The sequence below is a fragment of the Hyphomonas sp. genome, from assembly GCF_040882205.1.
Lineage (GTDB): Bacteria > Pseudomonadota > Alphaproteobacteria > Caulobacterales > Hyphomonadaceae > Hyphomonas.
Map to the genome: position 1 here is coordinate 1 of NZ_JBBEBT010000368.1, position 50,825 is coordinate 50,825.

General features: G+C 64.6%; 48 protein-coding genes. 31 read left to right on the plus strand and 17 right to left on the minus strand.

The genetic code is table 11. The annotated features are described in order from the left end of the window. From WEA77_RS15930 to WEA77_RS15940, 3 genes are all read left to right on the plus strand, one after another. A partial coding sequence (locus tag WEA77_RS15930; protein WP_368068853.1) for a flagellar biosynthetic protein FliR occupies positions 1-792 on the plus strand: 792 nt, incomplete at its 5' end. Positions 793-800: 8 nt separating this feature from the next. After that, positions 801-1,877: a flagellar biosynthesis protein FlhB gene (locus WEA77_RS15935; RefSeq protein ID WP_368068854.1), complete on the plus strand. Its 1,077-nt coding sequence runs from the start codon at positions 801-803 to the stop codon at positions 1,875-1,877. Positions 1,878-1,880: 3 nt separating this feature from the next. Continuing rightward, positions 1,881-2,216: a hypothetical protein gene (locus WEA77_RS15940; RefSeq protein ID WP_368068855.1), complete on the plus strand. Its 336-nt coding sequence runs from the start codon at positions 1,881-1,883 to the stop codon at positions 2,214-2,216. A gap of 262 nt (positions 2,217-2,478) precedes the next feature. Here the strand turns inward: WEA77_RS15940 and WEA77_RS15945 are convergent, their stop codons facing one another. Together WEA77_RS15945 and WEA77_RS15950 are read right to left on the minus strand one after the other, a co-directional pair. Further along, positions 2,479-4,188 (minus strand): SUMF1/EgtB/PvdO family nonheme iron enzyme, encoded by a 1,710-nt coding sequence (locus WEA77_RS15945; protein WP_368068856.1) that lies wholly within the window; start codon positions 4,186-4,188, stop codon positions 2,479-2,481. A 452-nt stretch (positions 4,189-4,640) separates the two neighbouring features. Next, positions 4,641-4,877: a hypothetical protein gene (locus WEA77_RS15950; protein ID WP_368068857.1), complete on the minus strand. Its 237-nt coding sequence runs from the start codon at positions 4,875-4,877 to the stop codon at positions 4,641-4,643. A 331-nt stretch (positions 4,878-5,208) separates the two neighbouring features. Here WEA77_RS15950 and dusA point away from each other — a divergent pair, with 331 nt between their 5' ends. From dusA to WEA77_RS15965, 3 genes are all read left to right on the plus strand, one after another. After that, entirely contained in the window at positions 5,209-6,192 is a 984-nt protein-coding gene (gene dusA / locus WEA77_RS15955; protein ID WP_368068858.1) for a tRNA dihydrouridine(20/20a) synthase DusA, read from the plus strand. A gap of 137 nt (positions 6,193-6,329) precedes the next feature. After that, entirely contained in the window at positions 6,330-7,820 is a 1,491-nt protein-coding gene (locus tag WEA77_RS15960) for an ATP-binding protein (RefSeq protein ID WP_368068859.1), read from the plus strand. Then, positions 7,817-9,553: an MFS transporter gene (locus WEA77_RS15965; protein ID WP_368068860.1), complete on the plus strand. Its 1,737-nt coding sequence runs from the start codon at positions 7,817-7,819 to the stop codon at positions 9,551-9,553. Before WEA77_RS15960 ends, WEA77_RS15965 begins: the two co-directional genes overlap by 4 nt. Positions 9,554-9,557: 4 nt before the next feature. Here the strand turns inward: WEA77_RS15965 and WEA77_RS15970 are convergent, their stop codons facing one another. Continuing rightward, entirely contained in the window at positions 9,558-11,834 is a 2,277-nt protein-coding gene (locus WEA77_RS15970; RefSeq protein WP_368068861.1) for an NADP-dependent malic enzyme, read from the minus strand. A gap of 134 nt (positions 11,835-11,968) precedes the next feature. Here WEA77_RS15970 and mutS point away from each other — a divergent pair, with 134 nt between their 5' ends. Further along, positions 11,969-14,665 (plus strand): DNA mismatch repair protein MutS, encoded by a 2,697-nt coding sequence (gene mutS / locus WEA77_RS15975; protein WP_368068862.1) that lies wholly within the window; start codon positions 11,969-11,971, stop codon positions 14,663-14,665. A gap of 9 nt (positions 14,666-14,674) precedes the next feature. On the opposite strand, the gene WEA77_RS15980 is transcribed toward mutS, so the two are convergent. Continuing rightward, positions 14,675-15,085, minus strand: a complete 411-nt coding sequence (locus tag WEA77_RS15980; protein ID WP_368068863.1) for a helix-turn-helix domain-containing protein — start codon at positions 15,083-15,085, stop codon at positions 14,675-14,677. A gap of 103 nt (positions 15,086-15,188) precedes the next feature. Continuing rightward, the gene (locus WEA77_RS15985; protein ID WP_368068864.1) at positions 15,189-15,875 is read right to left on the minus strand and encodes a VOC family protein; all 687 of its coding nucleotides are present in this window, start codon (positions 15,873-15,875) and stop codon (positions 15,189-15,191) included. A 95-nt stretch (positions 15,876-15,970) separates the two neighbouring features. Between WEA77_RS15985 and WEA77_RS15990 the strand changes: the two genes are divergently transcribed. Continuing rightward, on the plus strand, positions 15,971-17,140 hold the full coding sequence (locus WEA77_RS15990) for an alpha/beta hydrolase family protein (protein WP_368068865.1): 1,170 nt from the start codon (positions 15,971-15,973) through the stop codon (positions 17,138-17,140). A 13-nt stretch (positions 17,141-17,153) separates the two neighbouring features. Here the strand turns inward: WEA77_RS15990 and WEA77_RS15995 are convergent, their stop codons facing one another. Genes WEA77_RS15995 through WEA77_RS16005 form a run of 3 tightly spaced genes read right to left on the minus strand, consistent with a single transcriptional unit; the run spans position 17,154 to position 19,243 of the window. Continuing rightward, positions 17,154-17,522, minus strand: a complete 369-nt coding sequence (locus WEA77_RS15995; protein ID WP_368068866.1) for a hypothetical protein — start codon at positions 17,520-17,522, stop codon at positions 17,154-17,156. A gap of 9 nt (positions 17,523-17,531) precedes the next feature. Next, a complete protein-coding gene (gshB, locus tag WEA77_RS16000) occupies positions 17,532-18,500 on the minus strand; it encodes a glutathione synthase (protein ID WP_368068867.1) in 969 nt (322 codons plus the stop codon). A gap of 38 nt (positions 18,501-18,538) precedes the next feature. Beyond that, positions 18,539-19,243 (minus strand): BON domain-containing protein, encoded by a 705-nt coding sequence (locus WEA77_RS16005; protein WP_368068868.1) that lies wholly within the window; start codon positions 19,241-19,243, stop codon positions 18,539-18,541. 254 nt (positions 19,244-19,497) lie between these two features. Between WEA77_RS16005 and rsfS the strand changes: the two genes are divergently transcribed. From rsfS to WEA77_RS16020, 3 genes are all read left to right on the plus strand, one after another. After that, complete coding sequence (gene rsfS, locus WEA77_RS16010) at positions 19,498-19,842, plus strand: ribosome silencing factor (protein WP_368068869.1); 345 nt, start codon at positions 19,498-19,500, stop codon at positions 19,840-19,842. Between the two features lie 3 nt (positions 19,843-19,845). Continuing rightward, positions 19,846-20,310, plus strand: coding sequence for a 23S rRNA (pseudouridine(1915)-N(3))-methyltransferase RlmH (locus WEA77_RS16015; protein ID WP_368068870.1), 465 nt, complete (start codon positions 19,846-19,848; stop codon positions 20,308-20,310). Between the two features lie 213 nt (positions 20,311-20,523). After that, on the plus strand, positions 20,524-21,822 hold the full coding sequence (locus tag WEA77_RS16020; RefSeq protein WP_368068871.1) for a TAXI family TRAP transporter solute-binding subunit: 1,299 nt from the start codon (positions 20,524-20,526) through the stop codon (positions 21,820-21,822). Here WEA77_RS16020 and WEA77_RS16025 read toward each other — a convergent pair. Beyond that, positions 21,819-22,574 (minus strand): LytTR family DNA-binding domain-containing protein, encoded by a 756-nt coding sequence (locus tag WEA77_RS16025; protein WP_368068872.1) that lies wholly within the window; start codon positions 22,572-22,574, stop codon positions 21,819-21,821. The genes WEA77_RS16020 and WEA77_RS16025 overlap by 4 nt on opposite strands. 173 nt (positions 22,575-22,747) lie before the next feature. Between WEA77_RS16025 and WEA77_RS16030 the strand changes: the two genes are divergently transcribed. The 10 genes from WEA77_RS16030 (at position 22,748) to WEA77_RS16075 (ending at position 35,191) form a co-directional block, all read left to right on the plus strand. Next, positions 22,748-23,305, plus strand: coding sequence for a DUF2306 domain-containing protein (locus WEA77_RS16030; protein WP_368068873.1), 558 nt, complete (start codon positions 22,748-22,750; stop codon positions 23,303-23,305). An 87-nt stretch (positions 23,306-23,392) separates the two neighbouring features. Then, positions 23,393-24,562, plus strand: a complete 1,170-nt coding sequence (locus WEA77_RS16035) for an alkaline phosphatase D family protein (protein ID WP_368068874.1) — start codon at positions 23,393-23,395, stop codon at positions 24,560-24,562. 12 nt (positions 24,563-24,574) lie between these two features. Further along, a complete protein-coding gene (locus WEA77_RS16040; RefSeq protein WP_368068875.1) occupies positions 24,575-25,816 on the plus strand; it encodes an MFS transporter in 1,242 nt (413 codons plus the stop codon). Positions 25,817-25,963: 147 nt separating this feature from the next. After that, a complete protein-coding gene (gene sucC / locus WEA77_RS16045; protein WP_368068876.1) occupies positions 25,964-27,157 on the plus strand; it encodes an ADP-forming succinate--CoA ligase subunit beta in 1,194 nt (397 codons plus the stop codon). A gap of 5 nt (positions 27,158-27,162) precedes the next feature. After that, positions 27,163-28,065, plus strand: a complete 903-nt coding sequence (gene sucD / locus WEA77_RS16050) for a succinate--CoA ligase subunit alpha (RefSeq protein WP_368068877.1) — start codon at positions 27,163-27,165, stop codon at positions 28,063-28,065. Between the two features lie 145 nt (positions 28,066-28,210). Further along, the gene (locus WEA77_RS16055) at positions 28,211-31,219 is read left to right on the plus strand and encodes a 2-oxoglutarate dehydrogenase E1 component (RefSeq protein WP_368068878.1); all 3,009 of its coding nucleotides are present in this window, start codon (positions 28,211-28,213) and stop codon (positions 31,217-31,219) included. Between the two features lie 32 nt (positions 31,220-31,251). Further along, positions 31,252-32,790: a 2-oxoglutarate dehydrogenase complex dihydrolipoyllysine-residue succinyltransferase gene (gene odhB, locus WEA77_RS16060; protein ID WP_368068879.1), complete on the plus strand. Its 1,539-nt coding sequence runs from the start codon at positions 31,252-31,254 to the stop codon at positions 32,788-32,790. Between the two features lie 117 nt (positions 32,791-32,907). Beyond that, positions 32,908-33,786: a glutathione-dependent disulfide-bond oxidoreductase gene (yghU, locus tag WEA77_RS16065; RefSeq protein WP_368068880.1), complete on the plus strand. Its 879-nt coding sequence runs from the start codon at positions 32,908-32,910 to the stop codon at positions 33,784-33,786. An 11-nt stretch (positions 33,787-33,797) separates the two neighbouring features. Further along, complete coding sequence (locus WEA77_RS16070) at positions 33,798-34,757, plus strand: hypothetical protein (RefSeq protein WP_368068881.1); 960 nt, start codon at positions 33,798-33,800, stop codon at positions 34,755-34,757. Positions 34,758-34,846: 89 nt separating this feature from the next. Then, a complete protein-coding gene (locus tag WEA77_RS16075) occupies positions 34,847-35,191 on the plus strand; it encodes a chorismate mutase (RefSeq protein WP_368068882.1) in 345 nt (114 codons plus the stop codon). Here the strand turns inward: WEA77_RS16075 and WEA77_RS16080 are convergent. Beyond that, complete coding sequence (locus WEA77_RS16080) at positions 35,137-35,541, minus strand: Hpt domain-containing protein (protein WP_368068883.1); 405 nt, start codon at positions 35,539-35,541, stop codon at positions 35,137-35,139. The genes WEA77_RS16075 and WEA77_RS16080 overlap by 55 nt on opposite strands. A gap of 173 nt (positions 35,542-35,714) precedes the next feature. On the opposite strand from WEA77_RS16080, the gene WEA77_RS16085 reads away from it, so the two are divergent. Together WEA77_RS16085 and WEA77_RS16090 are read left to right on the plus strand one after the other, a co-directional pair. Further along, on the plus strand, positions 35,715-35,846 hold the full coding sequence (locus WEA77_RS16085; RefSeq protein WP_368068884.1) for a hypothetical protein: 132 nt from the start codon (positions 35,715-35,717) through the stop codon (positions 35,844-35,846). Positions 35,847-35,998: 152 nt separating this feature from the next. Further along, a complete protein-coding gene (locus tag WEA77_RS16090; RefSeq protein ID WP_368068885.1) occupies positions 35,999-37,822 on the plus strand; it encodes a hypothetical protein in 1,824 nt (607 codons plus the stop codon). A 213-nt stretch (positions 37,823-38,035) separates the two neighbouring features. Here WEA77_RS16090 and gcvA read toward each other — a convergent pair whose 3' ends face one another. Then, positions 38,036-38,968 (minus strand): transcriptional regulator GcvA, encoded by a 933-nt coding sequence (gene gcvA, locus WEA77_RS16095; RefSeq protein WP_368068886.1) that lies wholly within the window; start codon positions 38,966-38,968, stop codon positions 38,036-38,038. A 111-nt stretch (positions 38,969-39,079) separates the two neighbouring features. Here gcvA and cysG point away from each other — a divergent pair, with 111 nt between their 5' ends. The 6 genes from cysG to WEA77_RS16125 are packed head-to-tail and all read left to right on the plus strand — an operon-like array spanning position 39,080 to position 44,305. After that, positions 39,080-40,513, plus strand: coding sequence for a siroheme synthase CysG (gene cysG / locus WEA77_RS16100; RefSeq protein WP_368068887.1), 1,434 nt, complete (start codon positions 39,080-39,082; stop codon positions 40,511-40,513). Positions 40,514-40,519: 6 nt separating this feature from the next. Next, positions 40,520-40,822, plus strand: coding sequence for a DUF2849 domain-containing protein (locus WEA77_RS16105; RefSeq protein ID WP_368068888.1), 303 nt, complete (start codon positions 40,520-40,522; stop codon positions 40,820-40,822). Beyond that, positions 40,819-41,430, plus strand: a complete 612-nt coding sequence (locus tag WEA77_RS16110; protein WP_368068889.1) for a glutathione S-transferase family protein — start codon at positions 40,819-40,821, stop codon at positions 41,428-41,430. Before WEA77_RS16105 ends, WEA77_RS16110 begins: the two co-directional genes overlap by 4 nt. After that, the gene (locus WEA77_RS16115) at positions 41,423-43,081 is read left to right on the plus strand and encodes a nitrite/sulfite reductase (protein ID WP_368068890.1); all 1,659 of its coding nucleotides are present in this window, start codon (positions 41,423-41,425) and stop codon (positions 43,079-43,081) included. The genes WEA77_RS16110 and WEA77_RS16115 overlap by 8 nt, the downstream gene beginning before the upstream one ends. Beyond that, entirely contained in the window at positions 43,068-43,556 is a 489-nt protein-coding gene (locus WEA77_RS16120; protein WP_368068891.1) for a DUF934 domain-containing protein, read from the plus strand. The genes WEA77_RS16115 and WEA77_RS16120 overlap by 14 nt, the downstream gene beginning before the upstream one ends. Before the next feature lie 5 nt (positions 43,557-43,561). Continuing rightward, positions 43,562-44,305 carry a phosphoadenylyl-sulfate reductase gene (locus WEA77_RS16125; protein WP_368068892.1) on the plus strand — a complete coding sequence of 248 codons (744 nt, stop codon included), beginning with the start codon at positions 43,562-43,564 and terminating at the stop codon, positions 44,303-44,305. Positions 44,306-44,334: 29 nt separating this feature from the next. Here WEA77_RS16125 and WEA77_RS16130 read toward each other — a convergent pair whose 3' ends face one another. The 6 genes from WEA77_RS16130 to WEA77_RS16155 all read right to left on the minus strand — a co-directional run bounded on the left by WEA77_RS16130 (position 44,335) and on the right by WEA77_RS16155 (position 48,971). Then, positions 44,335-45,141, minus strand: coding sequence for a TrmH family RNA methyltransferase (locus tag WEA77_RS16130; protein ID WP_368068893.1), 807 nt, complete (start codon positions 45,139-45,141; stop codon positions 44,335-44,337). 46 nt (positions 45,142-45,187) lie between these two features. Next, positions 45,188-45,517: an RcnB family protein gene (locus tag WEA77_RS16135; protein ID WP_368068894.1), complete on the minus strand. Its 330-nt coding sequence runs from the start codon at positions 45,515-45,517 to the stop codon at positions 45,188-45,190. Between the two features lie 53 nt (positions 45,518-45,570). Continuing rightward, entirely contained in the window at positions 45,571-46,470 is a 900-nt protein-coding gene (gene rpoH / locus WEA77_RS16140; RefSeq protein WP_368068895.1) for an RNA polymerase sigma factor RpoH, read from the minus strand. Between the two features lie 200 nt (positions 46,471-46,670). Further along, positions 46,671-47,801, minus strand: a complete 1,131-nt coding sequence (gene zapE / locus WEA77_RS16145) for a cell division protein ZapE (RefSeq protein WP_368068896.1) — start codon at positions 47,799-47,801, stop codon at positions 46,671-46,673. A 5-nt stretch (positions 47,802-47,806) separates the two neighbouring features. Beyond that, positions 47,807-48,421, minus strand: a complete 615-nt coding sequence (locus WEA77_RS16150) for a rhomboid family intramembrane serine protease (RefSeq protein WP_368068897.1) — start codon at positions 48,419-48,421, stop codon at positions 47,807-47,809. Between the two features lie 100 nt (positions 48,422-48,521). Next, positions 48,522-48,971 (minus strand): response regulator, encoded by a 450-nt coding sequence (locus WEA77_RS16155; protein ID WP_368068898.1) that lies wholly within the window; start codon positions 48,969-48,971, stop codon positions 48,522-48,524. A gap of 245 nt (positions 48,972-49,216) precedes the next feature. Here WEA77_RS16155 and WEA77_RS16160 point away from each other — a divergent pair, with 245 nt between their 5' ends. Then, positions 49,217-50,119: a 1-acyl-sn-glycerol-3-phosphate acyltransferase gene (locus tag WEA77_RS16160; RefSeq protein ID WP_368068899.1), complete on the plus strand. Its 903-nt coding sequence runs from the start codon at positions 49,217-49,219 to the stop codon at positions 50,117-50,119. Positions 50,120-50,170: 51 nt separating this feature from the next. Beyond that, the gene (locus WEA77_RS16165; RefSeq protein WP_368068900.1) at positions 50,171-50,662 is read left to right on the plus strand and encodes a GNAT family N-acetyltransferase; all 492 of its coding nucleotides are present in this window, start codon (positions 50,171-50,173) and stop codon (positions 50,660-50,662) included. Positions 50,663-50,825 lie beyond the last annotated feature (163 nt).

Genomic DNA, 50,825 nt, shown 5'->3' on the forward strand with positions numbered 1-50,825 from the left:
CGCAAAGAGCAAGCCCTATATTATCGGCGTTGCCTGATGGACCTTGGTATTCCGTTGCCGGACGACCTGACGGCGTGGATTGCGCTGTTCATGATGGTCGTGGCGCGGCTGTCCTTTGTCATATTCTTTCTGCCAGGGATTGGCGAACAGGTCATACCGACACGGGCCCGCGCGTTTGTGTTGATAGGCGTAGCCCTTGCTATGACCACATCTGGTTTCATAGAGGCGCCTGTTGCCACAGAGCTCACTGGTCTTTTCAGTCTGCTCATGATGGAAATCTTTATCGGTTTCGGGCTCGGTGTTGTGCTTCGCCTGACAATCTGGATGCTGATGATCGCAGGCTCGGTCATCGCTCAGTCGATCGGACTGGCTCAGTTCCTGGCGCCGGCGCTGGAGCACGAAGCGCAGACCCTTACGGCGAACATGCTTTCAATCGCAGGCGCGGCGGTGCTGCTGTCGGTTAACTTCCATGTCGAAGTGATCGTCTCACTTCTGCGCCTCTATGCAGACATTCCGCTGGGCGCGCTCACCCTGCTGAGCGGGCCGATGGTGGCACAGAGCTTTTATGCCGCATTTGGATTTGCCCTGTTGCTGGCCTGGCCGTTCGTCGCCGTCAACCTGCTTTACAATATCTGTCTTGGCTTCATCAACAAGGCTTTGCCCTCCCTGATGGTGGCCTTTGTCGGCGCCCCGTTCATGGTGGGTGCTGGCACGATGATGCTTGCCCTGTCGATCGCCGGCATCCTGCTTGCCTGGAAAGACCGTGCCATGCAGGTCGTCTGGTGGATCTGAGATAAAAGATGGCCGAACAGGACGACAGCGCCGAAAAGGAATTTGATGCCACCGAGGAGCGCCTGCGACAGGCGCGCGAGGAGGGCAACGTTCCCCAGTCCAAGGAGGCCAACGCCCTTGCGGTGATTATTGGCATCGTGGCAGCGGCTTTTATCCTGAATGCGGTCGTAGGACAGACGCTCTTCGAGGATTTTTCCTCAATGCTCTATCACGGCGACTCTTTCGCCCGTGACATCTTCAGCGGAGGTGGCGGCGCGGCCTGGGGCTGGATCGCGAGTGTCACGCTTCATCTGCTGCCGATCTTTCTGGTGCCTGCGGTAATCGTGCTTGTTTCGCTCACCGTTCAGCAGGCCATCGTCTTTTCGCTGAAGAAGATTGAGCTCGACATCAAGAAGATCTCACCCTTTGAGAACATCAAGAAGCGCTATGGGACCAGCGGACTGCTCGATTTTCTGAAGGACACCTTAAAACTGCTCTTTGCCGTGGTGATCGGCATCGTGTTCCTCGTCCAGTTCATGGAGGACTATTACGCCAGCGCCCAGATGCAGATGGAGGACGTCTACCAGTTCACATTCGACCAGACCCTTCGGCTGATCCTGTATTTCCTTGCCTTTCAGGTCGCGCTCGCTGTGATCGACCTGCCGCTTACGCGCCAGTTACATCTCAACAAGCTGAAGATGTCGCGTGAGGACATGAAGAAGGAGATGAAGCAAAGCGAAGGCGATCCGGAGATGAAGATGAGGCGCCGCGAGAAGGCGTCAAAAATCTCGAAAGGCCAGATGATGCAGAACGTGAAGACGGCAACGGTCATCATGGTCAACCCCACCCACTACGCCGTGGCGCTGAAATGGGATCCCGAGAGCCAGAAAGCGCCGGTTTGTGTTGCAAAGGGCGTCGACGAAATTGCAGCCAGGATCCGCGAGATAGCGGCCGAGAACAAGATCCCCATTTACCGCGATCCGCCGGCTGCCCGCTCGATCTACAACCTGGTTGATATCGACGAAGAGATACGTCCCGAGCATTTTGCTGCCGTTGCCGCGGCGATCCAGTTCATCGACCGTCTCAAGAGCCAGCCGCAGGGATAGATTATGGCGGTCAGGAAAGATGCTCTCCGCAAGATCGTGGCGCTGAAGCGTCAAAGCGCTGAACAGAAGGTGCGGGCACTGCAGCTGGATGTGGAGGGTATCGAGGCGGCCATCAATGACCTCATAGCCGGTCTCAAGGCGCTCGATGAAGGCAAGGCGGGCATAGAAGCCTATTTCCTGGCCCAGGCGCACGGGCATGTCGACAGGGTGATCCGCGACATTGACGCACGAAATGCGGCGCTGCTTGTCAGGCGGTCCGAACTGGATGCGGCGCGCGAAGCGCTGAAGCGGGTTTTTCACTCACAGGAACGCCTCGACGAGGTTTTGCCGGAAGGGTAGGGCGCCTGCGCAGACGTCTGCTCGGATTTTCCGGCAGATAGCCGCGCCGGTCAGGCACCGCGCCCGGGCGATCCTGCAAAGGTCAGCCAGGCGCAGGTCGTCCTCCCCGGTCTGGATCAGCGCCCCGGGTGGCGCGCGTCATCAGCGGGGCCGTTCGGCCTGGTCCGGCCCGCGCCCCTTTCCCATGTTGGCGCACGCAAGGCCGCGTCTCAGTTCAGAGGCTGCCTGCCCGGCAGCGCCTCGCCGACAGGGCAGGCGCAGGCTAAACCGTGCGCGCCAGGCGGAACCCGTTGATGATGCCCTGGCTTGAGGTAGTGACCCGGGTTCGGGCGGCTGAGCGCAGGTTTACCGGATTGTTGACCCACGAACCGCCGCGAAGGACACGGGGCGAGTGATCCCCCTCCCAGGCCGATCCGTCGTTCGGCGCGCCAGAATAATTATAGTGCCAGGGATCTGCGCACCATTCCCAGACATTGCCGTGCATGTCGTGCAGGCCAAACTCATTCGCCGGGTAAGAACCAACCGGCATGGTTTTCTCATGATAGACGCCCTTATGGCCGTCGCCATATGCCTGGTGAGCATTATAGTTTGCCTGCTTCGCCGAAATCGTCTCGCCGAAATGGAAGGCTGTCACCGTCCCGGCCCGGCAGGCATATTCCCATTCGGCTTCTGAGGGCAGGCGAAATGCATCGCGTTTGCCGGACAGACCGAAACGCTCGTTCAGCCAGGCAATATAGGCGGTCGCACCTTCCCAGGAGACGTTGATCACCGGGCGCCGGTTCCGGCCCCAGCCATTGTCCGCCAGGTTCGGGAGCGCGGCTCCGGAATCCCGGGCTGCGTCCCATTCGGCGAAGGTCACCGTATGCTGGCCAAGGGCAAAGGCGTAACTGATGACGACCTCGTGTTGAGGAAATTCCGCCTCGGCGGCCCCGGGCTCAGCGGTTGGCGCCCCCATCAGTAAACGCCCGGGCGGGATGACGACCATTCGCGGTTTTGGCCAGAGGGCAACCGCCGGAAGACGAACAGGGAACACCCGTTCGGCTGCCGGCTTTCCGGCCATCGCGGCCAGGACAGCGCGCATCCCCTCTCGGCCCAGCCGCGCCTCCAGCGCCTTCAGTGCGCGGTCTTCGGCCTCAGCTCTTGCCTGTTCATCATCCGCGAGTTCCTGCGCAAGCGTCAGCCGGGCGATCCCGCTGCGGCGCAATACGCTGCGGGCGTGGCTGCCGAGATGTGCAAACAGGCCTGCCCCTCTCGAGGGGTCGTCCAGAAACACGGAGATCTCGTGCGGCGACGCGTGATCGACCCCCGACCAGTCTTCCAGCTGGCGGATGTGGATCTGGGCGTTGGATGCCTCGGGCGCGCGAGGGAAAGCTTCGAGGAAGTCCTGGTAATCGCGAACAGTCAGGCTCTTTTCGATCAGTGCCCAGCGCGCCTCAGATTGCAAAGCCCGGCCTTGCCCGTTGACCAGCTCCGGCGCGGTTTGCAGGTCTGCGCGCTCCTGCTCATTTACCTGCAGGGGCAAGACGGGAGCCAGCGCCGGCGCGCGGCTGAGAAGGCGGACGGCGTTCGGGGACCGGCGCCGGTTTCCAAGGCGCTCGGCAATTGCATAAAGGAGGCTGTAGATGCCCTCGGACTCCGGCTCACCGCTCCAGTTTTTAAGGGGCAGACCCTGCGCCGTTTCGAAACCAGGCGGCGGCTCAACCCATTCCAGGTAAACCTCGACCAGCTTCCCGCTGCTTTTGGCATGACTGGCCTCAGAACGAACAGACTTCGAGTGAACCGACGCCGAACACCAGAGCACGATGACAATCGGTGAGGGCTCCGGATTCGTCTCGGTCTGGTCAAGCGGACCGGGAGCGGCGGAACGCTCACGGTCCCAAATTATCTCATAGCCATGCGCTTCAAGCGTGGCTGCCAGCCGCTCGGCATGGGCCCGGCGCTCCTTCCGGAAACTCAGGAAAACATCTGTCATCGCCGCCTCATTAACCCAACCCATAGTCGATGGGTAATGACTTTGTCACGCCCGGTGGCGGGGGCATGCCCGGAGCCTGACCGGGGACGTCCCAGGCAGTGCCAGCGAGCCCTTGTTCACAAACGCATCCTGCGGCGCCCTCCGGCTCAAACTTCCCAAGGTCGGCGCGCGCGTCCTTGTTCCGTTCCGGCGCATCCGGTTCGCCATGGCGTCAGGTCACCCCCGGGGCTGAGGCGTGGGCCCCTGCCCGAAGGCGACTGACGCCCGCCTGGAAATGAAGATCGAGAATTGCGGGGTCCTTGCACGCCCTCTGAAACGCCGTCCCCGCAGATTTGGTGCAGCTTTGGTATTGTGCGGAAAAGCACTCCGGCGGGTTCAGGAATAGCGCACATTGTTCCCGCAGCAGGGCGGGGGCGTCATAGCCTGTCACATCCGGCGGCGGCACGCGTTGGTCATTGCCGTCTTTCCCGCGCGATCCGGAAAATCTCATCAATGCGCATCGCCGTCGCTATTGCGAACTTGATGAGGCGCGTCATCGGGACCCTGCAGCGCAGGTTCCAATCGACGTTTTCGAAGTGCTTCTTGAGTTCGCTCTCCTTCGGGCGATGGCCGCCCTCGCTGGACGCACCAACCAGTCCGAGGCGGTTCAGGGCGACACGCTCGAGGCGAGCCTTTTTCCATGTGAACATGCATTCCGTGAACGGCCGCCGCGTGCATTAACAGCGTGCCGGTGAATGAGATGTCGATGGATACCGTTGACGCTCCAGCGCCTTCCTTGGCGCGGGAGAGCCCGTATTTGATGAGCTGTTCCCGCGGCAGCTGGCTGAGCGGCACATCACGCAAATCTTCGCGAAGCCGGTTCAAGGCCGCCTCCCTGGAGCGCAGCAGCGCCTTGTGCACCGTGTGCATGTCTTCAACATGTATATGGACCAGACTGACGAAACTATGCTTCCTGCTGACACGGCGGACGCCCGGCTCGATTTGCCTGATGTGACCAAGCCTATGACATTTTTGAAAAACATGAAATATCAAGTACATAGGTTCAATATTGCGCCGATGATGGACTGGACTGACCGCCATTGCCGGGCTTTCCACCGGGTGTTGACGAAGCGCGCGCTGTTGTGGACCGAAATGGTGACGGCGGATGCGATCCTTTATGGTCCGCGCGAGCGTCTCCTCAGCTATGGTCCCGAAGAGCATCCGGTTGTGCTTCAGGTGGGTGGGTCCGATCCGGCAAAGCTAGCCGAAGCGGCGCGGATTGCGGATGGCTTCGGCTATGATGAAGTGAACCTCAATTGCGGCTGCCCGTCGGAACGTGTGCAGTCCGGCGCGTTCGGCGCCTGCCTGATGGCGGAGCCGGACCTGGTTGCGGAATGCGTTGCCGAGATGCGCCGCGCAGTCTCTATCCCGGTCACTGTCAAGAGCAGGATTTCGATCGACGACCAGCCGGCACGCGAAACTTTGTTTACCTTCGTCGAAAAAGTGTCAGCGGCGGGATGCTCTGTGTTCACGGTCCATGCGCGCGCTGCCTGGCTCAAGGGCCTCAGTCCGAAAGAGAACCGCGAGATACCGCCACTCGACTATGCCCTGGTTGGCGAGCTCAAGCGCGCGCGGCCCGATCTGACCCTTATCCTCAATGGCGGCATCACGACGCTCGATCAGTGCGCCGGGCTCCTTGGCACTTTTGACGGCGTGATGCTGGGCAGGGCCGCCTACCAGACGCCCGGTCTGCTCGGCGAAGTCGACAGGCGCCTTTTCGATGCCGCGACGTCAATCTCCGCTCCCGAAGCGATCCGCGCCTATGAGCCCTACATCGCTGCGCGCCTCTCCGAAGGCGCAAGCCTGCATTCCATGACGCGGCACATGCTCGGCCTGTTTGCAGGTCAGCCCGGCGCGCGCCAGTGGCGACGCATCCTCTCGGAGCAGGCGCCCCGCAAGGGCGCCGGGCTTGATGTGCTTCACGACGCATTGGCTGCAGTGGAAGAAAATCTCCCGGCAACCTGAAACCGCTAAGGTGCAGCAGCCGGGCTCAGTGCAAGCTCAAGGATGGCACACCCCGGGCACTCTGACTGCGGACTGACGCGTGCATTGGCGCCCTGCAGGTTAAGGCTCTGCTCAGTCATTCGCATTAGGCTCGGCCGATGACATTGCCCCCGCCCAGCCTGTCCAAGACCGAATCGCCCGAGCAAGCCTTCCTGGCGACCGCAAGCCATGAGATCCGCACGCCTCTGAATGGCATCCTGGGCACCGTCTCGCTCCTGCTCGAAACCGATCTTTCGCCCGCGCAGCGCGAATATGCCGAAACAATCCGTCTGTCCGGCGGGCGGCTGCTCGATCTTTTGAACAACGTGCTCGACTATGCGCGGCTCGATGCGTCGGCCGTAGAACTCGAGCAGGTAAACTTCTGTCCCCTCCAACTCGCCCGCGAAGTTGCCGAACTGCTTGCTCCGAGAGCCCACGCGGCCGGGCTGGACCTTGCCGTCCGCGCCGTCCATTGGCCAGTTCCGATTTACGAAGGCGATGCTGGCCGCGTGCGCCAGATACTCTTCAATCTCGTCGGCAATGCGCTGAAGTTCACGCGTCACGGCGCCGTTCTCGTGGATGTCGAGCCGCATGCATCCGGCCTCACCTTGCGGGTGCGCGATACTGGCCCGGGCATTGCCGCGGAAGATCAGGTGCGTCTGTTTGAAGCTTTCCGCCAGTCGGCGACCGGAGATGCCTACCGCGATGGCGGGGTCGGGCTCGGGCTCGCCATCGTCAAGCGCCTGGCCGACCTTCTGAATAGCTCGGTCAGGGTGGATTCGTGTCCCGGGGAAGGGGCAACCTTTTCCGTTGATGTTCCCCTGCGCCTCGCGGATGCGCCGCCGCTTCAGGACCCGGCCCGGCTCTCTGGGCGTATCGGCCTTGCCGGTCTGCCGCTGGCGACCACGCTCGCCCTCGCTGCCACCATGTCCGGCCTCGAAACGGAGGCTTTCCAGATCGACCTGTCGACCGGCCACGTGCCCGCCGGAATCGATGTAATCCTGGTGGGCGCAGATCTGCCCGAGGCCATGGTCTCTGCGCTGGCGCGCAGGGCCCCTGCGCTCGTTGTGCTGCGTCCCGAAGACCGCGGCGCCATCGGCCGGTTCCGGCAGCTCGGCTGCCGCGGCTGGCTGGTGCGGCCACTGCGCATGTCGTCGATTGCGGAACGCATCCTGCTGGCACGCAGCGGCCGGCTGGTGGCGGAAGAGCCGGAAACCGAAACCGGTGCTGGCCGGGTGCTGATTGCGGATGACAATCCCGTAAACGCGCTGATTGCACGCCGCGCCTTGGAATCAGCCGGATTTACCGTAACTGTGGCGGCAACCGGAAGCGAAGCGCTCGACGCAGCGGCGCGGATGGCGCCGGAACTTGTACTGATGGATTTGAGGATGCCGGTCATGGACGGTTTCGAAGCAATGCGGCGCCTTCGGGCCGAGGGTTTCACCGCCCCGATCATTGCCGTGTCTGCCGAAATCAATCCAGACATCGAACGCCGCGCCCGTGATTGCGGCGCCAGCGGAGTTGCCGCCAAGCCCCTGGATGCGCAGGCCCTGCGTTCGCTCGCGCTCCAGTGGACCGCCGGCGCCGGCCGCCTGACAGGCGCCGCATGACCGACGCTGCAGTTGCCGGAGCGCCCGAAAAGGCCCCGCCGCGTTTCATCCGCGCACTGAAGGCGATGCGCGACCGGCGCATGGCGGCTATGTTCCTGCTGGCCCTCGCCGCCGGCCTGCCTTACGGCGCAGTCCTCGGCACACTGAACGCCTGGCTCACCACGGAAGGCGTCTCGCCTTCGACCATCGGTGTACTGTCGATTGTCACCATCGGCTATGCCTTCAAGTTTCTCTGGTCGCCGGCCTTCCAGTCAGCGCACCATCCTTTCCCGTTCCTCGGCCCGCGCCGCACCTGGTTGCTCAGTCTCCAGCTTCCGATCGCGGGTCTGCTCTTCCTGCTCGCCTTTTCGGATCCCGGCGTAAACATCGCGCTGGTGGCCGTCATTGCTCTGTTCGCAGCACTCTTCTCGGCAACGCATGACATCGTCCTCGACGCTTGGCGCATAGAAGTGGCGCGCTCCGAAGAAGACAAGGACCTGATGGCCGCGCTCTACCAGTTCGGCTACCGGATCGCAGGCTTCATCACTGGCTTCCTCGCGCTGCTGCTGGCCGGGGTCTATGGCTGGGTCGTCGTCTATGTGATGATCGCGGTGATGATGCTGCTCGCCATCGCCGGGACCTTCCTGGCGCCGGAGCCTGCGATCGAGACCGGCCCAGGTACCGCGCGCCTCACTTTCCAGGCCGGCCTGCCCGCCCGCGAGCGCACCTTTGCGACACTTCTGGTTGCCGCCGGCTGGATCGCCGCCTTCCTTATGATTGCGGGGTTTGTCATTGCCTCCTTCACGCAGGTTCCGCCGCCGAAGGGCGGAGCCTTCGTCGCGGAGCAGGGTCCGTGGATCGTCTTCCTGACCGTGCTTCTGCCCGCCGCCGGAGCGCTCATCCTGCTGCTGCGCCATGGCCGGCAACCGGCGGAAATCGTCGATGGCGCGTCGGATGAGCCAGCCGCCTCCCGTATCACCCGCGCCGTCTTCCGCTCGATCTTCGATCCGCTGATGGACCTGATCGGCCGCCTCGGCTGGGGCGCGCTGCTCGTCCTCCTGCTGGCGCTGACTTATCGGTTCACCGATTCCGTCTGGGGCTCGTTCGCCTATCCGTTCTACCTCGACGACCGGTTCGGCGCGCTCCACCACACGATGGCGGATGTCGCGGTTGCCTCGAAATTCTTCGGTGTACTGATGACCGTGGCTGGGGCCGCGATCGGCGCGGTTGTGATCAGTTTCATTGGCCGCATGCCGGTGCTGGTCATGGGCGCTGTACTGGCAGCGGCCACCAACCTGCTGTTCGCAGACCTGTCACGCGGCGGCGCGGGGATTGATGCCTTCCTCGAATGGACGCGTATTGCTGATCCCTTCCGCACCTTCGCCGGATGGGCCGCGCAGGTCTCGCCGGAAGGGCAGGGCGCCGAAGCGGGTGACCGCATGGCCCGCCTGATGATCGCGATTGCGGGTGAAAACCTTGCCGGCGGTTTTGCCAGCGTGGCGGTGGTCGCCTTCCTCACGTCGGTGGTGAACCCGCGCTTTGCGGCTGTGCAGTATGCGCTGCTCGCCTCGCTCACCATGCTGATCGGCACGCTCGGCCGCCCCTGGCTCGGCGCGATGATCGAGACCCAGGGATATTACAGCGTCTTTATACTGACTTTCTGGCTCGGCGGCATCGCGGTGGCGCTCACCCTAATCGAATGGGCACGCCAGCTGCGTTTACCGAAACCCGCCGAAGCCCTGGCTGCAGGTTGATCTTTCAGGCGCTGTGCACCTGGTCGATGTCATAGGCAGCCAGCGTGGCAAGGTCCACGATATCGCCGACCGTCGCACCGAGTGAGGCAATCTGCACCGGCTTCTCAAGGCCCAGAAGCATCGGTCCGATAATCGTGGCGCGGCTCATCTGCTCAAGCAGGTTGGTCGCGATCGACGCGGAGTGGATCGCCGGCATCACCAGGATGTTCGCCGGCCCGGTCAGGCGCGAGAACGGGTAAAGCAGGCGGTGGTTCGGATTGAGCGCCACGTCGGCGTTCATGTCGCCTTCGTATTCGAAGTCGATGCCTGTCGTGCGGTCGAGGATACACACCGCATCGCGCACCTTGTCGCCGCGCTCGCCCATCGGATTGCCGAAGGTCGAGTAGGAGACGAAGGCCACGCGCGGCTGGAAACCAACGCTGCGCACGGCGCGCACGGCTTCCAGCGCAATGTTTGCCAGCGTCTGACCGTCCGGTAACTCGTTGACGCTCGTATCCGCAATGAAGATCGTCTTGCCCATATTGATCACCATCGACATGCCGATCACGGCCTGTCCGGGGATCGGATCGAGCACCAGAAGGGCATCCTTGAGGGCGGCGTCATAGGCCCGCGTCACGCCGGTGACCATGCCATCCGCATCGCCGTTCTTCAGCATGCAACAGCCGAACACGTTGCGGTCCTGGTTGACGAGGCGCTGCACGTCGCGCTTCAGGAAACCTTTGCGCTGGAGGCGCTGGTAAAGCATGTCGACATAGGCGGGATTGTTGTCCGACAGGCGCGCGTTGATGATGTCGAGCGAGCCGGCCGGCACGCCCATCTGCTCCATCGTCGCCTTGACCTGCGCTTCGCGCCCGATCAGGATCGGATGGCCAAGGCCCTGGTTCTTGAAACTCCAGGCAGCGCGCACCACTGCCGGCTCTTCGCCTTCGGCAAACACGATGCGGCGCTGCACATCCCGGCACTTCGCCTGCACGCCCTGCAGGAAAGCGGCAGACGGATCGGCGCGTCGCACCAGGCTCTGGCGGTAGGCATCCATGTCGGTGATCGGCTTGCGCGCTACGCCGGTATCCATCGCGGCCTGCGCCACCAGCGGCGGCACGAAGCTGATCAGGCGTGGGTCGAACGGCGTCGGGATGATGTATTCGCGGCCGAAGGTCGGGCGGGCGCCGTGATAGGCAGCGGCCACCTCGTCCGGCACGTCTTCGCGCGCGAGTTCGGCGAGGGCGCGCGCCGCGGCGACCTTCATCTCCTCGTTGATGCTGCGTGCCCGGACATCCAGAGCACCCCGGAAGATGTAAGGAAAACCGAGAACGTTGTTGACCTGATTGGGATAATCCGACCGCCCTGTGGCGATGATCGCGTCGCTGCGGACAGACTTGATGTCTTCCGGCGTGATTTCCGGATCCGGGTTCGCCATCGCGAAGATGATCGGGTTCTTGGCCATGGATTTCACCATGTCCTTGGTCACCGCGCCCTTGACCGAAAGCCCGAGGAAAACATCCGCGCCGTCCATGGCGTCCGCAAGCGTGCGCTTCTTGGTCTTCACCGCGAAGGCAGACTTGAACTGGTCCATCTTCTCCGTGCGGCCTTCATAGATGACGCCGGCGGTATCGCAGAGGAGGATGTTCCCACCCTTCACGCCGAGATGCCGGATCAGGCCGGCAACCGAAAGTCCGGCCGCGCCGGCGCCGGAGACGGCAACCTTCACATCGGAAAGCTTGCGGCCCGTGATGTGGCACGCATTGATCAGGCCGGCGGCAGCGATGATCGCCGTGCCGTGCTGGTCGTCGTGGAAAACCGGAATGTCGAGTTCTTCGCGCAGGCGGCTCTCGATGATGAAGCAATCCGGCGCCGAGATGTCCTCGAGGTTGATGCCGCCCCAGGTCGCGCCGATATTGCGAACGGTTCGGATGAAGTCCTCGGCGTCGCACGTGTTCACTTCGACATCGAAACTGTCGATGTCGGCGAAGCGCTTGAACAGCACCGCCTTGCCTTCCATCACCGGCTTTGAGGCCATCGGCCCGAGATTGCCGAGCCCGAGGATGGCCGTACCGTTCGAGATCACCGCTACGAGGTTGCCCTTGGACGTATAGTCATAAGCCAGGTCTTCGTTCTGGGCGATTGCCAGAACCGGGATGGCCACGCCGGGGCTGTAGGCCAGCGACAGATCGCGCTGCGTGCCCATCGGTTTGGTGGGGATCATCGATATCTTGCCCGCCGTCGGGTGCGAGTGGAAATCGAGGGCTTCCTGGTCCGTGAAGCTCGGGCGCTGCGTGGTCATGTGGGCTCTGTATCAGTTGGAACGGGCTATTCCCCCGTCTAGGCCGCGCCGGTGCGCCTGCCAACAGTCAAATCCGCACAGCTGGCTGCCTCCGGCTTTGCGAATCTGGCCCGCAACGGCTAGCGTGCCGCTCCATGCCGGACACCGCTTCCAAATCCCCGCCTGCCGCCGCTGCGTCCGAGCCAACGCCGTTCATGGCGCAGTACCTGTCGATCAAGGCATCGCAGCCTGACGCGCTCCTGTTCTTCCGGATGGGCGATTTTTATGAATTGTTCTTCGGCGATGCGGTGATCGCCGCCGGTATCCTCGACATCACACTTACCTCGCGCGGCGCGCATGACGGCGCGCCGATCCCGATGGCCGGCGTGCCCTATCACGCCGCCGAAGGCTATCTCGCCCGACTGATCAGGGCCGGCTGCCGGGTCGCGGTGTGCGAGCAGACCGAAAGCCCGGCAGAGGCCAAGAAGCGCGGTTCCAAATCCATCGTGCGCCGCGAAATTGTCCGCGTCGTCACGCCAGGGACGCTGACAGAGGAAACCCTGCTGCCCGCCCGGCAGGGCCAGGCCCTCGCGGCGCTGGCTTTCACGGGGCAGGGCGAGGCCGCGCTCGCCGTCTGCGACGTCTCTACCGGCCTGTTCGAACTCACGGCGCTTGAGCCTGCCCGAATCGGGGATGCGCTGCTCGCCTGGCCGCTCAGCGAACTCGTCGTGTCGGACGCCGACCAGGCCCGGCCCGCCCTCGCGGGTCTGCGCGAAATGACCACCGCGCCGATCACCGAACGCCCGGCCCGCACCGGTACACCGAAATCCGGCGAAGCGCTCCTTAAGGAAGCCTTCGGCGTCGCGGCGCTCGACGCCCTCGGCGATTTCTCGAAAGCCGAACTCGCCGCCGCCGGCCTGCTGCTCGACTATGTGAAACTCACGCAGGCTGGCCGCCCGGCCCGCCTTGCTGCCCCGAAACGCGGCGAGCCGGGCGGCGCGCTGCTGATCGACCCTGCCACCCGCGCCAGCCTCGAGATCGACCGCTCCTTCACGCGCGGCCGCGAAGGCTCCCTGCTCGCCGCCATCGACCGCACGGTCACCGCGCCCGGTGCGCGCCTGCTTGCTACGCAACTCGCCCGTCCTTCGCGCGATCGCAGTGAGATCGAAACCCGCTTCGATGCGGTCAGCTTCTTTGCCGGGGAGCGCCGCATACTCGGCGATGTGCGCGCCGCCCTCAAAGCTGCGCCGGATCTTGAACGCGCCGCGGCGCGTCTCGCCCTCGGCCGGGGCGGTCCGCGCGACCTGCAGGCACTCGCCCGTGCGCTGGCGTCTGGCCTGCAGGCAGCTCGCCTGCTCAACACCTCCGGCGCGCCGCTTCCCGGCCGCCTCGCCGCAGCAGCAGAAGTCCTCGGCCTTACGGGAGCACCAGGCATTGCCGCGCTTGCGGACGAGCTTGGCCGCGCGCTGAACGACGCGCCGCCCATGTTTGCCCGCGACGGCGGTTTCATCGCGCCCGGCTGGAGCGTTGCTCTCGACGAAGTGCGCGGTCTGCGCGAGGACAGCCGCCGCGTCATCGCGCAGATGCAAGGCCGCTACGCGGATGCAGCCGGTATCAATGCGCTGAAGATCAAATTCAACAATGTCCTTGGCTACTTCATCGAAGTGCCCGCGCGCCTTGCCGACCCGATGCTGAAACCGCCGCTGGCAAACGATTTCATCCACCGCCAGACCATGGCCGGCGCCGTGCGCTTCTCGACCACCGAACTTGCTGAACTCGCCGGCCGCATAAGCCGCGCCGAAGAGGAATCCAGGGCGCTCGAGATTGCGCTGTTCGATGGCTTCTGCGCGCGCGTGTCTGCCGAAAGCGAAACACTGGCGCGCGTCGCCGCCGCGATTGCAGCCATCGACGTCGCCGCCGCCAATGCCGTCTGGGCCGATGAGACAGGCGCGGTGCGGCCTGTCATCGACACCGCCCCGGTGTTTGAAGCAAAAGGCCTGCGCCATCCGGTCGTCGAAGCGGCCCTGCGCCGGGAAGGGAAAGGTTTCACCGCCAACGATCTGAGCCTCGACGCCGGCGTCAAAGTCGCGCCGCGTTTCCTGCTGGTCACCGGCCCGAACATGGCCGGCAAATCGACCTACCTGCGCCAGTCGGCGCTGGCCGTCATCCTCGCGCAGGCGGGCTGCTTCGTACCCGCCGTCTCGATGCGCCTCGGTCTTGCCGACCGCGTCTTCTCCCGGGTTGGTGCCTCTGATGATCTTGCGCGCGGGCGCTCGACCTTCATGGTCGAGATGGTCGAGACCGCCGCGATCCTCAATCAGGCAACACCCGACAGTTTCGTCATCCTCGATGAAGTCGGCCGCGGCACGGCGACCTGGGACGGCCTCGCCATCGCCTGGGCGGCAGTCGAACACCTGCACGAGCAGACCCGCTGCCGCGCCATCTTCGCCACCCACTATCATGAACTCACCGCGCTCGCGGCCGAGCTTCCGGGCGCGGCCAATGCCAGCCTCAAGGCGCGGGAATGGAAGCAGGACCTGATCTTCCTGCACGAGGTTCAGCCCGGTCCGGCAGACCGTTCCTACGGCGTGCAGGTCGCCCGCCTCGCAGGTCTGCCGCGCAGCGCAGTCAGCCGCGCCGCGCAGATACTGAAACAGCTGGAAGCCGGCCCCTCGGCGGCTGAAAGTCTGCCGCTGTTTGCCGCGGCGCCGTCAAATGAAACCCCGGAGGCGTCAACGCAAGCGCAGGCCGTCTTCGCCGCGCTGGATGCGCTCGATCCGGACGCGCTCAGCCCGCGCGAGGCCCTCGCCGCGCTCTACGAACTCAAGGCTCTGGGTAAAGGGAAAGACTGACGCCGCGCCTCAGCGCGCGCGCAGCGCAAGGGCTTCCAGCACGCGCACAGCGGCCTGCAGGCTTTCAATATCGCCGATTTCCTCGACCAGCCGCCGCGCATCGCGCTTCAGATCATGCGCCTGCAGCACGCGTCCGCGCGCGTCGTCGGCGTTTTCGGTCATCTCGAACGGCTCATAAAACCAGCCGATTGGCCGGCTTAGCGCCTGCGCGATTTCGAGGAGGCGGCCCGCCGACATCCGGCTGTGGCCCGCTTCATATTTCTGGATCTGCTGGAAGGTGACGCCGAGGAGCGCAGCAAGCGCTTCCTGCGTCAGGCCAAGCTCGCGCCGGCCCAGACGCAGGCGCTGGCCAACGAACCGGTCGGCATCAGTCGGCTTGCGCGCTTCATGGGCGGGCGAGGTTTCGTCACGTGTCGCCAAGGCAGTCTCCAGCCCGGACATGATTGTCCAGCTCTGGATACTGCAAGCTGCAGGCCAGATCCGACCGCTTCGTGTACGTCCGCAGCTTGCCGCCGCGCGCAGCTCAGGCGGTAACCTTTACCGGCGGCTCGAACTTCGTGGCCTTCAGGATCATCTCGTCCGGGGCCGCGATCATCGCCTTGTACATCGCTTCCGGGTAGGCCTGATGCGGCTTGGCCGGATCATAGGCCGGCTGTTTCACGGCGCCGCCTTCGCCTGCGTAGGTGTCCGGATGCTTGAAAGTTTCCAGCTCAGCCGGCGTGATACCGACCTTCTCGACCACCGACGGATCAATCCAGGCACGCGGATCGATCGGCACGGTCGAGCAGGCCACTTCGAGGGTCATGTTGTCCGGCCCGGCAAAATAGATCGAGTGGCACATCGCATGGTCCATCGGGCCGATGACATTGACGCCCTTGGTGCGGATCCGGTCACGGATCGCCAGCAGGTCGTCAAGCGTGTCCACCCGGAAGGCGAGGTGCTGCATCGTTCCGGGGGCAGACGGCCCGGCCCCGGTGCCGGCATGCGTCACGCCCAGCTGGATGGGGATATCCTTCACCGCCGGAAGCTGCACCACCGAGAAGTAGGAGTGATCATCCATGTGCAGGAAGGCATGCACGCCGCCCGGCACGCCGTGCATATCGAACAGGGCCGAGAGCTGGAAGCCCATAACGTCGGAAAAGAACGCGATATGCTCGCGGATGTCCGCTGCCATGATCGCAATATGGTGAATGCCGTTCGCCTTGATCATGACGTCTGTCTCCCTTGACCCTGCGGCCACATGGACAGGGCCGTTCTGACGCATAATGTGCACCCCATAACCCAAAGGGGCAAGGAGGCAGGTCGATGGCTGGCGCAGGGGAAATCGTCCGGGAGCCCTATCTCGTGATCCACAAGGACCCATCTGCCTTCAAGGATGTCTATGGCGGGGCAGGGGACAATATCGCCGTCGAGTGCATGCGCATCTATCCGGCCGGCACGAAGGCCGACAGCGTCGTCATCTTCTCCCACCCCATCGGAGGCGGCGCTTTCCTGCCGCTCGTCTCCGCCCTCGCCCGCGGGGGTCAGCACGTCATCTATGCCAACACGCGCTACAGGGGGAACGATACCGCGCTGATCATGGAGAAATGCGCCGCCGATTTCGGCGCCTGTACAGAGCATGCGCGCACGCGCCTCGGCTACAAGCGCATCATCCTCGGCGGCTGGTCCGGCGGCGGCTCGCTGTCGCTGTTCTACCAGGACCAGGCCGAGCGCCCCACCCTCACCCACACGCCCGCAGGCGACGCCTACGACCTGACCAAAAAAGCCATGCCGCCTGCGGATGGTATCATGCTGCTCGCCGCACATGTCAGCCGCGCCATCACGCTGACCGAATGGATGGACCCGTCAATCACCGACGAGACGCGCCCCTTCGACCGCGACCCGGCCCTCAACATCTATGACCCCGCATGCCCTGCACAGCCTCCTTATACGGAAGATTTTGTCGACCGTTTCCGCGCCGCCCAGCTCGCCCGCAACCGCCGCATCACGGCCTGGGTGCAAGGCACGCTGGAAGAGCTGCGCCGAAAGGGCGAGGACAACGCCGAACGCGCCTTCACCGTGCACGGAACAATGTCGAGCGTCTGCTGGACGGACCCCGCGCAGGAGCCATCTGACCGGCGCCCCTATACCTGCTATCTCGGTGAGCCGCGCATCGCGAACGATGGTCCGGTCGGTCTCGCCCGGTTTACCACGCTGCGCTCCTGGCTTTCGCAATGGGGCTACGACACCACCAATGCGGACGGCCTCGGCAATGCCTCGCGCATTTCCTGTCCGGTCATCGTGATCAACAATACGGCGGATCTCGCCTGCACCCCCAGCCATGCTCGCCGCCTGTATGAGGCGGTCAGTCATGACAGGAAGTCCTATCATGACATTCAGGGGGCCGATCATTATTACATAGAGCGTCCGGACCTGCTGCCGCAGGCGGTCAAGGTCTGTTCAGACTGGCTGGAAAAGGAAGGCCTCGCGGGCTGATCCCTTCGGGAGGCTATTGCGGCAGGCGGACGATATCGTCTTCATCGGACGGCGCCGCTTTCGGTGCCAGGAGATCGTCAGACGTTTCCGGCGCATCCTGCAACTGGATGCCGAGGTCCGGGACATCCTCGAAGCTCGCGCCTGTCGATCCCGGTGCCACGATCAGGCCGCCTTGCGCCGTGCCGGCGCCGGAGCCGACAATCATCCGGCCGGGTTCTTCCGCCTTGCGGCCGATATTGAGGTTGAGGGTGCCTTGCACCTCCGCGATCTCAGTGGCCGCTTTCGCAGCGGGGCCTCCGGCGGTCTCGCCGGAGGCCGTGGCCGTGCAGGAGGCGGCGGTTCCGGCGAGCGAAAGAAGGAGAAGGGCAGCAACCGGTTTCATCCGAATTCCTCAGGCATGATGCTGCAGCGAACGGGCTGCGAGCTTGGTTTCCACAACGTCCCAGAATTTTGCCGCCGCATCAATGCCGGATAACCGTTTGAGGGCCTGAAGACCGGTCGGGGAGGTGACATTAACCTCCGTCAGCCGTCCGCCGATCACGTCGATGCCGGTCAAGACCAGCCCGCGCCGCTTCAGTTCCGGTCCGATGCGGGCGCAGATCTGCTTGTCGGCGGCCGAAAGCTCGGTCGCCTCGGCCGTGCCCCCCACCACCAGGTTCGAACGCACCTGTCCGGCCTTCGGTCTGCGGTTGATCGCGCCGACCGCCTCGCCGTCGATGAGGATGATGCGCTTGTCGCCGTCTGCCACCGCCGGCAGGAACGCCTGCACCATCACCGGCTCGCCGGAGCGGCCGAGGAAGAGTTCCAGCAACGAATCGAGGTTTGAATCCTCTTGCGTCAGCCGGAACACACCCGCCCCGCCATGCCCGTAGAGGGGCTTGACGATGATGTCGTGATGCCGGGCGCGGAAGGCGTCGATCACCGCCCGGTCGCGGGTCACCAGTGTCGGCGGCATGATGTCCGCGAACATCAAGGGGAAAATCTTCTCGGGGCTCGAGCGTACGCCTGCCGGGTCGTTCAGCACCAGCGTCTCGCCGGACACTTCCTCCAGCAGGTGACAGGCGGTGATATAGCCCATGTCGAACGGCGGATCCTGCCGCATCAGGATCACGTCGGTGTCGTTTGCGAGGTCCAGCGTGACGGCTTCGCCGAACAGGCCGGGCGTCTCGCGAACCCGCTGCACCCGGGCCGGCCTGGCGCGCGCCGTCACCCGGCCTTCGGTCCAGGCCAGATCACTGACGCCGTAGACGAAAATCTCATGGCCGCGCGCCTGCGCGACTTCGGCGAGGGCGAAGGTCGTGTCGCCGTCAATATTGACCCGTTCGAGCGGGTCCATCTGGATTGCGATACGCTGTTTCACGCGGCTTCAGCCCCCGGATTAACGGAAGGCGCGCGGTGTCAGCGGCTTCCTGTGTCGTAACTCGCGCCGTGCAGTTCAGGCATCGGCTCGGTCGTATATGACGCGTCGGGGGCTGGTTGATAAGTGGGGGCCGGTGTTTGTGTGGAGACCGGCGCTGCGGGCTGGCCGGCCTCGTCGCGCACGCGCACATAGGAAACAACCTGCGTCACGCCGCCCACAACGCTGGCTTCCTCTGCCGCCTTGCGCAGCTCCTCGGTGTCCCGGGCGATACCCATCAGATACACCACGCCGCCATAGGTCTCGATGTTGAAATTGACGCTCTTGACCGAGCTCGAGCCGATCAGGCGGGCCCGGACACGGCCGGTGATAATCTCGTCGGACACATTCGCCATGAACCCGCCCGGGGCCTCGATGCGGATCTCGTTGGCCACATCCTGCGTGCGCGAGGAGCTCCAGGCGATCCCTTCGGCATAGGTGCGGTCTTCAGGCGCGTTCACCCGGCCGGACAGCAGCACGAGGCCGCTCGAGACTTCCACATCCACTTCGCCGAACCTGGCGCCGCTTTCGTTCAGCAACTTGGCCTTGATCTCGTTGGACGCGGTCGCGTCGTCCAGGGCCTCGCCCATGGTTTTTTCCTGAACGGAGGTCAGCCCGACCGCCCCGGCGGTCCCGACCACGGCAGCGGCGCAGCCGGTCAGTGAAAGGGAGGCAAGCACGAGCGGAAGGGCAAAAATGGCACGCATGGAGGAAATCCCGGAAGTCACGGTGGAGAAAACTTCATTACCCTCAAGATAGGGCCAAACTCGGGCATCTTCCTAATGAAACCCTGTATAGCTTCTGAACAAACCGCGCGCTTGCCCGCCGCTGCGTCTTTTTTCTGGTTGGGAAGGCCCGCGCATGTTAAGTTTGCACAAAGGTCGCAAAAGGAGCCCTTGCCCTGTCATCCGCCAAATCCCGGGTTGAGCCCCCCAAGAACGTCTCGCTCGCCGACATCAAGGTGTTGGCTGAAGCCCTCTCGAAAGTCCTCGAAGACGACAAGGCCGAAGACCTCGCCTTCATCGAGCTTCAGGGTAAATCCTCCCTCGCTGATTTCATGATCATCGCGTCGGGCCGTTCCGGACGCCACGTCTCGGCGCTCGCGGAACATGTAGCCCAGGAGGCGAAACGCCTGACCGGCCGCCCGGCCAGCATCGAGGGCATGGCAAATGCAGACTGGGTGCTGATCGATACTGGCGACGTGATTGTCCACCTCTTCCGCCCGGAAGTGCGCGAATTCTACAATCTCGAGAAAATATGGATGTCGGACAGCCCGGCCCACCGGACGGCGCGCGCGTCCTCCTGATCCATGCGGCTGCAGATTGTCGGAGTGGGGCGCCTGAAGGACGGCCCCGAACGCAGCCTGACGGATGATTATCTTGGCCGCAGCCTGCCGCTCGCCCGCCAGCTTGGTTTCCGCGGTCCCGAAGAACACGAAATTGCCGGTGGCGGCGGCCTTGAGGCCGAAGGCGCCCGCCTGATTGCCCGCATGCCCGAAGGCGCGAAGTGCCTCCGCCTCGACGAAGCGGGCGAAAACCTCACCTCCACCGAACTCGCCCGCCGCCTCGCGATCTGGCGCGACGAAGGCCTGCGCGACACAGTCTTCTTCATTGGCGGCGCTGAAGGCTTCGCGCCGGATGTCCGCCGCCTTGTGCCCAGATCGCTGGCCTTCGGCGCGCAGACCTGGCCGCACCGGCTGGTGCGCGCGATGCTGGCCGAGCAGGTCTACCGCGCCCTGACGATCCTGGCAGGCACGCCGTACCACAAGGCTTGACGGGGGCGGAGCGGGCCCCGGCGACCGGGGGGAGTAAGACCGGTGCCCCCTGGAGGCTCCGGCGGCACATGCCCGCAGGCCCGCCGCTATCACCCTCATGCCTGTGCTGTGCAACCGGGCGAAACCGGATCACTCCGCGTGCAAATTCCGCTGCTGGTTGCCGGGCAGGGGGCGTGCACCTTAAGGAGTATGTCAAAGCGGGAGACGGCATCGATGAAGGGCGGGGGTATGTGGCGCATTTACGGGCCGGTGATCGCGGTCGCCGTGACCGGGTTCCTGGTCGCCCTGTTCCTGATGGAGCCGGCGCCGCCGAAGACCATCCGCTTTGGCGCCGGGGCCCCGGGCGGCGCTTATCATGCCTATGCCGAGCGCTATCAGCGCCTGCTGGCGCAACAGGGCGTGGACGTCGAGCTGATCGACACGGCCGGCTCGATCGACAATCTCCGCCTGCTGGAAGACGACTTCATTGATGTCGCGCTGGTGCAGGGCGGCCTGACCGGTGTGACCGAAGAAAAGGTGCTCCGCTCCCTCGGCGGGCTGTTCGAGGAGCCGTTCTGGGTCTTCGTGCGCAGCAACGCTGCCGCCGACGATTTCGGTGACCTGAAATCCCTGCGGTTCTCCATCGGCCCGGAAGGCTCCGGCACCCGCGCGCTAGCCCATGAATTGCAGACCGCCTATGGCGGCAACTGGCCCAACGGCGCCCGTCTGGGGATGTCTACCCGCGACGCCGAAGCTGCGCTCCGCGCCGGCGAAATCGACGCGGCTGCCTTCGCGGCGTCTCCGGACGCCGCTTATATTCAGGACCTGCTGCGCGCCGGAGATATCCGCCTGCTTCCCTTTGCCCGCGCCGAGGCGATTGCCCGGCGGGAAGAGGGGCTCGCCGCCGTCATTCTGCTGCGCGGCGTTGCCGATATCGGCGCCGACATTCCGGAACGCGACGTTGCGCTCGTCGCCGCCGTCTCCCAGCTGGTGGTGCGCAATGATGTCCACCCCGCGATCGAGGCCGTCCTGCTGGACGCCGCGCTGGCCATCCATTCGGAGAAAAGCCTGTTCTCGCCCGCCGGCCGGTTTCCGAATGCCGGCAATACCGACCTGCCGGTCAGCAAGCAGACCACACGGTTCTACCGCGATGGCCCGTCCTTCCTCAGGCGGTACTTTCCGTTCAGCGTGGCCAACTTCCTCGACCGCACCTGGGTCCTCGCGATTCCGCTGCTGACGCTGGCTTTCCCGCTCGTGCGCGCGGCGCCGCCGATCTACCGCTGGCGCGTGCGTCGCCGGATCTATGTCTGGTACAAGGACCTGCGCGCCCTTGAGGAAGAAGGCCGTGCAACCCCGCAGGGCGAGCCGCGCACCTCGGTAATCAGCCGCCTGGAGCGCCTGCAGGCCGACATCGGCAAGCTGGAAGTGCCGCTATTCTACAATGATGATCTTTACCGTCTGCGCAGTCATGTCGAGTTCGTGAAGCAACTGCTCAGCGCGGCGCCGGGCACCGCGCCGGCTGCTATCGCCTAGATCAGCCCGGCGGCCTTAGCCTCGGTGGCATAGGTGCGCGAGACCGGGGCTTCCTTGCCCGAAGGCAGCACCAGCGAGACCTTGCCGCCCTGCCGCTTCACATCGCGCACCGCTGCCTTCGCCACCCACCAGGACCGGTGCACCTGCAGCCCCCCGCCGCCTTCCAGCTCGCGAATGGCATCTGCAAGGCGCATCAGGATCAGCTCCTCGCCCAGGCTCGTGTGCACGCGCAGGTAATGGTCCTCCGAAGAGACCGCATGCAGTTCCGCCTGCCGGAACTTGAGGGGCAAGCGCGACAGGAATGTCTCGACGGGCCCGGCGCCCTCCAGCGCATCAACTGGCGCAGGCGCGAGGATAGACTTGTCCGCCATATAGCCAACGGCTGTCATCCCGGCTGAGATGACCCAGACGAGCCCGAAGATCCTGGGCGCGTACGCGAGTGACATTTCGCGGCGCATCAAGACGGTTTCGACTGCGAATACGGCGCAGGTGACGACCAGCGCGGCAGCAACGGAAAGCAGCATGAGGTTAACCGGCACAGGCAGGTCCGGAAATGCCTGTTCAAGCCAACGCCCAGCGAACTCTGCCGAGAGGCTGCCCAGCAAGATCAGCGCAAACCAGTAGAGGAACACGGCCCAGGCCGGAAACCCGGGCGTCGCGTTGAAGGGGCCGACTATCGACAGAAACAGCGCGGCGCCCGCGTAGACGCCTGCCTCCCTCAAGCGGGTTAGTCTGTCCTTTGGCGGGTTCATGCCGGATCCGGGCCTCGCTTCGCGCTTCGCGAACGGTATTGGCGGTATTTCGCGAAGGATTCCACCCCGGACACGTAGTTGCGGTGGCGGGGGCGGGAAGCGGCAGCGATGTTGATCAGGCCGGACGAGACACCGTCCAGAAACTGTCCATAAATCCTCTGGAGTCCAAACCAATGACCGACCTCGCCGCCCCCCGCTCCGCCTCTCCGTTTTCGTTCCGCCACCTTCAGGCGCGGCATGGCAACAAGCTGCTCGTGGCCGCCGCCATCACCGGATACGCCTTCCTGTCACAGGCCATGCTGGCCGGGCAGGGCACCGGCGCGGTAAAGCTTCGGATCGATCTTTCCCCGCTGCTCGAAGTTTCGCCCATCCTTCAGGCGCACATTGCCGGAGCGCTGCTCTCCTTCGCCATCGGCACCGCGCTTCTGCTCGGGGTCAAGGGCCGCTTGCACCACCGGGTCCTCGGCTACACCTGGGTCGTCACCATGAGTGTGACGGCGATCAGCTCTTTCTTCCTCACCGGCCTCAACGGTGACAGCTACAGCCTGATCCATCTCCTCTCGGGCTGGACCGTCATTGTGCTGCCCATGGCGCTCGTCGCCGCGCGCCGCCGGGACATCGCCAAACACCGCAAGGAAATGACCAGTATGTTTTTCGGCGGCATGCTGATCGCGGGCCTGTTCAGCTTCCTGCCTGGCCGCCTGATGTGGCACCTCCTCTTCACGGCCTGATCTAGGGCGGTCGATTGACGCCTTACGGCTGTCGCAGAACACCGCTAGGAGTCTCCTCAGGGCCTGTCCGGCGCTGAGGAGGCAATCATGAAAAAACTCACATCACTCGCAATCCTGTTTGTGCTGGCGGCCTGCCAGTCTCCCGCCGAATTGCCGATGATCGGCGATGTCTTTGCGCCGAAAAGCGCCGATGACGCGCTGGAGTCTTATTACCGCACACTGCCCGACGACTTTTACCCGCGCGCGCCGGCCGGCGCGGCGCTGCCGGATGCCTCGAGCGCTCTGATACGCATCCTCGTCGCGTCCTGCCTCGATGAAGAGAAACCGGACAGCGCTGCCATGCGCTCCCTTGCCGGCGAGACGGCTGACCTCTTCCTGATGATCGGCGACAATGTCTACGGCGACCGCGACGGCCCCGCCTATGTCAACAACCAGCCGGAACTGGACGAGCTGCGCGCCAGCTTCCGCGATCTCGCGGCGCGCGAGGATTTCAAGGCGGTGCGCGCGAAGTTCCCGATGATGGTGGCGTGGGACGACCATGATTTCGGTGCCAACGATGCCGGCCGCGAATTCCCGTTCCGCCGCCTCGCCGAGCGTATCCACGAACGTTTCTGGGGCCTCGAGAACGAGGATGTCGGCGCCTGGCCCGGTACCTACTACGCCCGCACTTTCGGCCCTGAAGGCCAGCGCACGCAGGTCATCGTGCTCGACACGCGCTTCTTCCGCTCCGCCCTGACGCCGACGGACGCCTGGAACCAGAAAGGCAAGGAACGCTATATCCCCTCCGCCGATCCGGAACAGGACATGCTGGGTAACGACCAGTGGACCTGGCTGGAAAACCGGCTGCAGGACCCCGCTGACCTGCGCCTGATCGTGTCCTCCATCCAGGTCCTCGCCACCGACAGCCATGGCTACGAGGCCTGGTCACGCCTGCCACTGGAACAGCAGCGCCTCTACCGCCTCGTGCGCGAAACCGAAGCCAAGGGCGTCGTCTTCGTCTCCGGCGACCGCCACACCGCCTTCCTCTACAAGGACGATACCGCGCTGCCTTACCCGGTCAGCGAGATCACGGCTTCCTCGATCAACGTCTCCTTCGCCGCGACCACGACCGAGGTGGACCGCGCGCAGGTGGGGGAGGGCTACCCGCCCGAAAATTACGGCGCTATCGACATCGACTGGGCAGGCGGCACGGTCAGCTTCGGCATCCAGTCGAATACCGGCGAGACGGTGCGCGAGATGACGGCAAAGTTCCGCTGAACCGCAACGCGAATGTCGGGCTACAGAAATGTGATCACGCTGATCCTCGCGATCTGCCTCATGCAGGCGGCGGCGAGTTTTCTTGGCGTCATCACGCCGGTCGGGCTGACTGAACTCAAGGCCGGTGAAACGCTTACCGGGCTGATCGGCGCGCTCTATTCTGCGGGTTTCATGGCCGGCGCCTGGGCCGGACCCGCCTTGCTTGGCCGTTACAGCACCATCCGGCTCTATGCCGCCGCCGCCGCGATCACGGCTGTCTTCGCGCTGGTGATGGGCATGGTGCCCGGTATCGCCGCCTGGGGCGCCGCGCGCGTGATGCAGGGCATCGGCTTCGGCCTTCTGTTCGCGAGCGCTGAAAGCTGGCTGGGACAGGCCGTCCCGAAAGACCGGCGCGGCGACATGATGGGTTTCTACTACTTCCTCTCCCGGATAGCCGGATTGCTGGCCCCTTTCCTCGCCTTCGGACTTTCGGCGCTCGATCCGCGCGGCCTCAGCTGGGTGTCGATCCTGCTCTGCCTGTCGCTCGTCACGATGTGCCTGACACGGCAGGCAGAACCTTCGCCGCCGGGGCGAGAGGTGATGCGTCCGCTGGATCTGTTCCGGCTCGCACCCTCGGCTGTGACCGGGTCTTTCCTCGCCGGCCTGCTCAACACAGGTACGCTGGCTCTGCTGCCGACCTGGACGAGCACATTCGCAATTGGCGGGGGCGGAACCGGTGCGGCCGCCTTGGCTGCAGCGGCGGCGGCGGCCGGCGCGCTTCTGGTCCAATGGCCGGCCGGGCGGATATCCGACCGGATGGAGCGGCGCCTCGTGGTGGCCGGCCTGTCGCTGTTCTCCGGCGCGGCAGCGCTGGCGCTGGCGGCCGGAGGCACGCGTTTCAGCGAACCTGTTGTTCTGGCCTTGCTGTGCCTCTGGGGCGCGGGCGCGTTCTCGTTCTATGGCGTCTGCGCGGCCCACGCGATTGACCGCGCCGGACCCGGCCGAATTCCGCAGGTGATGAGCGGCATCCTGTTCGTCTGGGCGGCGGGCTCAGTGGCCGGGCCCATACTGTCAGGCGTGGCGATGAGCCTCAGCGGGCCGCAGGCCCTGTTCGGCCTTGCGGCTTCCGGCCTGTTCCTGCTGGCCGGGATCATGCTGGTCCGCAGCCGCGTCCGCGCGCCCCCCGCGACCGTCGCGCCCGAGGCCTTTATGCCCGCCGAAGCCACGTCGGTCGCCGTGCCCGCGCCTGACCCGCGGGCGGGCGACGCGAATTGACGGCGGGGCAAATCGTGACCTCTGGGTCCAAACCCTAGTACTCAGGCGATTGCTACAGGCGATTCTGCTGGTATACAGCGGCGCGAACCACAAGGGGGAGAGGCGGGCGAGAGGCGCCCCGTCCTGCCCCCGAACAGGGAAAACTCCATGAACATTCACGAATACCAGGCCAAGGCGCTGCTGAAATCCTTCGGTGCGCCGGTGGCTGAAGGTGTGCCAGTCCTGTCGCTGGCAGACGTGCAGAAGGCCGTTGATTCGCTGCCCGGCCCGCTCTGGGTCGTCAAAAGCCAGATCCACGCAGGTGGCCGCGGCAAGGGCAAGTTCATCGAGAAGGAGGCCGGCGAGAAGGGCGGCGTCCGCCTCGCCTTCTCAAAGGAAGACGTGAAGAAGCATGCCGAAGCGATGCTTGGGCGTCACCTCGTGACCGCGCAGACCTCTGCCGCCGGCAAGCAGGTGAACCGGCTCTATGTCGAAGACGGCGCCGACATTGAAAAAGAACTCTACCTGTCGATCCTCGTGGACCGGTCCACCTCAAACGTGGCCTTCGTCGTCTCCACCGAAGGCGGCATGGATATCGAGGCGGTCGCGCATGACACGCCGGAAAAAATCCTCACCGTGCAGATCGACCCGCTGGTCGGCGTGACGCCGGCGGATGCCCAGAAGCTCAACGCCGCGCTGCACCTCACCGGCACCGCCGCCGCAGACGGCCTCAAACTCTTCCCGATCCTCTACAAGGCCTTCACCGAGAAGGACATGGCGATGCTGGAGGTGAACCCCCTCATCGTGATGAAGGACGGCCACCTGCGCGTGCTCGACGCGAAAGTCTCGTTTGACGGCAACGCGCTGTTTCGCCACCCCGATGTTGCGGCCCTGAAGGATGAAACCGAACAGGACGCCAAGGAACTCGAAGCCGCCGAATGGGACCTTGCCTATATTGCGCTCGACGGCACGATCGGCTGCATGGTCAACGGCGCCGGCCTCGCGATGGCGACCATGGACATTATCAAGCTCCATGGTGAAGAGCCGGCAAACTTCTGCGACGTCGGCGGCGGCGCCGGCAAGGAGAAGGTGGCAGCCGCCTTCAAGATCATCATGAAGGACCCGAACGTGAAGGGCATCCTCGTGAACATCTTCGGCGGCATCATGAAATGCGATGTCATCGCCGAAGGCGTGATCGCAGCCGTGAAAGAAACGAACCTTTCCGTTCCGCTGGTCGTGCGCCTTGAAGGCACGAACGTCGAACTCGGCAAGAAGATCATCCGCGAAAGCGGTCTCAACGTCATTTCCGCAGACGATCTCGATGATGCGGCCCAGAAAATTGTCAAAGCGGTGCGGGGTTAAGCGTCATGTCCATTCTGATCGACAAGAACACGAAAGTCCTGACGCAAGGCATGACCGGCAATACCGGCTCGTTCCATACCAGCCAGGCGCTTGAATATTACGGCACGCAGATGGTCGGCGGCATCCACCCCAGGAAGGGCGGCGAGATGTGGACGGCAGCGAACGGCAAGGAATTGCCGATCTTCGCCTCCGTCGCGGAAGGCAAGGCCAAAACCGGCGCAACGGCTTCGGTGGTCTACGTCCCGCCTGCGGGCGCCGCCGCCGCCATCGAGGAAGCCATTGACGCGGAAATCCCGCTGATCGTTTGCATCACCGAAGGTGTCCCGGTCATGGACATGGTCCGCGTCAAGGCGAAGCTCGCGAAATCCAAGTCGCGCCTGATCGGTCCAAACTGCCCCGGCATCATCACGGCGAACGAATGCAAGATCGGCATCATGCCGGGCTCCATCTTCAAGAAGGGCTCGGTCGGCATCGTCTCGCGCTCCGGCACGCTGACTTATGAAGCGGTGTTCCAGACCACCAATGCCGGCCTCGGCCAGACCACCGCTGTCGGCATCGGCGGCGACCCGGTCAAAGGCACCGAGTTCATCGACCTGCTCGAGATGTTTCTGGCCGATGACGAGACCAAGTCGATCATCATGATCGGCGAAATCGGCGGCTCGGCCGAAGAGGAGGCCGCGCAGTTCCTCATCGACGAAGCCAGGCGCGGCCGCAGGAAACCGATGGCCGGCTTCATCGCGGGCCGCACTGCTCCGAAGGGCCGCACGATGGGCCATGCCGGCGCGATTGTCTCTGGCGGGAAGGGCGATGCGGAATCCAAGATTGCGGCAATGGAAGCTGCGGGAATCCGTGTAAGCCCAAGCCCGGCGCGTCTTGGTACGACGCTGGTCGAAGTGTTAAAGGGTTAGAAGACCCTCTGGTTTAGCCTGCAGCTGTGATTGCCTGAAGGCGGCGCGGTTTGCAGGCGGGGCTCTGCAGCCCGTGACCTGCAGGCGGCATCATCCGCCCCCATATGCTTGCCGGGGGCGGCAGCTCTGGAAGGATGATTTTTCAATGGCAGACGATGGCAGCCCGGTGAACGGTCCGCGCAGCTCGGGCAACTCGGCGATGCTGGAAACGGCGTTCCTCTACGGGGGCTCGGCGCTCTGGATCGAACAGATGCAGGCCGCCTATGCGAAAGATCCCGCGTCGGTGCCGGAAAGCTGGCGCGCCTTCTTCGCTGACCTCGGCGACGACGCGGCCAGCGCCACCACCAATGCCAGGGGCGCCAGCTGGAAACGCCAGGGCTGGCCAATGCCCGCCCGCGACGAACAGGTCGCCGCCTTCGACGGCGACTGGGCGCTGCTGGAGCCGAAGCTGGAGAAAAAGATCAAGGCCGGCGCGCCTGCTGCTGCCCCGGTCGACATCTCCCGCGCCGTGACCGACTCGATCCGCGCGATCATGATGATCCGCGCCTACCGGATGCGCGGCCACCTTGCGGCCAATCTCGATCCGCTGCGCCTCGACACGCCCGAGCACCAGCCCGAACTCGACCCTGCGACCTATGGTTTCGGGCCCGGGGACATGGACCGCAGCGTTTTCATCGACGGCTATCTCGGCCTCGCGCATGCTACGCCGACGCAGATGCTGGACATCCTCAAGCGTACCTATTGCTCGACGCTCGGCATCGAGTTCATGCACATCTCTGACCCGGAAGAGAAATCCTGGCTGCAGGAGCGCATGGAAGGCCCCGACAAGGGCGTCGCCTTCACGCGCGAAGGCAAGCTGGCCATCCTCGGCAAGCTGATCGAAGCTGAAAGCTTCGAGCGCTTCCTGCACAAACGCTTCCCTGGCACCAAGCGCTTCGGCCTCGATGGCGGCGAAGCGGCAGTTCCGGCGCTGGAGCAGATCATCAAGCGCGGCGGCGCTCTCGGCGTCAACGAGATTGTCGTCGGCATGCCGCACCGCGGCCGCCTTAATATGCTCGCGGCCGTGATGGGCAAGAGCTACGAAAAAATCTTCCATGAGTTCCAGGGCGGCTCCACGCAGGGTTCCGGAAGCTTCGGCTCGGGCGATGTGAAATACCACCTCGGCGCCTCGTCTGACCGGGAGTTCGACGGCAACACCGTCCACCTCACCATGAACGCCAACCCGTCGCACCTCGAGGCGGTCAATCCGGTCGTCCTCGGCCGCACGCGCGCCAAGCAGTTCACCGAGTCCCAGCAGACCGGCAAGCTCGACCGCTCTAAGAAACTCCCCCTCCTCCTGCACGGCGATGCCGCCTTCGCGGGGCAGGGCGTTGTGGCAGAATGTTTCGCGCTCTCGGGCCTGCAGGGCTACCGCACCGGCGGCACCATCCACTTCATCGTCAACAACCAGATCGGCTTCACCACGAGCCCGATGTATTCGCGCTCCTCGCCGTATCCGTCGGATGTTGCGCTGATGGTCCAGGCGCCGATCTTCCACATCAACGGCGACGATCCGGAAGCGGTGGTCTATGCCGCAAAGGTCGCCACCGAATACCGCCAGAAATTCTGCAAGGACGTTGTCATCGACATGTTCTGCTATCGCCGCTTCGGTAACAACGAAGGCGACGATCCGACGATGACCCAGCCGATCATGTACAAGGTGATTAAGGACCTGCCGTCGACGCGCGAAATATATGGCAAGCGCCTCGTCGCCGAGGGCCTGCTCACCGCTGAACAGGTCGAGACGCAGGTCAAGGCGTTCGAGGGCTTCCTCGAACAGGCCTTCACTGCCGCGAAGGACCTCAAGACGAACAAGGCCGACTGGCTGGAAGGCCACTGGTCGGGCTTCAGCCTGCCGATTGATGATGACCGCCGCGGCAAGACCGGCGTGGCGAAAGCCAAGCTCAAGGAACTCGGCGATGCAATCACGCGCGTGCCGGAAGGTGTCGACATCCACAAGACGGTGGACCGCGTCCTCGCCCGCCGCCGCGAAAGCTACGAGACCGGCAAGGAGATCGACTGGGGCGGCGCGGAGCATCTGGCCTTCGCCAGCCTGCTCGACGAAGGCTTCCCGGTCCGCCTTTCCGGTCAGGATGTCGGGCGCGGCACCTTCGTGCAACGCCACAGCCATATGGTCGACCAGACCAACGGCGAGCGCCACACGCCGCTGAACCATATCCGCGAAGGCCAGGCGCCCTATGAGGTGATCGACTCGCTGCTCTCCGAGGAAGCCGTGCTCGGTTACGAGTATGGATACTCGCTCGCCGATCCGAACACGCTGACCCTCTGGGAGGCGCAGTTCGGAGACTTCTGCAACGGCGCGCAGGTCTATTTCGACCAGTTCATCTCGTCCGCCGAGCGCAAATGGCTGCGCATGTCGGGTCTCGTGATGCTGCTGCCGCATGGCTATGAAGGTCAGGGTCCGGAGCATTCCTCGGCCCGCCTTGAACGCTTCCTGCAGATGTGCGCGGAAGACAACATGCAGGTCTGCAACCTGACCACGCCGTCGAACTATTTCCACGCCCTGCGCCGCCAGATCCACCGCGAGTTCCGCAAGCCGCTGGTGATCATGACGCCGAAATCGCTGCTGCGCCACAAGCTGGCTACCTCGACCATCGACGACATGAACGCCAAGTCGACCTTCCACCGCATCCTGTGGGACGATGCCGAAACGCCGGGGCGCGAGGGCGCTGTGAAGCTCGTCAAGGACAACAAGATACGCCGCGTCGTGCTTTGCTCGGGTAAGGTCTATTATGATCTTTTCGAAGCGCGGGAAGCGGCGGGTATGGACGATGTCTATCTCCTGCGCGTCGAGCAGTTCTACCCGGTGCCGCGCAAGTCGCTGGTCACCGAGCTGAAGCGCTTTACCCAGGCCGAGATCGTCTGGTGCCAGGAAGAGCCGCGCAACATGGGCGGCTGGACCTTCATCCGCGACGAGCTCGAATGGTGCGCCGGCCAGGCCGGCTATGCCCAGCCGCGCCCGAAATATTCGGGCCGTCCGCCCAGCGCCGCCACTGCCACTGGCCTCCTGTCGAAACATCAGGCCGAACAGGCTTCGCTCATCAAGATCGCGCTGTCGCCGGACCCGGTCGACGACCGGATCCTGTCTGCCTGACCTCCTCCAGCAATCCCTCCGGACACTGACCAATGACAGACATTGTTGTACCCACACTCGGCGAAAGCGTCACGGAAGCCACCGTCGGCCGCTGGCTGAAGGCCACGGGTGACGCCGTGAAGAAGGACGACGTGCTCGTCGAACTGGAAACCGACAAGGTCTCGGTTGAAGTCTCGGCCAGCGAAGACGGCGTGCTGTCGGATATCTCCGTGCCGGAAGGCGAGACGGTCGGCATCGGCGCCCTCCTTGGGCGGATCAACGGGGCAGGGGCCGCTGCGGCGAAACCCGCGTCCGCTGCCAAGCCCGCCGCCGCTGCGCCCGCGTCCCCCGCTAAGCCCGCGCCCGCGCCGGTGGCAGTCCCAGCCGGCGGCGTCACTGATGTGAAAGTCCCGGTCATGGGCGAAAGCGTTGCCGAAGGCACGATTGCCTCCTTCTCCAAGAAGGTCGGCGAGAAGGTAAAGAAGGACGAGACCATCGCCGAGATCGAGACCGACAAGGTTGCGCTCGAAGTGCCGTCGCCCGCGGATGGCGTGATCATCGAACTGCTCGTCGAGCCGGGCGCCAGCGTCGCGCCGGGCGCGGTGATTGCGCGCATCGGCGCCTCGATGGCGGCGCCGGTGAAGGCCGCCGCCGAAGCCGCGCCCGCGAAAACTGTCTCCGCCCCGGCCGCGCCCGGTGCCAGCGGAACCGGCGAGCGCCCGGTCGCTCCGTCCGTGCGCCGCATCGCTGCCGAGGCGAATGTCGATCCCTCCGGCATCGCGGGCTCGGGCCGTGATGGCCGCGCCACCAAAGCCGATGCCCTTGCTTACGTGAACCAGCCGAAAGTCCCCAGTATGCCCGATACCCAGGCCCGCCCGCCCCGCGAAACCGGTCCGCGTGAAGAACGTGTACGGATGACCCGCCTGCGCCAGACCATCGCCCGCCGCCTGAAGGAAGCTCAGGATACGGCTGCGATGCTCACCACGTTCAATGATGTCGACATGTCGGCCATCATGGACCTGCGCAAGAAACACCAGGACGCCTTCGTCGCCCGCCACGGCATCAAGCTCGGCTTCATGGGCTTCTTCGTGAAAGCGGTCACCAGCGCGCTGAAGGAAGTGCCCGCCGTCAATGCTGAGATCGACGGCCAGGATGTCATCTACAAGAACTACTATGACATCGGCGTAGCTGTCGGAACCGAGAAGGGCCTCGTCGTACCGGTTGTTCGGGGTACGGATGAAATGTCCTTAGCCGATATCGAGAAGGCCATTGCCGGCCTCGGCAAGAAGGCCCGCGATGGCCAGCTGACCATCGGCGACCTGCAGGGCGGCACTTTCACCATCTCCAATGGCGGTATCTACGGCTCGCTGATGTCCACGCCGATCCTCAACCCGCCGCAATCTGGCGTGCTCGGCATGCACCGTATCGAAGACCGCCCGATCGTGCGCAATGGCCAGATCGTTATCAAGCCGATGATGTACCTTGCCCTCAGCTACGACCACCGCATCGTCGATGGCAAGGAAGCCGTCACCTTCCTCGTCCGCGTCAAGGACGCTCTGGAAGATCCGGAACGGATGCTGCTGGAAGTCTAGGGCCCATGATTTCTGGAGGGAGCTGCGCTGTAGGGTCACTTCAGAGCAGCTCCCTCTTGTATTTTCCGCGGAACGCCAGACCTTAGGCGCCAGAGCGATCAACGCGGGAGAAGCAAGATGACCGATCAGGAATACGTACCGCCCAAGGTCTGGATCTGGAACAAGGAAAGCGGCGGGCGCTTTGCGGCGATCAACCGCCCCATCGCCGGCCCGACCCATGACGAGGACCTGCAGGTCGGCAAGCACCCGCTGCAGCTCTACTCTCTCGGCACGCCGAACGGCGTGAAGGTCACGATCCTGCTCGAGGAGCTCCTCGCACTCGGCCACAAGGGCGCCGAATATGATGCCTGGTTGATCAATATCGGCGAGGGCACGCAGTTCTCGTCCGGCTTCGTGTCCGCCAATCCGAATTCTAAGATTCCGGCCCTGATGGACCATTCGGTCAGCCCGCCGCAGCGCGTCTTCGAGTCCGCCTCGATCCTGCTTTACCTCGCCGAAAAGTTCGGGCAATTCCTGCCGAAGGATCCGCGCAAGCGCACCGAAGCGCTCTCCTGGCTGTTCTGGCAGATGGGCTCGGCGCCATTCCTCGGCGGTGGCTTCGGCCACTTCTATGCCTATGCCCCCACTAAGATCGAATACGCGATCGACCGCTATGCGATGGAAGTGAAACGCCAGCTCGACGTGCTCGACCGCCACCTCGCCGAAAATGAGTACATGGCGGGCGATGAATACTCGATCGCCGACATGGCGATCTGGCCCTGGTATGGCGCCGTCGTGCTCGGCGTCGTGTACAATGCGGGTGAGTTCCTGTCGGTCCAAGAATACAAAAACGTCCTTCGCTGGACCAGACAGATCGGCGAACGCCCTGCGGTGAAGCGCGGCCGGATGGTCAACTCGACCAACGGCAAGCCCGAGAACCAGCTGCGCGAACGCCACGATGCCAGCGATTTCGAGACGAAAACGCAGGACAAGCTCGAAGCACAGTCAGGATCCTGACCCTGTTCGGCTTGTTCAATAAGAACGCGCCCGCCTTTGATGTGGCGGAAGGTAATGCCTTTGTTTCGAAGGGCCTGACGCTTCTGCAAGCTGGCAACGGCGCTGCCCTTGGCAGGCTCTATGCCGGTCTGCACCCGGCTGACCGTGTGCACTTTCTCGATGGCCTCGGTCTTCTGAGCGATATTGGAGCCGCTGTGCCAGCGAGGGCCGGCCACCCGTCGCTGGCCGCCATTGAGGGCGGCTTGCGATACGTCTGGGCACACCGCCTGCGCGGCTTCGCGACGGCGGACCAGACGAGCGACGCCCAGGCCTTCAATATGTACGACATGGCGGACGAGGCACACGCGGCGCTGGACGAGGCGGCACGCCTCACGCCGCAGGACAGCGCGGTGCATGCCTTCCGCATACGTGCAGAAATGCTCGCTCGCGGCGTTGAGGGCGGCGTCGAGGCGGCTTTTCGCGATCTGGACGCGGCCGGCGAACCCAATGTCCTCGCAGGCCTCGCCCGGCTGAACTATCTGGCGCCGAAATGGCATGGCAGCGTGGACGAGATGCACGCCTTTGCCGATGCCGCGATCGCGCGGGCACCGAACGCAGCCTTCCTCGCTCTGAAGGCGCGGGCCTGCATCGAGGAATGGCTCTACGAAAGCGGCATGAACGAGGCGCCGGGGTCCGCCGCGGCGCTCAAGGCAAAATCGGCCACACCGGCTTTCCGGCAATCGCTGGCCGATCTCGATGACCGCTTCCTCGAGCTCCTGAAAACCGGCCCCGCACTCTCCGCCGCCGAAGCCCATTTTGCCCGCAACCAGTTCGCCGTCCTGTTCGTCGCTTTTGTTGACCGTCCGCGTCTGAAGCACCACCTCACCGGCCTTGCGGCGCCCGCGGCCGTTCCGTGGGGCTACTTCGCCGGGGGTAATGTGCCGCGATTTCTGGCGAAGCTGCACAAGGAACTGGGCCTCCCGAAGCGGTAGGCCCCTGCGCTGCGGCGACGCGCCCTGTCCCTTGCGCGGGGCGCGCCGCCTATATAACCCGGCAGAACGGCAAAAGAGGCGGCAGCCCCATGACGACTTATACCAGCGACGAGCGCCGCCATACGGCCGAGACCGCCGCGTCGATGACCGATGTGCGCTACGAGATCGACCGGATTGACCGGCTGCTGGTCGAAATCATCGCCGAGCGCCAGTCCTTCATGGACGCCGCTGCGCGCATCAAGGGCGACCGGAACATCGTGCACGACCGTGCCCGGATCGAGGATGTGGTCGCCAAGGTGAAGGCCGAATGCCCGAAGCATGGCCTGTCGCCGGCGATTGCCGAGCCGGTCTGGCGCACGATGATCGATCGCTGCATCGCCTATGAATTTGCGAGCTGTGACGCGCTGCGCTTGCCAATCAAGGTCAAGTCGTAGGCGGCCCGGGCGGCTGCTTCCAGGGCTTCGCCGAGCGCGTCTTTGACGTCTCCCAGCAGAACCGCCGCATGGGCGGTGCTTGGCGCGGCCTCGCCGCGACCCGCCTTTTCGGCCCGCTCGCAGGCTGCGGCGAGTTTCAGCGCGCCGATGCCAAGGCTGGCGCCTTTCAGCGTATGTGCTGCGTCGGACCATTCGCGCGCTTCCAGCCTCGGGTCCAGCAGGCGCGACCAGAGCTGCGCCTGGTGCTGGAAAATCTCGATCACTTCGATGCCGAGTTCAGCATCGCCGCTGGTCATCGCGGCAAGATGGTCGAGGTCCATCACCGGCAGGGAAGGGCGGGGCTCGGTCATCTGTCGGGTCTCCTGTGCCCCGAAAGCCTGACCGGAGCCCGTTAGCATCCTGTTAACGATGCGTTTGGCGCAAAAAATTCACGTTTCATCGATTGTCGAAAAGGTTCAATTCTGATATTTTCCCTTTCTAGGTCCGGTGGGCGTCTGGAGCCTTTTTTCGTGGGGACTGCGTGATGACCGACCTGCTCATCCTGATCCGTAATCTCGTTCTGGCGACGATTCTCGCCTGGCTCGGGATTGAGTTCGCCCCCGAGCGTGAAGAGAAACCGGCGAAAGATTCCGTTGTCATCGCCCTTCTCGGCTGACGAACCCTGCAAAGGCTTAACCTTGAATCGTGCATTCTGCCCTCGCGGCAGCACGCAAGGCGCGTTATACAGTGAACATGACAGAAGCTTCCTCCGTGCGCCCATCGGGCCGGGACGACCTTGTGCGTCACCAGGCTTCTCAAAACTTTGAGATGGCGCAGACCGGTGGCGGATGGATGGTGACGACCGCCGTCGTGGTTGCGCTTCTCTGGATCGCCGGCATGGTTCTCGGCTTCCTTGGGCTTGGCGGCATGGCGCTGACCGAGCAGGTTTCGCCGCTGCTCGTGGCAGCGGGCGCGATCGCCGCACTGATGCCCGCTTTCCTCATCATCATGGCCGGCTTCATGGGCCGCTCCAGCCGCCGCGCGTCCGCTGCCAATGCGCTGGTGCTGGAAGCCACTTCGCGCCTGATGGCCCCGGCGCGCGAAGCGGGCACCGAGGGCATCACCTTTGCCGAGCAGATGAAACAGGCGGCGGCCGAAGTCGACCGCTCGATGGCGCAGGCGCTGACCGCGATGAAGGCGATGGGCGGCGAGATCGGCGATGAACGCCTGCGCCTCGAGTCCGTTTCCTACGCGACCTCCGACAATGCACGCGACCTTGCGACCCGGCTCGCGGCGGAGCGGCACGCGCTGGAAGCGCTCGCCCGCGAACTGCGCAGCCAGATCAGCACGATGAGCGAGGCGATCCCGCGCCAGGCCCAGATGATGATTTCTGCCGCCCGCCAGGCGAGCGACGAAGTCGGCCGCGCCGATACCGCGCTCGAGAACCGGCTGGGATCGATGGCACGCGCCGGAGAAGATCTCTCGCGCCGCCTGGAAGCGCTCGACGGCCTCGCCCGCGAAGCGGCGACGCGGACCGAGGCGCTGACCTTCTCGATCACGCGTATCGAGGATAAGCTCGAACAATCCCGCCGCACGGTGGACGCCGCCGTGCGCGCCAGTGAAGTCGCCGCAGCCGCCGCCACAACCACCGGTGATGCGCTGAAGGGCGCTGTCGCCTCGGCCCTTGATGGCGCACGCCAGGCGAATGCCGAAATCAATTCCGCGACCCGCAACGCCGCCGAAGAAGCCGCTCGCGCGCTGGCCCGGCTGCGCGAAGCGGGCGAACAGGCGGCCTATGCGCTGCGCACGGCAAGCTATGCCGCGCGGATCGAAGGCGAAAACCTTGAACGCACGACCGGCATCCGCGCGCCGGAGCCGCAACCTCTGGCCGCTCCGCCGGTGCGCCAGAGCCTTTCTGCGCCGCAAGCTCCGCACACGAACGGTCATGCCGGCAATGGCCGCGCCCCGAACGGGCATGCGACTGGTCACCCCCCGTCCTATGCGAACGGGAATGGCGGGATGCAGGCCGGCCGCGCCTCGATGGACGATGATCTTTTTGAGGCGAGCGCCGATGCGGTGATTGCCGCCAGCCTGACGCAGGCGCCGTCCGCGCTGCCGCTGGTGCTTGGCCGGGACATGACTTCGCGGGACGGAGAGCCGCTGATGCTGCGCCGGCGCCATGAAGATTCGCAGGCCGCACCGGAGCTGGCGCGCCGCCGCGCCAGCGACCAGCTGCCGGGTCCCTCCGGCAAAGGCTCGGCGCTGCGCGATATCATTTCCGACATTTCGCGCGAGGAAGCCGGCACGATGCCGGATGACCGCGAGCAGGTCGCCGAGGCTCTGGTCTCGCGCCTGCAGACGTCCGGCATCCCGCTCGCTGATGTGTTTCGGCCGCGCTCGAAAAAGAGGATCGCCGCCGCCAGTCTGAAGGGCGAAGAGGCGCGGCGCGAAGCGACCCGCGACCAGGCCGGCAAGGAAGTCGAACGTGTCTCGCACCGTCTGCGCGGCGATGTGCGGCTGATGGACATGGCCAGCCAGTTCGCCGTGATGGAACAGGCCGACGCGCTCGCCGCGCTGGATCAGACGCAGAGCACAAGCCGCAACGCAAGTGCGCGGCTGGCGGCGTTCCTGCTGGTGGATGCCGCGCTATAAGCGACGGGCATATCGTGTACCCGCCTGACCGGATAACTGCGAATTTGCCCGCGATCGACTTCGGTGCAACGCGATTGTTCTGCTCCAAGCCCGGCTTGCGGGCGCCGGTATTGCCCGACTGACGCCGCCGAAGCTTGAACCTTTCGGACTGAGGATGTTCGCTCTCGTGGACCTCAATCGCAGCCTGCTGCGCTGCACCGAAGAGCCTGCGGACTAAACGCCGACGATTTCGCTGTCGGTGGCCTCGTCCTTGATCCATTTAATGAAGGCGCGCACGTCCGGGGAGAGGTGGCGGCCTTTGGGCCAGACGAGCCAGTAGCCGAAATCGATCTGGATGGAGCCGTTGGCGAAGGGGGCCGCAAGGCGGCCTGCTGCGATGTCGTTGGCGGCGATGGCTTGCTTGGCGAGGGCGACGCCGCGGCCCGCGGCGGCTGATTCGATGACAAGGATGCCCTGGTTGAAGCGCGGACCCTTCGAGCCGTCGACGCCGGAGACGCCGTGGGCGCGCAGCCAGCTCGCCCAGTCGGGACAGGAAGGGTCGTTCTCCGAGCTTTCGTCGTGCAGCAGCGTGTGGTGCTTCAGGTCCTCGGGTTTGCGGATGGCGTGCGGACCTTCGAGTTGGCGCGGGGAGCAGACGGGGAGGACAGTTTCGTCCAGCAGTTTTTCTGATTTCAGGCCGTCATAGGTTCCCCGGCCGTAGCGGATCGCCAGATCGGCGTCGGCGGTGTTGAAATCAGTCAGCGACATGTCGGCCGAGATCCAGGCCTCGGTGCCTTCATGGGCGCGGTGGAACTTCTCGAGGCGGGGGGCGAGCCATTTGGCGGCGAAGGAGGGCGCGCAGGAGACCATGACCCGGCCTTTGCGGGCGGGGGCCTGCATGATGCGGCCAGCCTCGGAAATCCGCTCGAACGCCTCGCGGACGAGGGGGAGGGAGGCCTGGGCGGCGTCGGTGAGCAGGACGGAACGACCCGTACGCTTGAACAGCGGGGTGCCGGCGAAGTCTTCCAGCTGCCTGATCTGCTGCGAAATCGCGCCCGGCGTGACGTTCAGCTCTTCGGCCGCCTGCGTGAACGAGAGGCGCCGCGCGGCGGCTTCGAAGGCGCGCAGGGCGTTCAGGGGCGGAATACGGTCTGACGGGTCGGACATGGATAGTTTCTCTAAATAATAGACTTAGGGGTTGCCCGTTGCTGCAGGGGCGTCAAGGAGGTTTTGTGCATCTGTCCCTCCAGCACCGCTAAACAAAAGAGTTGCGCCCCTATGCGCCAGTTTCCGGCATTCTTTAATCTCGACGGCGCGCGGGTCGTGGTGTTCGGGGACGGCGAGGAAGCAGCGCGCAAGCTGCGCCTGCTGGTGTCTTCGCCAGCTGAACTCGTGCTGGTGGGAGGATTTGTCGATGCGGCGCTGGCGGCGGAGTTCGGGACGCGTCTGACATTGGTTCGCCGGGCAGAGGCGGGCGCAGCGCTCGCCGGGGCGCGGATCGCGATCATTGCGGAGACGGATGTGACACTGCGTTCCGAGGCGCTGGCGGCCGTGCGGGCGCGGGGCATTCCGGTCAACGTGGTCGACCAGCCGGAGGATTGTGATTTTACCGTGCCGTCGATCCTCGACCGGGGCGAGATCGTAGCGGCGATCGGCTCGGGCGGGGCGGCGCCGGTGCTGGCGAAGGCGGTGCGCGCGAAGCTCGAGGCACTCCTGCCGGCGCGGATCGGCGAGCTCGCGGCGCTGGCACGAAGCCTGCGGGTTTTTGTGAGCGAGGCGATTCCGGACAAGGGCGCGCGGCGCAGCTACTGGGAGCGCGCGCTGACCGGGCCAGCGGCGGAATCCGCTTATGCAGGCGATCTGGAAAGGGCCGAGGCGCTGCTGAAGTCGGCCGCGCTGGCGACAGGGCGCGCGGCGGGCGTGGTGCATATCGTGGGGGCGGGGCCGGGCGATCCGGAACTACTGACGCTCAAGGCGCTGCGCGTGCTGCAGGAAGCGGACGTTGTCTATTATGACCGGCTGGTGAGCCCCGAAATTCTCGGCCTGATCCGGCGCGATGCGGCGCGCGTGCCGGTCGGCAAGTCGAAGGGCGATCATTCTGTTGCGCAGACCGAGATACATGTGCGGCTCGTGGCGTCTGCGCGAGAGGGGCTGCGGGTGGTGCGGCTGAAGGGCGGCGACCCGTTCATCTTCGGGCGCGGCGGCGAGGAGCTGGAAGCCGTGCAGGCCGAAGGCATCGCCGTGCATGTCGTGCCGGGGATTTCGTCCGCCCTCGGATGTGCAGCCTCGGCAGGGATTCCGCTGACCCACCGCGACCATGCGCAGACGCTGACTTTTGTGACCGGCCATGCCAAGGCGGGCGGCGTGCCGGATCTGGACTGGGCGGCGCTGGCACGCCCGGCGCAGACAGTGGTCGTGTTCATGGGCGTCGATACGGCGCCGATCATCGCCGAGCTCCTGATTGCGGCGGGGCGCGATGCGCGCACGCCAATTGCCGTCATCGAAAATGGGACGCGGGCCGATGAAGTGCGCGTCTATGGCGAGCTGGCGGAGCTGCCTTTCCTGATCGCGGAAGAGGGCATCACTGGCCCGGCGCTGCTGATCATCGGCGAAGTGGCGGGACTGCCACTGTCGGCGGTGCAGATCAGCCAGTTCCTGCCGCCCGAATTTTCCGGCCCGTCGCGGTTTGAAGCGCTTGCCCTCGAGGAGTAGATCTGCATGACATCTGTTCGCGCGAAACTGAAACCCGAAACGCCGAAATCCGTGACAGGATGGTTCACGGCGACGGGACGGTCGGCATGGATGTGCGCTAATGGTTCGTGGACGGAGTATGCGTCGAATCTCGGCGTGTTCATCGGCGATGAAGCTGAGGCGCGCCTTGCTGCGGCGCTGAAGGAAGAAGGGCTGATCACGGACCCTTACTTCATGGAAGTCTCGGTGGCGGGCGAGATCACCGGCCGGGAAACGCTGCGCGAATCCCTGCGCGCGGACATGTCGCTGATCTATGGAGGCGCTGCATGATCCGGATTTTTGGCGACAGCATTTCGGGCAATTGCCTGAAAGTGAAATGGGCGGCCGAGCGCCTTCAGCTCGCGCATGAATGGATCAAGATCGACATCCTGAAGGGAGGGACGCGTACGGATGGGTTCCTGGCGCTGAACCCGTTCGGACAGGTGCCCGTGGTGCAGTTCGATGATGGGCGCACGCTATCGCAGTCGAATGCCATCATCCTGCATTTCGCGGAAGGCTCGGACCTCGTGCCGGAAGATGCGTTCGAGCGGGCCAAGATGCTCGAATGGATGTTCTGGGAACAGTATTCGCACGAGCCGACGATCGCCGTGCGCCGCTTCCAGAAGCATTACCTGAAGAAGTCCGACGATGCGATCGACGCGGACCTGATGGCGAAGGGGCGCCGTGCACTGGGCCGCATGGAGATGGCGCTGATCTCGAATGATTTCATTGCGGGCGGGACGGCACTGACGCTCGCCGACATTTCGCTGCTCGCCTATACGCGCATGGCGCCTGAGGGCGGGTTTGATCTCGGCGACTTTCCGGCGGTGCATGCCTGGGTCGCGCGGTGCGAGCTTGAGCTTGGCTTGGCGCACCTGCATGAGGTGAGGCATGTATAGATACGACCAGTTTGACGCCCGCCTCGTGGAGGAGCGCGTGGCGCAGTTTCGCGGGCAGGTGTCGCGGCGCCTTGCGGGCACGCTGACAGAGGACGAATTCAAGCCGCTGAGGCTGCAGAACGGCGTGTACCTCCAGCTGCATGCCTACATGCTGCGCATCGCGATCCCGTATGGCCAGCTGTCGCCCGTGCAGCTGCGGCGCCTCGCCGAGATTGCGCGCGATTATGACCGGGGCTTCGGGCATTTCACGACGCGGCAGAACATCCAGTTCAACTGGGTGGCACTGAAGGACATTCCGGAGGTGCTGGAGAAACTGGCCGAAGTCGAGATGCATGCCATCCAGACGTCGGGCAACTGTATCCGCAATACCACCACGGATCATTTTGCGGGGGCCGCGCAGGACGAACTGCTCGACCCGCGTGCCTGGTGCGAGATCATCCGGCAGTGGTCGACGTTCCATCCGGAGTTAGCCTTCCTGCCGCGCAAGTTCAAGATTGCGGTGACGGCGGCCGACCATGACCGCGCGGCGATCCGCGTGCATGATGTCGGCCTGCATATAAGGCAGAAGGACGGCGTGACCGGATTTGAAGTCTGGGTCGGCGGCGGGCAGGGGCGCACGCCGCACATTGCGGCGCTGGTGAACGCGTTCGTGCCGGAAGCGCAGATACTCGATTATCTCGAGGCGATTATGCGCGTCTACAATCGCTATGGCCGCCGTGACAACAAGTACAAGGCGCGCATCAAGATCCTCGTAACGGAGCTGGGCGAGGCGGAATACATCCGCCAGGTCGAGGGCGAGTTTGCGGCGCAGCGGGAGACCGAGAAGATCGACCTGCCGAGGACGGAGGTTGACCGCATCCACGCCTATTTCGCGCCGCCGCCGCTGGCCGCGAAGCCGGATGTACCGAAACTGTTCGAAGCTGCGAAAGTGCTGGACCCGGCCTTTGCGCGCTGGACGAGGACGAACCTGCATCCGCACAAGGTGGCGGGCTATACCTCGGTCACGGTGAGCCTCAAGCCGCTGGGCGTGGCGCCCGGGGACGCGACCGACAAGCAGATGGAAGTCGTCGCCGACCTCGCCGAAAAGTACGGGTACGGAGATATCCGCGTCAGCCATGCGCAAAACCTGATCCTACCGCATATGGCGCTGGACGATGTGCCGGGGGTCTACAGGACGCTGGACGCTGCCGGGCTCGGCGCGGCCAATGAGAGCCGGATCACCGACATGATCGTGTGCCCGGGTCTCGACTTCTGCAATCTTGCCAATGCGCGCTCGATCCCGGTGGCGCTGGAAGTGCAGAAGGTGTTTGCGGATCCGGCTTACGAGGAAGATATCGGCAAGCTGCATATCAACGTGTCCGGCTGCATCAATGCCTGCGGGCATCACCATGTCGGCCATATCGGCATCCTCGGCGTCGACAAGAAGGGCGAGGAATTCTACCAGATCCTCCTGGGCGGGCGTGCTGACGAGAAGGCCGCGCTCGGCCGAATCGTCGGGCCTGGACTGAAGGCTGAAGACGTGCCCGGCGCCATCCACCGCGTCGTTGAGTTCTACCGTTCGCAGCGGACCTCGCCGGCCGAGAAGTTTATCGACACGCTGGAACGCCTCGGCCACCAGCCTTTCCAGGATGCCCTCTATGCCGCTGGTTAAGGGTGGCGCCGAAATCGCCAATGACTGGACCTTCGTGCCGGACGGCGCTGTGCTCCCCGATGCCGGGCAGACGAGCGTCTCGCTTGCGCGGTTTTTCGCCCTGAAAGCGGGGCAGGAGAACGGCCCGCTGCCGGATGGGGTGCGCCTTGGCCCGGCGGATGACCCGGCGCAGCTGGAGCCCTACCTGCCGGACCTGAAGCTGATCGAGGTCGAATTCCCCCGCTACACGGACGGACGCGGCTTCAGCCAGGCCCAGCTGCTTCGCCGCCGCCACGGCTATTGCGGCGAACTGCGGGCGGTCGGCCACGTCCTGCGCGATCAGATATTCTACATGCACCGTTCAGGGTTCGATGCTTACGAAACCCGCCGCGCCAGCGTATCTGAGGTATTGGAGGCGCTTGCCGAGTTCACTGAGGCCTACCAGCCTGCAGCCAACGGCCCGGGAGCCGCCTTCCGAAAGAGAACCGGAGCCTGAGGCGTATGCCCTTCGATACAATGATTGAAGGCCCTGCGATGGACCCGTCGGTCCGGCTGGCCCGCCTGAACGGCGAGCTGCGTCAGGCTTCGGCTCAAACAATCCTTCGCGCCGCCATCGTGCGCGAATGGGCGGACGACCTCACTTATGTTTCGAGCTTCGGCGCAGAGAGCGCGGTGATGCTGGCGCTGATTGCGGATGTGGACCCGTCGCTGCCGATCCAGTTCATCGATACCGGAATGCACTTTCCGCAGACGCTGGACTACCGCGATGAGATCATCGAACGGCTGGGCCTGACGGGCGTGCGCACGCTGGCGCCGAACGAAGGCGAGCGCCGGCTGAAAGACCCCAAATCCATGCTCTGGAAATCCAATCCGGATGCCTGCTGCGACCTGCGCAAGGTGCGCCCGCTGGAGCCGGCTCTGAATGGCTATTCGGCCTGGATCACAGGGCGCAAACGCTTCCACGGCGGCGCCCGGATAAGCCTGCCGGTATTCGAGTATGCCGCTGGCCGGTACAAGGTGAACCCGCTCGCCGGCTGGAACCAGGACGATGTCGACCTGTTCATGGAGCAGCGCAATCTGCCGCGCCATCCGCTGGTTGCACAAGGCTATCCCTCCATCGGCTGCTGGCCGTGCACGCAGCCGGCAGACGACCCGGACAATCCGCGCGCCGGCCGCTGGGCGGGTCAGGACAAGACAGAGTGCGGCCTTCACGTCGAACGCAATGAGCGCCCACGGGTTTTTTAATTTATCCGTAGGCGGATAAGTATCCTGTCTCAGTGCCGCCGATCGAACACATGGCTCAGCGCCAGCGCCGCAGCGGTCGCCACGTTTACGCTGTCGAAACCGTCCGTCATCGGAATACGCACTTGCCGGGCGCGGGCGATCAGTTCGCGCGGCAGTCCCGGGCCTTCGGCGCCGAGCAGGAGCGCGAGGCGGGGCGGGATATTCAATGAGGGCAAGCGTTCTGCGGCGGGGTCCGGCGTCAGGGCCCAGACTTCGTGGGCGGCGGCCTCAGCAGTTTCAATGAGCGAGGCGCCCGTGCCGCCCTGGGCGAAGGGCAGCCAGAGCGTCGTGCCGGAAGAAACGCGGATGGCCTTGCGGTACAGCGGGTCGCAGGATCTGGCATCGAGCAGCACGGCGGACGCGCCAAACGCGGCGGCGTTGCGGAAGCAGGCACCGACATTGTCATGGTTGGATAGGCCCGCGAGCAACAGAGCAGTTGAGGGACCGTCCGCAGGCAGAACATCGGCCTGGGCAAGCGAGGGGCCCTTGAGGCCGCAGGCCAGCACGCCCCGGTGTATCGGGAAACCGGCAACGGCGTCCATCACGTCTTGCGGTGCCACATAGACCGGCACGCCGGCAGGCACGCGCGCGAGGATGTCTGCCAGCGGCGTGAGCCGCGTCTCGCACAGGAACAGGCTCTCCACTGCGAAACGCCCGCGCGTCAGCAGCGTCTGCAGCGTGACCTTGCCTTCGACGATGAAGCGCGCGCCATGCCCGCTCGTCAGGTCGCGCTCGCGGATCGCGCCATAGGCGCTAACGCGCGGATCGTCAGGGGCCGTAACATGAAAAACGGACATGGGATGTCCCATGCCCGTTTCGTGGATCAGCTTCAATCGGCCGGGTTCAATTGATGAGAAGGTCGATGACCACGTCCGTGATGAGGCCGCTCACGGCCTCGGCAAGATAGACATCGTCTTCAACGCGCACCCAGCGATAGCCGCGCGGCGCAGGGCGCAGGTTGTAACGCGCCCAGTCATCGAAATAGACTTCGCGGTATTCATGCGGCAGGTATTCGCCCTTGCCCCAGATTTTCTTCGCGTGGCCGGGCGGGATTTTGCCCTGCTTGGCGAGGCCGGGGGGCAGGTCGTGAGCGCGGCCCGGCGGTTCGGCACAGGCGGCGAGGCCCGCGCCGAGCGCGCCGGCAACAAGCAAGGTCAATTTGAGAATAAGCATCGCAGGAACCCTGTGTTTCCAGGGATCAATGCGGGCCGCAGGCCAAGGTTCCGTCAGTCGCCAACCGGCAGGCCTTGTTCCTTTGCGAGGCGCTTCATCGTCTTCTGAAGCTTCTCGAAGGCGCGGACCTCGATCTGGCGGATGCGTTCGCGACTGACGCCGTACTGGTCGGAAAGCTCTTCCAGCGTTTTTGGCTCGTCAATCAGGCGGCGCTCGGTCAGGATATGGCGTTCGCGCTCGGAGAGATCTTCCATCGAGCGGGTGAGCAGCTCCATGCGGCTGTCGAGTTCCTGGCGGTTGGCGAAGGTCTCCGCCGTGCCGGGTTCGTCATCTGCCAGCCAGTCCTGCCATTCCATGTCGCCGTCGGTGCCCATCGGCACGTTCAGTGAGGCATCGGAGCCTGACATGCGTCCGTTCATCGAATAGACTTCAGCCTCCGTAACGTTCAGCTTTTCTGCGATGAGCTGCGCCTGCTCAGGGCGCAGGTCACCCTCGTCGAGGGCTTTCATCTCGCCCTTGAGGCGGCGCAGGTTGAAGAACAGTTTTTTCTGGGCAGCGGTGGTGCCGAGTTTTACGAGGCTCCACGAACGCAGGATGTATTCCTGGATCGCGGCACGGATCCACCACATCGCGTAGGTCGCAAGGCGGAAGCCCTTTTCGGGGTCGAATTTCTTCACGGCCTGCATGAGGCCGACATTGCCTTCAGAGATCACCTCGGCCATCGGCAGTCCGTAGCCGCGATAGCCCATGGCAATCTTCGCCACCAGGCGAAGGTGCGATGTGACCATCTTTTCGGCCGCCTCGGTGTCTTCATGGTCGCGCCATTGGCGCGCCAGCATGAATTCCTCGTTTTTCTCGAGCATCGGGAACTTGCGGATCTCGCTCAGATACCGGCTCAGTCCCTGTTCCGGACTGAGGGCTATAGAGCCCGCTTTGGTCGGCGTATTCGCCATGTTTTGTCCTCCTGGTGGGGCGGGTCCCGGTTTCGGCGGCCTGCCTCTTCTTCTGGTCTTCTGGAACTTCCCCGGCAGCCTGGTCCTGTCTGGCAGCAACGTTGCCGCCGGAGAGGCGCAATTCATGCATCGCGCTCCTGCATAAATAGGAATTGAGGCGAGGGTGTGGAAGAGGGGCCGGCGCCGCTATTTGCGGCCGGTCAACTCTCCGTGAGGCTGCGCCTCTCTTCAGCCATGTAGGAAGCCGAGCGCATCTCGAAAAGGCGGCTGGCTGTGCGCTGGAACTCGAAGGCGCCGTCACCGTCGGGATAGAGGCGATCGGGTTCGGCGGCGGCGCTGGCGACGAGTTTCACACGCGCCTCGTAGAGGGCATCGATCAGGCTGACGAAGCGGGCGGCCTCATTGCGCCGGTCGGGGGTGAGCAGGGGGATGCCTTCCAGGATCACCGTGTGGAAAGTCGCGGCGATGGTCAGGTAGTCAATGGAGCCTAGGGGGCGGGCGCAGAGTTCCCCGAAGGTGAAACGGGCGACGCCGGCGGCTTCGCGCGCCACCTCCAGCCTGCGGCCCTTGACCGTCAGCACGCAATGCTGCGGCTCGGCGCCGAGTGTCAGGCGCGTCCAGGCCATGTCGAGGGCGGCCCTGCTGCCCTGGCCGAGCGGGGCATACCAGACCGGCGCCTCGACGAGCCGGTCCAGCCGGTAGTCGCGCGCCGAGATAAGTTCAAACACCTCGCAGCGTTCCTTCAGCCGTTCGATGAAGGGCAGGAACAGCGCTCGGTTGATGCCGTCCTTGTACAGATCTTCGGGCTTTCTGTTGGATGTGGCAACCACCGTCACACCATGCGCAAACACAGCCTCGAACAGGCGCGCGAGGATCATTGCATCGGCAATCTGGGTGACCTGGAACTCGTCGAAGCACAGGAGGCGCGCTTCGCTGGCGATCTGTCTGGCAACCGGCGCGATGGGATCATCGCCCGCACCGCTGACGCGCCAGGGCGAGCGTTTGCGGTCCGCCTCGCTCATCTTGCGCCAGACATCCAGACGTTCGTGCACCTCGGCCATGAATTCGTGGAAATGGACGCGCCGCTTGGGCGAGGTTTTCGCCTCGGCGAAGAAGAGGTCCATCAGCATCGACTTGCCGCGCCCGACGCCGCCCCAGAGATAGAGGCCGCGCGGCGCTTGCGGCGCCTTGCTGAAGAAGCTGCGCTTTGGCGGGCGGGCAAGGATGAGGGCGAGTTCGTCCAGCCGGCTGGCGGCATCGGCCTGCGCGGGATCGTCCGTCAGCGCGCCGCTGGCTACACGTTCGTCATATCGTGCCCGGACATTTCCCATACGGACTAGCCGAACCGTTGAGCCGCTTGCGCGACGAATTCGCCGAAAGTTTCCGGCCGCACCAGAAGCGTCGCGATCACGCCTGCGACGGCGCCGCCGAGGTGGGCCTCGTGGCCGATGACGCGGTCGGCCCGCATCGAGAAGGCATAGCTCAGCGCCACATACAGGATGCCGAAAACGATGCCCCACATCGGGATAACGAAGAAGGCGAGCAGGATCGCGAAGGGCTCAAACAGGCAGAAGGCCATCACCATGCCGGACAGCGCGCCTGACGCCCCGGCGGCGCGGTAGTCCGGAGTGTTCCGGTTGTGCAGGTAAGCCCAGGCGCTACCGCCCAGAAGCGAGGCGAAATAGACGATGGCGAAACCGACGCCGCCGAGGATGTACTCGCAGATCGGCCCGAACAGCCAGAGGCCGTACATGTTGAGCAGGAGGTGCGGCCCGTTGACGTGGAGGAAGCCGGAGGACAGCCCCCGATACCACTCGCCCCCGTTCCGCATCGGCCGGATCCAGAGGATGTTGTGCTGCATGAAGGCATCGTTGCGGAACGCGATCAGGCTCGCGATGACGTTCAGTACGAGAAGGCCCAGCGTCACGGGCGAAGCGATGAGGCTGTCCATGCGGGTTACCTTGGCGGGGTGGGCCGGAAACGACAAGCCGCCCGGAAGCATTCTCCCGGGCGGCTTAGCAATCAGGGGTGGCTGCCTGCAAGGGCGCCTGTCAGGCGGCGCGGGCGGGCCGGCCGGCCGGGGCGGCGATGCCGGCGGCAGGCATCAGCTCCATGAAGAAGTCCTCGAAGGATTCCGGGCGCTGGATGAACCGGTTGAAGGGCAGGTTGGCCTTGAACACGGCCTGCGGATGAATGTTGGCGCCGCAGCGGACGGCCGATGCGACGGCCTGGTCGCAGTTTTCCATCGAGGAGACGACCGCGATCCGGTATTTGCCCATATTGGCGACGCGGGCGATGGTCATGTCAGCGTCCATCGAGTCAGGCAGGCCGAGGTCGAGCACGACAAGGTCGAAACGCTCCAGACGCAGGCGCATCTCTGCGGCCATCAGCGTCGGTGCCATCACGAGGTCAACCTGAACGCGTGCGCGGGCTGCCTTGTCAGCAGCAATGGCCAGCATGTCGCGCACCGGCTCATGATCCTCAACCCACAGAACTTTCATCTACATCTACCTTCGATCAGGACACTGGCGGGAGGGCGGAAGCGTTAAGCCGGGCCCCGTTCTGAGTTCACCATGCCATGCGCGTCTTGCACCTTGGTAAAGCGAAACTTTCTGAAGTCTTTAAATTGGCCCCAAACGCATTTTTTTTGAGGCAGGGGCAATGCGACCTTCCCTTTGCAGCTTTGTGGCCCGGCCCTATGCTGGCGGCTGCGCAGGAGGGGCCGGTCCGGCCTCGCGGGAGGCCCATGACCGACGATACTGTCACCCCCGCTGCCAAAACCCGGTCCCTCGGGGCGTTCCTGCCCACTGAGGAAGGATCCGGCGCCCATATCGTCGATGTGCTGATCGAAGAACGCTGCCCGAAGCTGCGGGCGAGCCCGGCCTGGACGGTGGCGCGGCCGGTCCTCTACTCGCTGCTGGGCTATGGCAAGGCGCGGGCGATGGCGGACGATCTGGTGCAGCTGACGGGCCGCGAATCGTTTGACCGGCTATCCCGGCAACTCGCTTTCGACATGACTGTCACCGGTATCGACCGGCTGCCGGCAACCGGGCGCTGCATCGTGGCCGCGAATCACCCCACCGGCCTTGCCGACGGGGTCGCCGTCTGGGACCTCCTGAAAAGGAAGCGCGAGGACATCGTCTTTTTCGCCAATGCCGACGCAATCCGGGTCAATCCGCGTTTCGAGGATGTGATCATCCCGGTCGAATGGGTTGTTTCCAAGCGGTCTCCCGCAAAGGCGCGCGAAACGCTGAAACGGGCAGCGGAGGCCTTCGCTCAGGAAAAATGCGTCGTCATCTTCCCTTCTGGCCGCCTCGCCCGGAAGGTCGAGGGGCGGATGGAAGAGAAAGACTGGTTCCCCACCGTCGTCGGCCTCGCCCGCAAGCAGGGCGCGCCGGTCGTCCCGCTGAACCTAGATGCCCGCAATTCGGTGCTCTATTATCTTTTCTGCGACCTCTCGAACGAGCTGCGCGACATCACGCTGTTCCATGAACTCCTGAACAAGCGCGGCTCGAAGATCCGCATGACCTTCGGCGAGATGATCCATCCGGACCTGCTGCAGGGCGAGCCGCAGGCGATGACCGACCGGCTGAAACAGCACGTCGCCTACGCGCTTCTGGAGAATGCCGACGCGGCCTTCGGCGCCTGACAGGCGAGGGGTGCTTGCGGCGCGCCCCATTGCGCCCTAGAGGCGCCCGCCATGATCGAGATTGTGCCTGAAAACCCTGCACTGCATGCCGAAGCAATCGAAGACCTCTTCGACCGCACCTTCGGCCCGGGCCACTTTGCTAAGACGGCGGAGCGGCTGCGCGAGTATTCGGCCTCGCTTCCCCAAATCAACCGCGTGGCGGTGGAGGAAGGCCGGGTGATCGGCGTCTGCCGCGTCTGGCCTCTGGTGGTAGGGGAGGCGCGCCGCCCGGCGCTGTTCTATGGCCCGGTCGCGGTCGATCCGGCGCACCGGGGCCAGTTCCTCAGCCTGCGCATCACCGAAGCGGCGCTGGAGGCCGGCAAGGCCGCAGGCTGGCCTGCTGCCATCCTGATCGGCGCGCACAGCCTGTTCGGCAAGGCGGGCTTCAGGGTGGCGCCGAAGCACCGGCTGACCTTCGCCAGCCCGCAGGACCCGGCCCGCGTCCTGGTGCGCGATCTCGCCGGCGATGCATCCGAGCTCGAAGGCCGCGTCACCGCGCCCTGAGTTTCTCTTGCCCAACCGGAAACCGGCTGGCACCATCGGCTTCGTTCGCAGTCCTCCCGGTCACAGCTCTCCCGATCAAGAGGGGAGGCGGGTCGGCCTGCGCCGCGGGAGGAAGCATGGCCGATGTCGTCACTGGCCAGGACGAGCCGCAGCGCCCGCGCAC

What these genes read in the sequence shown, in the direction of transcription:
- WEA77_RS16115 (WP_368068890.1), top strand. Translation starts at nt 41,423, where the DNA reads ATGTATAGATACGACCAGTTTGACGCCCGCCTCGTGGAGGAGCGCGTG.
- WEA77_RS16020 (WP_368068871.1), top strand. Translation starts at nt 20,524, where the DNA reads ATGAAGGGCGGGGGTATGTGGCGCATTTACGGGCCGGTGATCGCGGTC.
- WEA77_RS16055 (WP_368068878.1), top strand. Translation starts at nt 28,211, where the DNA reads ATGGCAGACGATGGCAGCCCGGTGAACGGTCCGCGCAGCTCGGGCAAC.
- WEA77_RS16080 (WP_368068883.1), bottom strand. Translation starts at nt 35,541, where the DNA reads ATGACCGAGCCCCGCCCTTCCCTGCCGGTGATGGACCTCGACCATCTT.
- WEA77_RS16105 (WP_368068888.1), top strand. Translation starts at nt 40,520, where the DNA reads ATGACATCTGTTCGCGCGAAACTGAAACCCGAAACGCCGAAATCCGTG.
- rpoH (WP_368068895.1), bottom strand. Translation starts at nt 46,470, where the DNA reads ATGGCGAATACGCCGACCAAAGCGGGCTCTATAGCCCTCAGTCCGGAA.
- WEA77_RS16155 (WP_368068898.1), bottom strand. Translation starts at nt 48,971, where the DNA reads ATGAAAGTTCTGTGGGTTGAGGATCATGAGCCGGTGCGCGACATGCTG.
- WEA77_RS15935 (WP_368068854.1), top strand. Translation starts at nt 801, where the DNA reads ATGGCCGAACAGGACGACAGCGCCGAAAAGGAATTTGATGCCACCGAG.
- odhB (WP_368068879.1), top strand. Translation starts at nt 31,252, where the DNA reads ATGACAGACATTGTTGTACCCACACTCGGCGAAAGCGTCACGGAAGCC.
- WEA77_RS15990 (WP_368068865.1), top strand. Translation starts at nt 15,971, where the DNA reads ATGGCTGGCGCAGGGGAAATCGTCCGGGAGCCCTATCTCGTGATCCAC.
- yghU (WP_368068880.1), top strand. Translation starts at nt 32,908, where the DNA reads ATGACCGATCAGGAATACGTACCGCCCAAGGTCTGGATCTGGAACAAG.
- WEA77_RS15960 (WP_368068859.1), top strand. Translation starts at nt 6,330, where the DNA reads ATGACATTGCCCCCGCCCAGCCTGTCCAAGACCGAATCGCCCGAGCAA.
- WEA77_RS16125 (WP_368068892.1), top strand. Translation starts at nt 43,562, where the DNA reads ATGCCCTTCGATACAATGATTGAAGGCCCTGCGATGGACCCGTCGGTC.
- WEA77_RS16160 (WP_368068899.1), top strand. Translation starts at nt 49,217, where the DNA reads ATGACCGACGATACTGTCACCCCCGCTGCCAAAACCCGGTCCCTCGGG.
- WEA77_RS16110 (WP_368068889.1), top strand. Translation starts at nt 40,819, where the DNA reads ATGATCCGGATTTTTGGCGACAGCATTTCGGGCAATTGCCTGAAAGTG.
- WEA77_RS16165 (WP_368068900.1), top strand. Translation starts at nt 50,171, where the DNA reads ATGATCGAGATTGTGCCTGAAAACCCTGCACTGCATGCCGAAGCAATC.
- WEA77_RS16150 (WP_368068897.1), bottom strand. Translation starts at nt 48,421, where the DNA reads ATGGACAGCCTCATCGCTTCGCCCGTGACGCTGGGCCTTCTCGTACTG.
- WEA77_RS16090 (WP_368068885.1), top strand. Translation starts at nt 35,999, where the DNA reads ATGGCGCAGACCGGTGGCGGATGGATGGTGACGACCGCCGTCGTGGTT.
- WEA77_RS15940 (WP_368068855.1), top strand. Translation starts at nt 1,881, where the DNA reads ATGGCGGTCAGGAAAGATGCTCTCCGCAAGATCGTGGCGCTGAAGCGT.
- WEA77_RS16075 (WP_368068882.1), top strand. Translation starts at nt 34,847, where the DNA reads ATGACGACTTATACCAGCGACGAGCGCCGCCATACGGCCGAGACCGCC.
- WEA77_RS16135 (WP_368068894.1), bottom strand. Translation starts at nt 45,517, where the DNA reads ATGCTTATTCTCAAATTGACCTTGCTTGTTGCCGGCGCGCTCGGCGCG.
- dusA (WP_368068858.1), top strand. Translation starts at nt 5,209, where the DNA reads ATGAAATATCAAGTACATAGGTTCAATATTGCGCCGATGATGGACTGG.
- WEA77_RS15965 (WP_368068860.1), top strand. Translation starts at nt 7,817, where the DNA reads ATGACCGACGCTGCAGTTGCCGGAGCGCCCGAAAAGGCCCCGCCGCGT.
- WEA77_RS16030 (WP_368068873.1), top strand. Translation starts at nt 22,748, where the DNA reads ATGACCGACCTCGCCGCCCCCCGCTCCGCCTCTCCGTTTTCGTTCCGC.
- sucC (WP_368068876.1), top strand. Translation starts at nt 25,964, where the DNA reads ATGAACATTCACGAATACCAGGCCAAGGCGCTGCTGAAATCCTTCGGT.
- WEA77_RS16015 (WP_368068870.1), top strand. Translation starts at nt 19,846, where the DNA reads ATGCGGCTGCAGATTGTCGGAGTGGGGCGCCTGAAGGACGGCCCCGAA.
- WEA77_RS16025 (WP_368068872.1), bottom strand. Translation starts at nt 22,574, where the DNA reads ATGAACCCGCCAAAGGACAGACTAACCCGCTTGAGGGAGGCAGGCGTC.
- WEA77_RS15945 (WP_368068856.1), bottom strand. Translation starts at nt 4,188, where the DNA reads ATGACAGATGTTTTCCTGAGTTTCCGGAAGGAGCGCCGGGCCCATGCC.
- sucD (WP_368068877.1), top strand. Translation starts at nt 27,163, where the DNA reads ATGTCCATTCTGATCGACAAGAACACGAAAGTCCTGACGCAAGGCATG.
- WEA77_RS16005 (WP_368068868.1), bottom strand. Translation starts at nt 19,243, where the DNA reads ATGCGTGCCATTTTTGCCCTTCCGCTCGTGCTTGCCTCCCTTTCACTG.
- WEA77_RS16040 (WP_368068875.1), top strand. Translation starts at nt 24,575, where the DNA reads ATGTCGGGCTACAGAAATGTGATCACGCTGATCCTCGCGATCTGCCTC.
- WEA77_RS15985 (WP_368068864.1), bottom strand. Translation starts at nt 15,875, where the DNA reads ATGATCAAGGCGAACGGCATTCACCATATTGCGATCATGGCAGCGGAC.
- WEA77_RS16130 (WP_368068893.1), bottom strand. Translation starts at nt 45,141, where the DNA reads ATGTCCGTTTTTCATGTTACGGCCCCTGACGATCCGCGCGTTAGCGCC.
- WEA77_RS15950 (WP_368068857.1), bottom strand. Translation starts at nt 4,877, where the DNA reads ATGTTCACATGGAAAAAGGCTCGCCTCGAGCGTGTCGCCCTGAACCGC.
- gcvA (WP_368068886.1), bottom strand. Translation starts at nt 38,968, where the DNA reads ATGTCCGACCCGTCAGACCGTATTCCGCCCCTGAACGCCCTGCGCGCC.
- zapE (WP_368068896.1), bottom strand. Translation starts at nt 47,801, where the DNA reads ATGGGAAATGTCCGGGCACGATATGACGAACGTGTAGCCAGCGGCGCG.
- WEA77_RS16035 (WP_368068874.1), top strand. Translation starts at nt 23,393, where the DNA reads ATGAAAAAACTCACATCACTCGCAATCCTGTTTGTGCTGGCGGCCTGC.
- WEA77_RS15970 (WP_368068861.1), bottom strand. Translation starts at nt 11,834, where the DNA reads ATGACCACGCAGCGCCCGAGCTTCACGGACCAGGAAGCCCTCGATTTC.
- cysG (WP_368068887.1), top strand. Translation starts at nt 39,080, where the DNA reads ATGCGCCAGTTTCCGGCATTCTTTAATCTCGACGGCGCGCGGGTCGTG.
- WEA77_RS16085 (WP_368068884.1), top strand. Translation starts at nt 35,715, where the DNA reads ATGACCGACCTGCTCATCCTGATCCGTAATCTCGTTCTGGCGACGATT.
- WEA77_RS16120 (WP_368068891.1), top strand. Translation starts at nt 43,068, where the DNA reads ATGCCGCTGGTTAAGGGTGGCGCCGAAATCGCCAATGACTGGACCTTC.
- mutS (WP_368068862.1), top strand. Translation starts at nt 11,969, where the DNA reads ATGCCGGACACCGCTTCCAAATCCCCGCCTGCCGCCGCTGCGTCCGAG.
- WEA77_RS15995 (WP_368068866.1), bottom strand. Translation starts at nt 17,522, where the DNA reads ATGAAACCGGTTGCTGCCCTTCTCCTTCTTTCGCTCGCCGGAACCGCC.